The organism is Mycolicibacterium sp. P4_G11 (assembly GCF_056555145.1).
Window position 1 is genome coordinate 1 of the sequence record NZ_JBFUJW010000004.1, and the last position, 55995, is coordinate 55995.

The 55995-nt window shown below is 66.6% G+C and carries 54 protein-coding genes and 1 pseudogene (1 of these 55 only partly in view); 28 read left to right on the forward strand and 27 right to left on the reverse strand.

Features of this window, described 5'->3' with window-relative positions; translation table 11 throughout:
- Positions 1 to 1081 (reverse strand): hypothetical protein (locus AC1U2B_RS09480; RefSeq protein ID WP_480216622.1); only part of this gene is annotated, 1081 nt, incomplete at its 3' end.
- 1732 nt (positions 1082 to 2813) lie between these two features.
- Between AC1U2B_RS09480 and AC1U2B_RS09485 the strand changes: the two genes are divergently transcribed.
- From AC1U2B_RS09485 to AC1U2B_RS09500, 4 genes are all read left to right on the forward strand, one after another.
- Positions 2814 to 3959 carry a zinc-binding dehydrogenase gene (locus AC1U2B_RS09485; protein ID WP_480216623.1) on the forward strand — a complete coding sequence of 382 codons (1146 nt, stop codon included), beginning with the start codon at positions 2814 to 2816 and terminating at the stop codon, positions 3957 to 3959.
- Between the two features lie 68 nt (positions 3960 to 4027).
- The gene (locus AC1U2B_RS09490; protein WP_480216624.1) at positions 4028 to 4882 is read left to right on the forward strand and encodes a glycosyltransferase family 2 protein; all 855 of its coding nucleotides are present in this window, start codon (positions 4028 to 4030) and stop codon (positions 4880 to 4882) included.
- 249 nt (positions 4883 to 5131) lie between these two features.
- Positions 5132 to 6397 carry an MCE family protein gene (locus AC1U2B_RS09495; protein WP_480216625.1) on the forward strand — a complete coding sequence of 422 codons (1266 nt, stop codon included), beginning with the start codon at positions 5132 to 5134 and terminating at the stop codon, positions 6395 to 6397.
- A gap of 146 nt (positions 6398 to 6543) precedes the next feature.
- Positions 6544 to 7932: a DUF1254 domain-containing protein gene (locus AC1U2B_RS09500; protein WP_480216854.1), complete on the forward strand. Its 1389-nt coding sequence runs from the start codon at positions 6544 to 6546 to the stop codon at positions 7930 to 7932.
- Here AC1U2B_RS09500 and AC1U2B_RS09505 read toward each other — a convergent pair.
- Complete coding sequence (locus AC1U2B_RS09505) at positions 7929 to 8447, reverse strand: hypothetical protein (RefSeq protein ID WP_480216626.1); 519 nt, start codon at positions 8445 to 8447, stop codon at positions 7929 to 7931. The two genes, AC1U2B_RS09500 and AC1U2B_RS09505, sit on opposite strands and share 4 nt — an antisense overlap.
- Before the next feature lie 76 nt (positions 8448 to 8523).
- Between AC1U2B_RS09505 and AC1U2B_RS09510 the strand changes: the two genes are divergently transcribed.
- Positions 8524 to 10758 carry a winged helix-turn-helix domain-containing protein gene (locus AC1U2B_RS09510; protein ID WP_480216627.1) on the forward strand — a complete coding sequence of 745 codons (2235 nt, stop codon included), beginning with the start codon at positions 8524 to 8526 and terminating at the stop codon, positions 10756 to 10758.
- Positions 10759 to 10762: 4 nt separating this feature from the next.
- On the opposite strand, the gene AC1U2B_RS09515 is transcribed toward AC1U2B_RS09510, so the two are convergent.
- The 7 genes and pseudogenes from AC1U2B_RS09515 to AC1U2B_RS09545 all read right to left on the reverse strand — a co-directional run bounded on the left by AC1U2B_RS09515 (position 10763) and on the right by AC1U2B_RS09545 (position 17460).
- On the reverse strand, positions 10763 to 11605 hold the full coding sequence (locus AC1U2B_RS09515; protein WP_480216628.1) for a bile acid:sodium symporter family protein: 843 nt from the start codon (positions 11603 to 11605) through the stop codon (positions 10763 to 10765).
- Positions 11602 to 12615 (reverse strand): hypothetical protein, encoded by a 1014-nt coding sequence (locus tag AC1U2B_RS09520; RefSeq protein WP_480216629.1) that lies wholly within the window; start codon positions 12613 to 12615, stop codon positions 11602 to 11604. Before AC1U2B_RS09520 ends, AC1U2B_RS09515 begins: the two co-directional genes overlap by 4 nt.
- An 8-nt stretch (positions 12616 to 12623) precedes the next feature.
- Positions 12624 to 13786 (reverse strand): annotated as a pseudogene (locus AC1U2B_RS09525) (Dyp-type peroxidase).
- Positions 13787 to 13818: 32 nt separating this feature from the next.
- The gene (locus AC1U2B_RS09530) at positions 13819 to 14382 is read right to left on the reverse strand and encodes a hypothetical protein (RefSeq protein WP_480216630.1); all 564 of its coding nucleotides are present in this window, start codon (positions 14380 to 14382) and stop codon (positions 13819 to 13821) included.
- 69 nt (positions 14383 to 14451) lie between these two features.
- The gene (locus AC1U2B_RS09535) at positions 14452 to 15180 is read right to left on the reverse strand and encodes a DUF3060 domain-containing protein (protein ID WP_480216631.1); all 729 of its coding nucleotides are present in this window, start codon (positions 15178 to 15180) and stop codon (positions 14452 to 14454) included.
- 31 nt (positions 15181 to 15211) lie between these two features.
- Positions 15212 to 15901 (reverse strand): response regulator, encoded by a 690-nt coding sequence (locus tag AC1U2B_RS09540; protein WP_480216632.1) that lies wholly within the window; start codon positions 15899 to 15901, stop codon positions 15212 to 15214.
- Positions 15898 to 17460, reverse strand: coding sequence for a sensor histidine kinase (locus AC1U2B_RS09545; RefSeq protein ID WP_480216633.1), 1563 nt, complete (start codon positions 17458 to 17460; stop codon positions 15898 to 15900). Before AC1U2B_RS09545 ends, AC1U2B_RS09540 begins: the two co-directional genes overlap by 4 nt.
- Before the next feature lie 117 nt (positions 17461 to 17577).
- On the opposite strand from AC1U2B_RS09545, the gene AC1U2B_RS09550 reads away from it, so the two are divergent.
- Both AC1U2B_RS09550 and AC1U2B_RS09555 read left to right on the forward strand, forming a co-directional pair.
- Positions 17578 to 18909 carry a cation:dicarboxylate symporter family transporter gene (locus AC1U2B_RS09550; protein WP_480216634.1) on the forward strand — a complete coding sequence of 444 codons (1332 nt, stop codon included), beginning with the start codon at positions 17578 to 17580 and terminating at the stop codon, positions 18907 to 18909.
- Positions 18910 to 19268: 359 nt separating this feature from the next.
- Positions 19269 to 20435 carry an MmpL3/TtfA transport complex stabilizer gene (locus AC1U2B_RS09555; RefSeq protein ID WP_480216635.1) on the forward strand — a complete coding sequence of 389 codons (1167 nt, stop codon included), beginning with the start codon at positions 19269 to 19271 and terminating at the stop codon, positions 20433 to 20435.
- Between the two features lie 55 nt (positions 20436 to 20490).
- On the opposite strand, the gene AC1U2B_RS09560 is transcribed toward AC1U2B_RS09555, so the two are convergent.
- A complete protein-coding gene (locus tag AC1U2B_RS09560) occupies positions 20491 to 20808 on the reverse strand; it encodes a hypothetical protein (protein ID WP_480216636.1) in 318 nt (105 codons plus the stop codon).
- A 100-nt stretch (positions 20809 to 20908) separates the two neighbouring features.
- Here AC1U2B_RS09560 and AC1U2B_RS09565 point away from each other — a divergent pair, with 100 nt between their 5' ends.
- Positions 20909 to 22537 (forward strand): fatty acid--CoA ligase, encoded by a 1629-nt coding sequence (locus tag AC1U2B_RS09565; RefSeq protein WP_480216637.1) that lies wholly within the window; start codon positions 20909 to 20911, stop codon positions 22535 to 22537.
- 304 nt (positions 22538 to 22841) lie between these two features.
- Here the strand turns inward: AC1U2B_RS09565 and AC1U2B_RS09570 are convergent, their stop codons facing one another.
- A complete protein-coding gene (locus AC1U2B_RS09570) occupies positions 22842 to 23672 on the reverse strand; it encodes an alpha/beta fold hydrolase (RefSeq protein ID WP_480216638.1) in 831 nt (276 codons plus the stop codon).
- A 62-nt stretch (positions 23673 to 23734) separates the two neighbouring features.
- Between AC1U2B_RS09570 and AC1U2B_RS09575 the strand changes: the two genes are divergently transcribed.
- Positions 23735 to 24337: a TetR/AcrR family transcriptional regulator gene (locus tag AC1U2B_RS09575; RefSeq protein WP_480216639.1), complete on the forward strand. Its 603-nt coding sequence runs from the start codon at positions 23735 to 23737 to the stop codon at positions 24335 to 24337.
- Positions 24338 to 24385: 48 nt separating this feature from the next.
- Here the strand turns inward: AC1U2B_RS09575 and AC1U2B_RS09580 are convergent, their stop codons facing one another.
- Positions 24386 to 25579: a lipid-transfer protein gene (locus AC1U2B_RS09580; RefSeq protein WP_043395871.1), complete on the reverse strand. Its 1194-nt coding sequence runs from the start codon at positions 25577 to 25579 to the stop codon at positions 24386 to 24388.
- Positions 25580 to 25718: 139 nt separating this feature from the next.
- Here AC1U2B_RS09580 and AC1U2B_RS09585 point away from each other — a divergent pair, with 139 nt between their 5' ends.
- Complete coding sequence (locus AC1U2B_RS09585; RefSeq protein WP_480216640.1) at positions 25719 to 26768, forward strand: NAD(P)H-dependent amine dehydrogenase family protein; 1050 nt, start codon at positions 25719 to 25721, stop codon at positions 26766 to 26768.
- 31 nt (positions 26769 to 26799) lie between these two features.
- Here the strand turns inward: AC1U2B_RS09585 and AC1U2B_RS09590 are convergent, their stop codons facing one another.
- A complete protein-coding gene (locus tag AC1U2B_RS09590) occupies positions 26800 to 27843 on the reverse strand; it encodes a zinc-binding dehydrogenase (RefSeq protein ID WP_480216641.1) in 1044 nt (347 codons plus the stop codon).
- A gap of 40 nt (positions 27844 to 27883) precedes the next feature.
- Here AC1U2B_RS09590 and AC1U2B_RS09595 point away from each other — a divergent pair, with 40 nt between their 5' ends.
- Together AC1U2B_RS09595 and AC1U2B_RS09600 are read left to right on the forward strand one after the other, a co-directional pair.
- Positions 27884 to 28357, forward strand: a complete 474-nt coding sequence (locus tag AC1U2B_RS09595) for an SRPBCC family protein (protein ID WP_480216642.1) — start codon at positions 27884 to 27886, stop codon at positions 28355 to 28357.
- A 39-nt stretch (positions 28358 to 28396) separates the two neighbouring features.
- A complete protein-coding gene (locus tag AC1U2B_RS09600) occupies positions 28397 to 29248 on the forward strand; it encodes a patatin-like phospholipase family protein (protein WP_480216643.1) in 852 nt (283 codons plus the stop codon).
- Here AC1U2B_RS09600 and AC1U2B_RS09605 read toward each other — a convergent pair.
- The 4 genes from AC1U2B_RS09605 to AC1U2B_RS09620 all read right to left on the reverse strand — a co-directional run bounded on the left by AC1U2B_RS09605 (position 29245) and on the right by AC1U2B_RS09620 (position 33088).
- Positions 29245 to 30210: a patatin-like phospholipase family protein gene (locus AC1U2B_RS09605; RefSeq protein WP_480216644.1), complete on the reverse strand. Its 966-nt coding sequence runs from the start codon at positions 30208 to 30210 to the stop codon at positions 29245 to 29247. The genes AC1U2B_RS09600 and AC1U2B_RS09605 overlap by 4 nt on opposite strands.
- A 47-nt stretch (positions 30211 to 30257) precedes the next feature.
- Positions 30258 to 30473, reverse strand: a complete 216-nt coding sequence (locus AC1U2B_RS09610) for a hypothetical protein (RefSeq protein ID WP_043395855.1) — start codon at positions 30471 to 30473, stop codon at positions 30258 to 30260.
- 379 nt (positions 30474 to 30852) lie between these two features.
- Positions 30853 to 32487, reverse strand: coding sequence for an LCP family protein (locus AC1U2B_RS09615; protein ID WP_480216645.1), 1635 nt, complete (start codon positions 32485 to 32487; stop codon positions 30853 to 30855).
- Positions 32488 to 32665: 178 nt separating this feature from the next.
- Complete coding sequence (locus AC1U2B_RS09620) at positions 32666 to 33088, reverse strand: lipoprotein LpqV (protein ID WP_480216646.1); 423 nt, start codon at positions 33086 to 33088, stop codon at positions 32666 to 32668.
- A 187-nt stretch (positions 33089 to 33275) separates the two neighbouring features.
- On the opposite strand from AC1U2B_RS09620, the gene AC1U2B_RS09625 reads away from it, so the two are divergent.
- Both AC1U2B_RS09625 and AC1U2B_RS09630 read left to right on the forward strand, forming a co-directional pair.
- Complete coding sequence (locus tag AC1U2B_RS09625) at positions 33276 to 33821, forward strand: cysteine dioxygenase (RefSeq protein ID WP_418003312.1); 546 nt, start codon at positions 33276 to 33278, stop codon at positions 33819 to 33821.
- Positions 33821 to 34237: a rhodanese-like domain-containing protein gene (locus AC1U2B_RS09630; protein WP_480216647.1), complete on the forward strand. Its 417-nt coding sequence runs from the start codon at positions 33821 to 33823 to the stop codon at positions 34235 to 34237. Before AC1U2B_RS09625 ends, AC1U2B_RS09630 begins: the two co-directional genes overlap by 1 nt.
- Before the next feature lie 9 nt (positions 34238 to 34246).
- On the opposite strand, the gene AC1U2B_RS09635 is transcribed toward AC1U2B_RS09630, so the two are convergent.
- From AC1U2B_RS09635 to AC1U2B_RS09645, 3 genes are all read right to left on the reverse strand, one after another.
- Positions 34247 to 35932: an alpha/beta hydrolase gene (locus AC1U2B_RS09635; protein ID WP_480216855.1), complete on the reverse strand. Its 1686-nt coding sequence runs from the start codon at positions 35930 to 35932 to the stop codon at positions 34247 to 34249.
- A 66-nt stretch (positions 35933 to 35998) separates the two neighbouring features.
- Entirely contained in the window at positions 35999 to 36772 is a 774-nt protein-coding gene (locus AC1U2B_RS09640) for an enoyl-CoA hydratase (protein ID WP_480216648.1), read from the reverse strand.
- A gap of 8 nt (positions 36773 to 36780) precedes the next feature.
- Entirely contained in the window at positions 36781 to 37815 is a 1035-nt protein-coding gene (locus AC1U2B_RS09645) for an enoyl-CoA hydratase/isomerase family protein (protein ID WP_480216649.1), read from the reverse strand.
- 161 nt (positions 37816 to 37976) lie between these two features.
- On the opposite strand from AC1U2B_RS09645, the gene AC1U2B_RS09650 reads away from it, so the two are divergent.
- A complete protein-coding gene (locus tag AC1U2B_RS09650; protein ID WP_480216650.1) occupies positions 37977 to 38819 on the forward strand; it encodes a Bax inhibitor-1/YccA family protein in 843 nt (280 codons plus the stop codon).
- Positions 38820 to 38885: 66 nt separating this feature from the next.
- On the opposite strand, the gene purT is transcribed toward AC1U2B_RS09650, so the two are convergent.
- Positions 38886 to 40085 carry a formate-dependent phosphoribosylglycinamide formyltransferase gene (purT, locus tag AC1U2B_RS09655; protein WP_480216651.1) on the reverse strand — a complete coding sequence of 400 codons (1200 nt, stop codon included), beginning with the start codon at positions 40083 to 40085 and terminating at the stop codon, positions 38886 to 38888.
- A gap of 191 nt (positions 40086 to 40276) precedes the next feature.
- On the opposite strand from purT, the gene AC1U2B_RS09660 reads away from it, so the two are divergent.
- On the forward strand, positions 40277 to 41158 hold the full coding sequence (locus AC1U2B_RS09660) for an endonuclease domain-containing protein (RefSeq protein ID WP_480216652.1): 882 nt from the start codon (positions 40277 to 40279) through the stop codon (positions 41156 to 41158).
- Positions 41159 to 41396: 238 nt separating this feature from the next.
- Here the strand turns inward: AC1U2B_RS09660 and AC1U2B_RS09665 are convergent, their stop codons facing one another.
- Both AC1U2B_RS09665 and AC1U2B_RS09670 read right to left on the reverse strand, forming a co-directional pair.
- Entirely contained in the window at positions 41397 to 42614 is a 1218-nt protein-coding gene (locus AC1U2B_RS09665; protein WP_043395831.1) for an acetyl-CoA C-acetyltransferase, read from the reverse strand.
- 50 nt (positions 42615 to 42664) lie between these two features.
- Complete coding sequence (locus tag AC1U2B_RS09670) at positions 42665 to 43633, reverse strand: SGNH/GDSL hydrolase family protein (RefSeq protein ID WP_043395828.1); 969 nt, start codon at positions 43631 to 43633, stop codon at positions 42665 to 42667.
- Between the two features lie 207 nt (positions 43634 to 43840).
- On the opposite strand from AC1U2B_RS09670, the gene AC1U2B_RS09675 reads away from it, so the two are divergent.
- From AC1U2B_RS09675 to AC1U2B_RS09705, 7 genes are all read left to right on the forward strand, one after another.
- Complete coding sequence (locus AC1U2B_RS09675; protein ID WP_480216653.1) at positions 43841 to 44893, forward strand: alpha/beta hydrolase; 1053 nt, start codon at positions 43841 to 43843, stop codon at positions 44891 to 44893.
- Between the two features lie 42 nt (positions 44894 to 44935).
- Positions 44936 to 46330 (forward strand): cystathionine beta-synthase, encoded by a 1395-nt coding sequence (locus tag AC1U2B_RS09680; protein ID WP_260972662.1) that lies wholly within the window; start codon positions 44936 to 44938, stop codon positions 46328 to 46330.
- A gap of 85 nt (positions 46331 to 46415) precedes the next feature.
- Complete coding sequence (locus AC1U2B_RS09685; RefSeq protein ID WP_043395822.1) at positions 46416 to 46793, forward strand: CD225/dispanin family protein; 378 nt, start codon at positions 46416 to 46418, stop codon at positions 46791 to 46793.
- Positions 46794 to 46805: 12 nt separating this feature from the next.
- Positions 46806 to 47234 (forward strand): DUF2752 domain-containing protein, encoded by a 429-nt coding sequence (locus AC1U2B_RS09690; RefSeq protein ID WP_260943265.1) that lies wholly within the window; start codon positions 46806 to 46808, stop codon positions 47232 to 47234.
- 51 nt (positions 47235 to 47285) lie between these two features.
- Positions 47286 to 48383 carry a DUF2189 domain-containing protein gene (locus AC1U2B_RS09695; RefSeq protein WP_480216654.1) on the forward strand — a complete coding sequence of 366 codons (1098 nt, stop codon included), beginning with the start codon at positions 47286 to 47288 and terminating at the stop codon, positions 48381 to 48383.
- A gap of 66 nt (positions 48384 to 48449) precedes the next feature.
- Entirely contained in the window at positions 48450 to 48935 is a 486-nt protein-coding gene (locus tag AC1U2B_RS09700; protein ID WP_480216655.1) for an Rv1078 family RDD domain-containing protein, read from the forward strand.
- Positions 48935 to 49429 (forward strand): RDD family protein, encoded by a 495-nt coding sequence (locus AC1U2B_RS09705; protein WP_480216656.1) that lies wholly within the window; start codon positions 48935 to 48937, stop codon positions 49427 to 49429. Before AC1U2B_RS09700 ends, AC1U2B_RS09705 begins: the two co-directional genes overlap by 1 nt.
- On the opposite strand, the gene AC1U2B_RS09710 is transcribed toward AC1U2B_RS09705, so the two are convergent.
- Positions 49413 to 50579, reverse strand: a complete 1167-nt coding sequence (locus AC1U2B_RS09710) for an acyl-CoA dehydrogenase family protein (protein WP_260943259.1) — start codon at positions 50577 to 50579, stop codon at positions 49413 to 49415. The genes AC1U2B_RS09705 and AC1U2B_RS09710 overlap by 17 nt on opposite strands.
- Before the next feature lie 84 nt (positions 50580 to 50663).
- On the opposite strand from AC1U2B_RS09710, the gene AC1U2B_RS09715 reads away from it, so the two are divergent.
- From AC1U2B_RS09715 to AC1U2B_RS09725, 3 genes are read left to right on the forward strand one after another with little or no spacing between them, the layout of a single operon-like run.
- Positions 50664 to 51182: a DUF4190 domain-containing protein gene (locus AC1U2B_RS09715; RefSeq protein ID WP_082067843.1), complete on the forward strand. Its 519-nt coding sequence runs from the start codon at positions 50664 to 50666 to the stop codon at positions 51180 to 51182.
- Between the two features lie 15 nt (positions 51183 to 51197).
- Positions 51198 to 51692, forward strand: coding sequence for a TM2 domain-containing protein (locus AC1U2B_RS09720; protein WP_480216657.1), 495 nt, complete (start codon positions 51198 to 51200; stop codon positions 51690 to 51692).
- A 10-nt stretch (positions 51693 to 51702) separates the two neighbouring features.
- Positions 51703 to 52875, forward strand: coding sequence for a cystathionine gamma-synthase (locus tag AC1U2B_RS09725; RefSeq protein ID WP_043984694.1), 1173 nt, complete (start codon positions 51703 to 51705; stop codon positions 52873 to 52875).
- Positions 52876 to 52940: 65 nt separating this feature from the next.
- On the opposite strand, the gene AC1U2B_RS09730 is transcribed toward AC1U2B_RS09725, so the two are convergent.
- The 3 genes from AC1U2B_RS09730 to AC1U2B_RS09740 all read right to left on the reverse strand — a co-directional run bounded on the left by AC1U2B_RS09730 (position 52941) and on the right by AC1U2B_RS09740 (position 54825).
- A complete protein-coding gene (locus AC1U2B_RS09730; protein ID WP_043395811.1) occupies positions 52941 to 53606 on the reverse strand; it encodes a GOLPH3/VPS74 family protein in 666 nt (221 codons plus the stop codon).
- Positions 53607 to 53640: 34 nt separating this feature from the next.
- The gene (gene greA / locus AC1U2B_RS09735; protein ID WP_043395809.1) at positions 53641 to 54135 is read right to left on the reverse strand and encodes a transcription elongation factor GreA; all 495 of its coding nucleotides are present in this window, start codon (positions 54133 to 54135) and stop codon (positions 53641 to 53643) included.
- Between the two features lie 267 nt (positions 54136 to 54402).
- Positions 54403 to 54825: a DUF4307 domain-containing protein gene (locus AC1U2B_RS09740; RefSeq protein WP_071289760.1), complete on the reverse strand. Its 423-nt coding sequence runs from the start codon at positions 54823 to 54825 to the stop codon at positions 54403 to 54405.
- Positions 54826 to 54945: 120 nt separating this feature from the next.
- On the opposite strand from AC1U2B_RS09740, the gene mca reads away from it, so the two are divergent.
- Both mca and AC1U2B_RS09750 read left to right on the forward strand, forming a co-directional pair.
- Complete coding sequence (mca, locus tag AC1U2B_RS09745; RefSeq protein WP_071289761.1) at positions 54946 to 55812, forward strand: mycothiol conjugate amidase Mca; 867 nt, start codon at positions 54946 to 54948, stop codon at positions 55810 to 55812.
- Positions 55809 to 55995, forward strand: partial view of a hypothetical protein gene (locus tag AC1U2B_RS09750; RefSeq protein WP_071289762.1) — the 5' portion only. 122 nt of this gene lie beyond the right edge of the window; the window shows 187 of its 309 coding nt (coding positions 1-187); it begins with the start codon at positions 55809 to 55811; the stop codon falls past the right edge of the window. Before mca ends, AC1U2B_RS09750 begins: the two co-directional genes overlap by 4 nt.

A 55995-nucleotide genomic window follows, 5' to 3' on the forward strand; every position in this document is an offset into this window, starting at 1 on the left:
CGGTTGCGGGGGAAGGTGTCTCGGGCGACGACGCGGCAGGTGCCCCTGCAGCTGGCGCCGTCGCGGCGGGCTCTGCCGGGGTGGTCTCGGCCGCCGGAGTCTTCGTCTCCGAGGTCTTCGTCTCCGAGGTCTTCGTCGCCGCGACCTTCGGGGCATCAGGCGTCGTCACCTTCTCCGCGCCCAGCGTGACCGTCGCACCCGACAAAGCAGCCGACGGAACAGCGGACGGTGCAGTATCGGCCACCTTCGCCGCGAGGGACGTGGACGTAGCCGGAGCGAGCGCGTGGGCGATCGCGTTGAGGCCTTGGATCACCTGGTCGATCAGTCCGCCTGAGGTGAGCAGCCCAGGGGCGCCGGAGAGCGCAAACCCGTTGAGCACCGCGTTGACGATCGCGCCGGGGGTGGCGACAAGGGCATTGACGGCACCCATCAAGTCCCTGGCTTTCAGCGCGTCGAGGACGGCTTGCGCTTGAAATGCGGTCGCCTGCATGGTGCCGTTGACGGTGCCGATGACTCCGAAACTTGCGCCGACCAGAACGCTCGGGGCCACGGCGACGACGTCCGCGAAATTCTGCGCCATGTTGACCGGAATTTGAAGAAGTTCGAGCAGCGGGAAGACCGGACCGACGATGAGTCCGAGCCCTGCATTGAACAGCGTGTTGTAAGCCTCGTAGAGCTGGCCCGCCCGAATCTGGTTGAACGCGTTTTGAACCCCTGCCGGGAAGCCGTAGGGGTTGTCCAACTTCAGTTGGTCGACGAGATTCCCGAACGAGCTTTGCAGTGCCCCAAACGTCTGCCCGCCGTAGCCGAGGCCGTTGATGAGCAGCTGGTGCAGGATCGGCGCAGGGTTGGTCATATAGGTTTCGACGAGTCCGCCGCCGTTTGCGAGAGCGTCTCGGATGATGTTGCCCCACTGCTCGATCGGGTTCACCGCCGCCGTGAGCGCAACCTTTGCCGAGGACACCGCTCGCGCTTGTAGTTCGGCGATGGCGGGCATCGGTTGGGCGATCGGGGCGAGCGCTATCGCACTGGCACCCGCCAGTGCAATACCCATATTGATGCGTGGAACGGCAACCTGCATGCCATATCTCCTTAATTGACGGTCGTGACACCCGGAGGCTACCTGAGCGGAAGTCGAATTCCGCAAGTATTTTTATATCCGTCTCGGGACCCCGTCACTCGCAATCTGGATTGAGATAGGTTGTTGCTGGCTGTTGAATTTTGGAACAGATATCAGCAAACCGATACTCAAACGCGTTTGGCTAGGTTCATTTAGCTAATTACTTTTAATTAAAAGCATTTAACTAAATATGGTTAATTGAATGTGTGAGAATAGTCGAGGGTGCTCAACCGGCGTTCTAGTTGGCTTTTTGATTCGCCGCCGGTCGGAGACCAAGACGCGGGCACCGTCGTGGCCGCGGGTGGGTCGCTCGTGGTGCAGGCGCTCTTCTGCGCGGCGGCGGGTATCGCAGCCGGCGGCATGTATGCGCAGTGTCGCGTTCGGCGGTAGGGGTGGCCGCCCCCGGGTGTCATCCCGGCTTCGCCCCGTTTGGTGTGGCCGACTTGTTTGAAAACAGATCGGCAAGCTCATGTCGAAGTGGCTCCACGTAGGCAAGTGCCTGCTCGCGGGGGGCTCCAAAGGTTGCCGCCGCAGGTGCCCGGGCAATGTGTGGACCGTTCGGGCGCTGTGGCTTACAGGTTTGCTACTAGCCTGGCCTCGGGTGCTCAACTGCCCTGCTTATGAGCCATGAACTGGGCTGTTCAGTTGGCGCGTGAGGGGTATTGCCGTTCTGGAAGTAGCTGTAATCGCGGAAAACTGTTGCTTTGTAACTTACTCGTGGGTTAATTTTGTGACGACGGCGGGCTGAGATCGCTCACACAGTCGAGGGATGGGGTAATGCAGCTGACGTTGCGGCCGGCGGGGGTCACGCCGGAACCGAGTAGCTGAACAGGTTGTGGGCTCTGCTGGAAGGCGGAGGGCCACAACCATTTTGGGTGTTCGATCGGTGCGGCGGCCGACGGTTCGCGGATCAGCCGTTACCGCGCGACGCCAGCACGAACACCCGGAGCAGTCAGGCGGGTGGACGCGCGAGCTCCCACGCGAACCGCGCGGCGAACGCAGGCGAGCGCTGGGTGATCGTAAGTACGCCTGCGGCGCAGTCAGCTCGCCCGCCCAACGGCGGAGACAGGAAGTGATCGCACGTGTCATACCGAAACTGCGACGGTGGCAATCGGGTTCGCCATTCCGCCGTGGCCGCAGTAGTCAGCGCAGGTACCGCCATCGGCGCGCGCGCATGACGGAAGCAACCTCTGTCGTGAGCAGCTCTTCGACATCGGGTACGGGGATGGTTTCGGTCATGCCGGTGGGTGTGCGCTGGCAGGCGCATTGCACCTGCGGAGAATTGACCGCTGGTCCCCATCTGCTGAAAGGGGTAGCGGTCAACGACGCGCACGAGCACGCTTACAGGACTGGTTGCGCTGTCGGGTGGCCGCTCGTTGTCGCGCGTGGTTCGCGCACAACCGGATCGGTGCGCGGCTCGCAGGGGCGACCGTCGATGAACGATTGCCACTCAGTGGAGTAGAGCCGGCTGTGCATGGTCGGATCACTCATGTTGGGTAGCAATCATTTTCGAATGAGGGGTTGAGAAGGGGCAGGCCGGTGGGAGTCCACCCGGTTGATTGTTTGCGTCGAAGTGCCCGGAAGTGAATCCGTCTGATTGCCTCTTCGAGGTAGCTGGCCGGTGTGACACGACCGCCGGTGAGGTGATTGTGGTTACTGTTCAGGTGAGGGTTCGACGATCGGAGACATACCAATGACCGAAGCACCACCCGAGACCGGTTTGGAATTGCGGTCATTGGTGACCCCGGGCGGCATGCTCGAGCTCTCGCTGCACGACGTCGACATCCCGGCCCCGACCGCTGATCAAGTCGTCGTCCGGGTCGAGGCATCGCCCGTCAACCCGTCGGATCTGGGCCTGCTGATTCCGGGTGCGGACATGTCGGCCGCGACGGTCGCGGGCACCCCGGACCGCCCCGTCGTCACCGCACCGCTGCCGCCCGGGGCACTGGCGCAGCTGGCCGTCCGGGTCGGGCAATCGCTTCCCGTCGGCAACGAAGGTGCGGGCACGGTGGTGGCGGCGGGGGAGTCGCCTGCCGCACAGGCGCTCCTCGGCAAGACTGTGGGCATCGCCGGCGGCGCCATGTACTCGCAGTACCGCGTCGTCAATGCCGCCGCCTGTCTGGTCCTGCCCGACGGCGCGACTGCCCGGGACGGGGCGTCGTCGTTCGTCAACCCGCTGACCGCGCTGGGGATGGTGGAAACCATGCGGCGAGAAGGACATTCGGGTCTGGTGCACACGGCGGCAGCGTCGAACCTCGGCCAGATGCTGGTCAAGATCTGCCGCGCTGACGGGGTGCCGCTGGTCAACATCGTCCGCAAGGCGGAGCAGGAAGAAATCCTGCGCGGCCTAGGTGCGGTCCACGTATGCAACTCTGCGGCAACGACTTTCGAACAGGACCTGCTCGAAGCGCTCAAAGCCACCTCGGCGACACTGGCGTTCGACGCCACCGGTGGCGGCACCCTGGCGAGCCAAATCCTCAACGGCATGGAGCAGGCCGCCAACGCGACCGCGACGCAGTACTCCCGCTATGGCTCCGCCGTCCACAAGCAGGTGTACATCTACGGCAGCCTCGACACCGGACCCACCGTCCTCAACCGAAGCTTCGGCATGTCGTGGGGCATCGGTGGCTGGCTGCTCACGCCGTTCCTCGCCGGCGCGGGGGCGGAGGTCATCGGCAGGCTACGAGCCCGCGTCGCCGCGGAGCTCACCACAACCTTCGCGAGCACCTACACCCAAGAAGTCTCATTGGCCGGCCTGCTCAAGCCCGAGGCGTTCACCAGCTACCTCAAGAAGGCGACCGGCGAGAAATTCCTCGTGACTCCGCAGGCGGTGCCGTAGCTGCGAGTGCCCTGTGAAGCGCCTCGCGTGACAGGCGTACGGGACGAATCTCAGCTACCTTTCGGCTCATGATCTCCGTGGTCATCCCATGCCGGGACGGTGCGCGTGTCCTCGCCAAACAACTCGATGCCCTGCTATCGCAGCAAACCAGTGCCGAGTTCGAGATCGTCGTGGCCGACAACGGGTCAACGGACGGCACTGCCGACCTGGTGCGCTCCTATCCTGATCCGCGCGTGCGTGTTGTGGATGCGGGTCGGGCGCCGGGCGCGAATGTCGCTCGTAATGTGGGGATTACAGCTGCCAAGGGGGAGTTCATTTTGCTCACCGATGCGGACGATGTTGTCCACACGGGCTGGATCGAGGCGTATCACCGCGCTTTCCTGGGAGGGGCGGAGGCGGTCGGCGGTGGGCTCGATCGCATCCTCGACGACGGCACCTTGTTGGCGCGGGAACGCCGGCTCTATCCGGCACTGTCCCGCAAGGATGTGTTCGCGAACGGCACGAACTGCGGCTTCACCCGTGAGGTGTTTTCCCGCGTGCACGGCTTCGATGAAACGTTCAAGCTTGGCGCCGATGAGGTCGACTTCTTTTGGCGGGTAGCCGAAGCCGGATTCATGTTGGAGTTCGTGCCTGGTGCGGTGGTGAGCAAGGTGCAGCGCACAGATCTGAAGGCAGCGTTCGTGCAGTACCGGAATTTCGGCCGCGGTGAAGCACGCATACTGGACAAATTCCGTCCGTGGTGGCTGGGACCCGCCGCAATGGGGGCCGCGTTGCAGTCGATCGTGTGGGCCGCGGCGTGGCTGTCCGGTGTGGACCGCCGCAAGACGACGTGCTCGCTGGCCTGGAACCTTGGTGCGCTGCAGGAGGCAATAGGGCTGCTGCGGGTCCGTGCAGTCGGTCGGCCTGCTCAAGCGGTTCCGTAACTCAGAGCACGTGCTGCGCCGAAGGCCACGGCCGCCAATTTGCTGACGGCCGTCATCACTTTGGCGGCAACCGTCGTGTGATGGCGAGAAGGTGGCCATCGAGTGCCCGGCCTGCCAAATTACGGTTTGCTAGATGTTCGTCATTTGCGCGCCGTCGGGCCGGTGACAGTCGTACCCTGCTTACCAGTCGACATCGATGAAGGCCTGGCAACGGCGCCCGGCCGCACTTCGATCTGATGGTGGAATGGCATGACAAAACCACGGCCGCCGCTGGAGCCGCTGCCGCCTGTCGCTGCGGGGCAGGTGCATGCGCCGCTGAATCGAGATCGGACCCCGCCGTACAAGATCGCCGGCCTGATCCTGGCTCTCGTTGCCGCCGCAGGGATGGCGCTCACCTGGCTCCAGTTCCGCGGAGCGTTCGACTCCAAAGCCCAGGTGTACGTGCTGGCCAGTCGTGCCGGGCTGTCGATGGACAACGGCTCGAAGGTCACCTACAACGGGGTGCCGATCGGGCGGTTGAAGGGCACCGAAATCGTCACCGCACCCGGCGAGAAGCCCGAAGCCAAACTGATCCTCGACGTCGACCCGGAATACCTTGGCGTGCTGCCGCGCAATGTGGACGTCAAGTTGCTCGCCACAACGGTATTCGGCAACAAGTACATCTCGATGACGTCGCCGTCGAACCCGTCGCCGCAACGCCTCAAGGCCGGCGACACCGTCAACGCCGTCAGCGTCACCACGGAATTCAACACGTTGTTCGAGACCATCACCGCGATCTCGGAGCAGGTCGACCCAGTGAAGTTGAACGCGACGCTGACCGCGGCCGCGCAGGCGCTGGAGGGGCTCGGTGACAAGTTCGGTCAGTCGCTGGTCAACGGCAACGTCATTCTGGCCGACCTGAATCAGCGGATGCCGTCGATCCGGCACGACAACCGCGCCCTTGCCGATCTGGCCGAGGTCTACGCGAACGCGTCGCCAGATCTGTGGGACGGCCTCACGAACGCGGTGACCACCGAGCGCACCTTGAATGACCAGCGCAGCAACATAGATCAGGCGCTGATGGCATCGGTCGGCTTCGGCAACACCGGCGGCGACATCTTCGAGCGCGGCGGGCCGTACCTGGTTCGTGGCGCGCAGGACCTCCTACCGACGGCTCAGGTACTCGACAAGTACAGCCCCGAGATCGATTGCGGGATAAGGGCTCTCCCGCGTGCGGTGAAGGCCACAGCTTTCGCTGTCGGCGGCAACGGGTACTCGCTGATCTCGCACACGGCACTCGTCGGCTCGGCGAACCAGTACGTGTACCCGGACAACCTGCCGCGGATCAACGCCAGGGGCGGCCCGATGGGCCGGCCGGGATGTTGGACCGTCACTCGCGACATCTGGCCGATGCCCTACATGGTGATGGACACCGGTGCATCGATCGCGCCGTACAACCACTTTGGCCTCGGCTCGCCGTTCGCGTCCGAATACGTGTGGGGCCGTCAAGACGGCGAGAACACGATCAACCCGTGACGCGCCATCGCCGCTGGTCGCGCCATGTCTCGGACAGCACGTGGTAGAACTCGATGCTGTGAGTTGCCTGTGGTCCGCGGGTGACGTGAGTGGGGGATCAGGCATCGATGAAGAAGTTCTGGGCGCTGGGATTGGCGGTTGTGCTGATGACCGCAATGACGGCCTGTGGGGAGAAGTCCGAATCGAAGGACGCCACGGCATCGTCGTCGGCTCCGGCGAGTCAGGACGACGTCCGGGCGATCGCGAAAGACGCTTACGTCTACGGCTTCCCGATGGTCGACTCCTACCGCATCCAAAACGCCTACTTCGTCGACAAGGTCAGCCCGCAATACAAGGGTGAGTGGAATCAAACCCACAGCATTGCAAGGGTATTCACGCCCGAGGACACCGCGGTGCAGACGCCGAACTCGGACACGCCGTACACCATGCTCGGTGCCGACCTGCGTGCCGAACCGCTGGTCCTCACCGTGCCGCCGATCGAGGCGGGCCGGTACTACTCGCTGCAGTTCGTCGACGGCTACACCTTCAACTTCGCCTACGTCGGTAGCCGTACCACCGGCAACGGCGGCGGGAAATACCTTCTGGCAGGCCCGGATTGGAAAGGCGACAAGCCGGCCGGCATCACCGAGGTGATCCGCTCGGACACCCAGTTCGTGCAGGTCATCTACCGTACCCAGCTGTTCGACCCCGCAGACCTGGACAACGTCAAGAAGATTCAGGCCGGCTACACCGTCGAGCCGCTGTCGGCCTTCGAGCACCAGCCCGCAAAGACCGCCCCGCCAGTCGATTTCGCTGTCCCGCTGTCGCCCGAGGACGAGAAGACCTCACCCAAGTTCTTCGAGAACCTCAACTTCCTGCTGAAGTACGCACCGGTGCTGCCGGGCGAGCAGGACGTGCGCGCCCGCTTCGCCAAGATCGGCATCGGCCCCGACGGCGACTTCCATGCCGACAAGCTCAGCAAGGAGAAGCTGGAGGCGGTGAAAGCCGGCATGGCTGACGCCTGGGCCGAAGCCGAGGCCTTCAAGAAGGACAAGCTGGACACCGGGCAGGTGACGTCCGCGCAACTGTTCGGCACGCGGGAGTTCCTGAACGGCAACTACCTGTACCGCATGGCCGCCGCGGTGCTCGGCATCTACGGCAACTCCGCCGACGAGGCGATCTACCCCGTGCTGTCGGTGGATTCGACCGGGGCTCCGCTGACCGGCGCCGGCAAGTACACCCTGCGCTTCGCGCCGGGCCAACTGCCGCCGGTGAACTCGTTCTGGTCGCTGACGATGTACAAGATGCCGCAGAGCCTGCTGGTGGCCAACCCGATCAACCGGTACCTGATCAACTCGCCGATGCTGCCCAACCTGGTCAAGGACGCCGACGGCGGCATCACGATCTATGTGCAGAACCAGTCACCCGGACCGGAGAAGGAAGCCAACTGGCTGCCGTCCCCGGACGGTCCGTTCCAGCTGATCATGCGGCTGTACTGGCCCAAGCCCGAAGCACTCAACGGCACCTGGCAGGCGCCGAAGGCGGTGAAGAGTTAGTTCTTGCGGCCGCAGTTCGGCTGGGCCGGCTTGGCCGGCCACGCGCACACGTTGAAGAACGTCTCGGTGCCGAACCCGCCGCCGTCGAACACGCCGTAGTTGTTGCCGTGGGTACCGGTGTAAGTGGCGCCGCCGCCACCGCTCGATCCGCCGTCGTTCGACACGATGGTCGTGACGGCCCAGCCCTTGCCTTCGAGCGCGGCCTTGTAGGCCTTGACCACGTCAGCGGGTCCGCCCGTCACCTTGAAGCTGAGGTGAATCCCGTTGTCCGCGATAGGGTCTGGGCCGAAGGTCTGCACGGTACCGGCGGGCGCCGGCACCAGCGCCTGCAGTTCTGCAGGGGTCGCCGCAGCTGCTGATGACGCGGTGCTGGTCGACGCGGTGCTGGACGCTGCGGCGCTCGTCGACGCGGAACTCGACGATCCTTTGGCGCCCGAGTCGGACCCGCTGCTGCAGCCGGCGACGAGGCCGATCACTGCCGCTGCGACTGCCACCGAACGAATTGAGTTGCTCATGATCGCTCCCCTCGTTGAGCGCACGGTATCAACGTATTCGGCGGAGCGGTCAAAAATTGCACGGTTGGGTGGCTGCGTGCATCGCACCTACGATGCCAACGTGGCAGGGGAAGGCTGGGTAGCGCACATTCCGACGGCTACCTACGGCCCGCCTCGGCTGGGCGGGGCCGTCATCGCGCGGCCGGCGGTCACCCGATCCCTCCTCGCCTCGGACGCCGAACTCGTGGTGGTGACGGCACCCGCCGGGTACGGCAAGACGACCGCGGTGGCGCTGTGGGACGCCGCCGACGCCCGGCCATTCGCCTGGGTGCGGCTGGACCACCTCGACAACGACCCTGCCCATCTGCTGCTGCACCTGCTGACCGCGATGGATCAAGTCGCCGCCGTCGACGCCGCGACGTTCCAGTACCTCCGCGGCGCAGGCCGGGCCGTCGAAACCCAACTGGTGCCGGCCGTGGTCGCAGCATTGGAGTCCGCGGGACCAATTGTTGTGGTGCTGGACGATGTTCATGAGCTGACGCACGACGCGGCCGTCGACACCTTGCGTGCGCTGGTGCAGCTGGCTCCCGCGTCGACGACGCTGACGCTGATCAGCCGGACACCGCCGCCGCTGGATCTCGCGCGGCGCCGGCTGCAGGGCAGCGTGCTCGAGGTTGGTACCGAACAGCTGAAACTCTCTGCCGCTGAAGCACAATCGGCCCTCGACTCCGTCGGTGGACCCGACGGCCCCACGGCCGCGCTGGTGATCGACCGCTGTGAGGGCTGGGCAGCCGGGGTGGTCATGGCGGCGATGGCGTTGCGCGATGGCGCCTCCGGTGACGCGATCACCGGCCGCCACCGTCTGGTGGCGGGCTATCTGGTCGAAGAGGTGCTGGGGCGGCTGGACCCGGCCGTCGAGTCGTTCCTCGTCGAATCCGCGGTGCTCGACCACTTCAGCGCCGACGACCTGAACGACGTTCTGCAGCGCGATGATTCACCTGGCATGCTGAGCGCCATCCGCGCCTCGGGGAACCTGTTCCTGGTGCCGCTCGATGACCAAGGTGTCGCGTACCGGTACCACCGGCTGTTCGCCGATCTGCTCCGTGCGCGGCTGCACAACCGCGATCCGGAGCGGTACCGCGCTGTCGCCGCCCGGGCGGCGGAGCACCTCGAGCGCGTCGGCGACATCGATGGCGCCCTGTTACAGGCCTTGGCGGCCGACGACGCGGCACACGCCGCAGCGCTGGTCGAACGCGATGCCGTGCGTCTCGGATTCGACGGCCGCGCAGGCATCTTGGAGCGCCGGCTGCGGCTGCTCGACGAGCACGTCTTCGCCGACCATGCCGATGCCGCGATCGCCAGAGCCTGGTTGGGGGTGACGCTGGGGGACGCCGATCTGATCCAGCGGTCCCTGCTGGCGGCCTCGGCGGCGGACCGGGGCGCCGCCTTGGCCGACGGCACACCATCGGTGAAAGTTGGTGCGGCCCTGGTTGGTTCCCTCGTCGGTATCGGCGGCGTGCGTGAGGTGGTTCGGCACGCCGACACGGTGTGCGACGCCGGTGACCACCTGGTCAACCCGTGGTGGGGCGCCGCCGCCTCGGTCAAAGGCGGCGCGTTGTCGATGATCGGTGACGCGGAGAACGCCAGGGCCACATTGGAATCGGCACTCCCGGTCCTCGACGACCTCCCCGGCTTCCGGGCCGTGGCACTGGCGCATCTCGCCCTGTTGGACCTCGACGACGGGGCCCTGTTGTCCGCGGCGCAGCGCAGCGCGCAGGCCCGCAGCATCGTCGACTCCCGCGACTTGTGCGACTTGGTGCCGATGGTCGTCGTGTACGCGGTGGACGGGCTGGTGCGGGGCCACCGCGGCGATGTCGCCGGGGCACGCGACGCGGTACGGGGCACCGAACGGCTGCTGGAGCGGTTGGGCGACCTGGCCGCACGTACCGCGGCGCTGGGACACGCGCTGACCGCCGCCACCGCCCTGGAGATCGATGACCCGGAGTTGTGCCGACGGCATCTCGATGCGGGACAGCTCGCCGGCCGTCGGGAGCCCGACGCGGCCGCGGTGCAGCTGCGGCTGGCGCGGGTCCGGGAACTGCTGGCGGCACATGCGCAGCACGGGCCGCGGCCGCCCCTGACCGCGGCCGAGCTGCGTCTGCTCCCGCACCTGGCCACCCACCTGTCGCTGCAGAAGATCGCCGGGGAATTGCACCTGGGCCGGGAAACCGTGAAGAGCCAGGCCAAGTCGATCTACCGCAAGCTGTCGGTGTCGTCGCGCACCGAGGCCGTCACCGAGGCGGCGCGCCTCGGCCTGCTCGACCAGTCCTGACCCGTCAGGCTTTGCGGGCCAGGAACCGGGCGAACGGGATGAGCATCGTGAACTCGGCGATCAGCACCACCGTGATCATCACCGTGACGCGTGGATCGTCGAAGTTCTGGCCGGCCACCACGAAGGCCGCCGCCGCATTACGCTGCGCCGTGCCCAATGCGAGCACCGGCCGCGCGGTGGTGCTGAAAAACACCAGACCCCAACCGATTCCGGCGCACACGGCGGTGTAGACGATGGCCGCCAGGATGCCACGGGTGCCGTACACCGACAGCACCTCCCGGAAATTGGCGACGATCGTCAGGACGACCACCAGCACCATGCTGACCGTGCTGAGCAGCCCGATGGCCGGCCTGATCCGGGCGGCCACCGTCGGGGCCTGCCTCCGGCAGAACAGTCCGATCGCCAAGGGGATCAGCATGAGGACCACCAACGATGACGCGATGGCGAGCGGATCGACCTCCGATCCCTTGAGGAAGATCGGCAGCACGATCGGCACGTAGGCCACCGTGGTGATCATCAGCAGCGCCATCAGGCCCACCGTCAAACCCGCGTCAGCCTTGGCGAACTCGGCGAGTTTGATCAGGAACGGCGCGCCCGCCGCCAGCCCGCACAGCAGCAGCCCGACTCCCAGTGGCTCGTCGAGGGCCAGCAGGCGCCACAGTCCGAAGGCAACCAGCGGCGCCGCAACGAAATTGGCGACCAGGGCCAGACTCACCACCCGAATGTCCTTGAGCGGTGCCAGAATCTGGGCCGGGGTCAGGCTCAGCCCGACGCCCAGGGTGCTGGACACCACGAATAGGACGACGGCGATGTTGGCACCGCGCGCCGCCAGATCGCTCAGCGTCACATCGTCACCAGATTGCGCCAGAACGACTTCAGGCTGTCGCTGGCGCCGAACAGGGTCGTGAAGTGCGTCGAGTCGACCAGCACGATGTCACCCGCACGGTCACCGGTCGGCGGCATGTGGATCAGCGCGTTGAACTCGGTGTTGCCCGCCAGGGTGAACGGGTGCGGCCGGGTCTGGTCGATCAGCTGCCGGCCCAGGACCCGAAGGTCGGGGCTCTCCGGGGCAGTCAGCGCGTAGTGCGGCAGATGCGGATGCAGGGCCAGCGTGGTGACGTCCCGCAGCAGGCCGGCCGAATCCAGATCACGGAAAGCGGTAAGCGGCACAATCTGTTTGGTGCCCTCGACGGTGGCGGGGCGCAGGCCCCAGGTGTTGTGCACAGGGATGTTCAGCCCGGTCAGCAGCGACCGCGCGAAACCGCTGAACCGCTGGATCCGCGGCGTCAGCGGGTCGCCGTGATGCAGGTACTCCATCTGCTGCTGCTCTTTGTCGTCGGTGAAACCGACGTCATGGTGCGGGGCCAGCATCAGGCAGGTGCCATCGCGCTTGAGCCACTGCTGGATCGCGGCGATCTCTTCCGGGGCGGCGTCCTCGTCGCCCAGCAGGTGGTCCAGGCCGAAGATCATCAGGGTGTCGGTGTCGTTCAGGATGCGCTCATCGATCGGCAGCCGGTAGCCGGCTTGATCGACCCGTTGGAACACCGCCACCGGATGCCCGGTCGCTTCTCCGGCCACATCCTGAAATGCCAAGGAGGAGCGGTGGAACAGCTCCAACGTGCCGTCGACGCCCTGCAGGAAGTTCCGCGGGCTGTATTCGGGACCTTCGTACGCCGGCCACGTCGCCGCGCGCACCTCGGTCATGGTGGAGAACCGGTTGTACAGCAGCGCCGGGTCGCGCTGGGCCTCCCACGGGTAGCTCCACGACCAGTAGATGCTGACGCGCCGGTTGCCGTTGTGCGGGCGGGTGACGTGCGCCTGGTTGTAGGTGCGGGCGTAGGACTGGGTCGATGCCATGATTTCTCCTAGTTCTTCAAAGTCGAGAGGTGACGCAGTGCGTTCAGGCCGGGCAGGAAGAAGTACGCCCCGCCGCGCAGCGTGGTGAATGTCGGTAACCCCTTGTGCACCTTGCGGATCGGCCGCTTCGGGATCGTGAAGTCCAGCGTGCCGTCCTGGGTGCCGCAGATGGGGTCGTGTTCGTTGCCGAGCTCCTGGAACGCCGCGTCGTTGATCCACACGTTCTGGGCGAACTCGAACTGCCGCACCAGGCTGGCGCAGATGAGGAACATCCCGACGCCGCGTTCGACACCGTCGTCGGGCACGCCCTCCGGCAGTGCCGGCCCGTACGTGCCACTGCGCCGGATCAGCCTGCGCCGATTGGGATTCGGCTCGGTGTCGCGTGGATTGAGCCGGCGCGCATGCGAGCCCAGCGGGCATTTATAGCCGTGCGGATCCATCGTGCCGTAGTCGAAATCGTTGTTGCGCATCGGATCCGCACCGAGCTCGAGATCGTCGTGCTCAGGGGCCAGTACCAACGGGGCCCCGCTGCGCCAGCGGCCCATGAACTTGGCCGCCAACAGCTCCTGGCTCTCGGCGTCCTCGGCGTTCTGCCGCAGATAGTCGCGGAAGACCCCGACATGCTCCTCCAGGCGGCGGTACGCCATGAAACTGCCGTTGCGGGAAAGAGTATCGCGCGCAGGCTGATTCGATATCAGCCCCTCTTCGTCCGGATAGCCGAGCAGGAACTCGCCCGGAGCCAGCGCCCCACCCGCGCCCGGGATCAACTCCTCGCCGGACCCCTGCATCTGCGGCTGCGATACCGGATCGCGGTACCCGAAGTGATCGTGGTCGTAGTCGAACGGCGCGGTGGCCGCCAGATCCAGATGCGACAGCGACCGCACCCCGGGGCAGCGGGCCAGCAGCGCGTCGTGTTCACCGACGCACCGCACCCGCTCGTCCTCGTCCCGGGCGAACAGGATGACGATCGCGTGCAGATCGTCGCCCGCGAGCCCACCCACCCAATGCTCCGGAGCGGCCGCGCCGACATCGCCGAGGATGTCGGCTCGCGGACATCGGTCGCCGACTGCACGAGGGGAACCATCTCGGCCAGCCAGGCTTGGCCGGCTTCGGGGGTGTCGAAAGTCAGGAACTCGTACCGACCGGTCAGATGGGGCGTCCCGGTCAGCATGATGTGCTGAATGTCGTCGAATTCGAGGGCTGTCACTGCATTTGGTCCAACATCTCGGAGAACGCGGCCTTGAGCCGCAGTGCCTTCTTGACCTCCACGGACGTCACGTACGGGTACTCGCCGTACTCCAGGAAGCTGGGTACCTGGTGCTCGCGGACGAACATGATGAAGGCCTCGGGGTTGGTCTTCCAATCCTTCGGGAAGCCCTCCAGGTGGGTGAACGCGGTGGTGATGCCGGTCGAGCTGAACAGCTTGACGGCGTCCTCGGTGTACTTGTCGAAGTCGGTGTCGAAGATGCCCTGGTACTGGAAGTGCAGACCGGAGCCGACGTCGAACAGCTGCCACCGCAGGTAGTGCAGCTTCAGCGGGGCCAGGACGTCGGGCTGTGCGGCGACGGCGGCTTCGAGCTGTTTGCCGTAGTCGCGGATCGCCTGCTCATGGCCGTCGAGCACCTTGGCGATGATGTTGAAGCCGTAGCACGCCGGGGTGCGCGGGTAGACCGGTCCGTAGCGGCCGCGGGTCAGCTCGAAGTAGCCCTCCTTCGGGATGGCTAGAGCTGCGGGCTGGGTCCAATCGTCATTTCCGTTGTGCGCCATGGCAACGAGATTATGAGCGCCGCACACGCACGTCGTCCCCCGATTCGGGGGAAATCGTCGGAAGCTGCCTCAGCCGCGGCTGACGGTGTTGGACCTGCCCGGATTCGGGATGTCCGGCGTCCCGGAGTGATAGGTGACGTGGTTGTCCATGCCCGACGTGACGATCTTGTCGGCGGAGTCGACGGTCACGGTGTTCTCGATGCCGGATACGTTGACGGTCGCGCAGTGCCCGGTGATGGTGACGCTGTTGGACACCCCGCTGATGTTGATCGGGCGGTCGTTGCACGCCACGGTTCGGTGGCCGCGGACACCCGCGACCTGAATGGGCGCATTGGGATCATCGGACTGCGGCGGTAATTCGACCAGGCCCGGTCCGGACATCACCGTGGTGCCGTTGACGACCACCGAGGATTCGTCGCCGGGATGTGCCGGGGTCGGAACGGCGACCGAGACACTGGGCTGCTGACCGGCGCTGGGCGGGAGAAACGTCGTGTGCTTCTTTCCGGTGAGGTTGGCGATGAAGACGATTCCCGCCACCACCGGACCCACCAACACCGCGAGAACGACGGCGCCCAAGATCATGCGACGTGCCGCGGTGCTCGGCACCCCCGACGGCAACGGTTGCGCCGGCCAGGGCTTCTGCGGCCGGCTGTACTGGGCGGAGTACGGCCGACCTGTGACCGGCGCCCGCGAGGACCACTGCTGGCCGGGTTCGGTCAGCTCCGAGGCCCGGGCCTGTTCGTTCATCGCGCGTTCGAGCTCGCGGATGCGGGCCTCGGGATCGTCGTCGCGACTCATGTTCCGATGCTGTCACACCCGGCGGGGCGGCTCAACGCCACAGGTAGCGGGTCTTGGGCCGGCCGGTCCCGCCGTATTCGCTTCGGCGCGTGACCGTTCCGTCGTCCGCCAGTCGCTCCAGATAGCGCCACGCGGTCACCCGGGCCACCCCGACCGCCTTCGCGGCCTCGTCGGCCGTCAGCCCGTCGGGACTGTCCCGCACCGCGCGGGCGATATCGTCGTTGGTCAGCGTGGCGGCACCCTTCGGGGCCGCGGATTTGTCTGCGCCGGTGCGTAATTCGGCGAGCGCCCGGTCCACCTCGGCTTGGCTCGCGGCGTCCACCCCGGCCGGCAGCGCCGTCCGGTACCGCTGATAGCGATCCAACCGGTCCCGGAATGCGGCGAACGTGAAGGGTTTCAACAGGTAGGCCAGCGCACCGTGCGCGACGGCCGCCCGCACCATCTGGAGGTCGCGCTCGGAGGTGATGGCGATGATGTCCGGCGCCGGCCGCAGCCCGGACAGCGCCGATGCCAGGCTGATCCCGCTGGCGTCGGGCAACCCGAGGTCCAGCAGCACCAGGTCGACGGGCTCGTCGGTGGTGGTCGCCCGGGAGGCGAACTGCATCGCCTCGCGTGCGGTGTGCGCCACCGCAGCGATGGAAAAGCCTTCCAGCCGTTCGACATACGTGCGGTGGGCCTCGGCGATCAGCGGGTCGTCGTCGACGATCAGCACCCTGGTCATGTGAGTACCGCCGGGATCGTCACCGACACCACCGACCCGTAGCTGACGTCCGATTCGAGGGTGCCCCCGTGCCGCTTGACCACCTGCGCCACCAGGGCCAGCCCGAGGCCGTGCCCCGGCGCCGATTTCGTCGAATAGCCCCGGCGCATGGCGTTTTCGAAGGTCTCCGGGTCCATGCCGGAGCCGCTGTCGGCCACCCGCAGCACCAGTTCGGCACCCGGCTCGCAGCGCACCGTCACCTCGATCCACGGCTCGTCGCGGTCGCACGCATCCACCGCGTTGTCGATCAGGTTGCCCAGCACCGTCACCATCTCCTGCCCGGTCAGCGGTAGATATGAAGTGTCCGAAGGCAATTGCGAGTCCACGGTGACGGTGAAATCGATGCCGCGCTCGTGGGCTTGAGCGTTCTTGCCCAGCAGCAGCGCCACCAGCGCGGGTTCACGGACCTCACTGGACAGCCGGTCGACGAGTCGCTGCGACAGCTCCAGTTCGTCGGTGGCGAAGGCGACGGCGTCCGACGGGCGGCCCATCTCGACCATGGTGATCACCGTGTGCAGCTTGTTGGCCGCTTCGTGCGCCTGCGCCCGCAACGAATCGGTCAGCACCTTCAACGAGCTGAGTTCGCCCAGGGTGCTTTGCAATTCGGTGCGGTCCCGGATCGTCACGACCTCCGAACCCGCGGCACCGGACACCGGTGAGCGGCTCACCACCAGCACCCGCTCGTCGGTGACGTGGACCTCGTCGCGCACGCCAGGGTCGGCAGCGCGCAGGAACTCCGGCAGATCGGACAGTGCCACCGTCCCCGGCGGCAGGGCCAACAGACGGCGCGCCTCGTCGTTGGCCAGCGCCACACGGCCCTTCTCGAGCACCAGCAGACCTTCCGAAACCGAATGTAGGACGGCGTCGTGGTGCTCGTACATCACGCGCAGTTCCTCAGGCCGCAGGCCGTGCGTCTGGCGGAGCAGCCGGCGCCGGATCAGCCAGGTGCCGGACAACGAAAGAGCAAGGGCGGCAAAGCTGATCGCCGCGATCACCGGAATCTGGTGGCGCCACTGCGCGGTCAGTGTGGTCTCGGTGATACCCGCGGCGACCAGACCCAGCACCCGTCCGGAACCGTCGCGAACCGGGGCGATGGTGCGTACCGACCGGCCCAGCGTCCCGGTGTAGAACTCGGTGAACGTCTGGCCTTTCAGGGCCGGCTCCATGGTCCCCAGATAGTGGGCGCCGATGCGGCTCGGGTCGGTGTGGGTGAACCGGGTGCCGTCGGGCGCCATGACGGTGATAAACGCGATCCCGGTCTGCGCCCGAACGGTTTCGGTGACGGGCTGGAGCACCTCGGTGGCCCGGCCCGCCTGCAGCGCGGCCGCCGTCGACGGGGCGTCGGCCAGCGCTGTGACGATGCCGGTCAGTAATTGCTTGGCCGCGGCGTCGTTGGTGCGGCGCGATTGCACCAGCGCCAGCGCGCTACCGGCGGCCAGCACCACGATGATGATCGCGATCTGCAGCGCGACGATCTGCCCGGCCAGAGACCAGCGCGGCGCGGCCGGCCATCTGCGCATCCCTGCGCCCTTCTGTGAACTTCCGTGAACGAAATGAACATATGCGTGACGTGCCTCACGTTCTGGACCAACATCCTTGCAGAAGTTTTCGCCATCGAGGCCGGAGGATTCCCCGACATGACTGATCAAGCGCCGCGTCGCGACCGCACGCACTGGCTGTACATCGCCGTGCTCGTCGCCGTCGTCGGCGGTGTGGCCGTTGGCCTCATCGCACCGGGGGTGGGCAAGGACATCGCGATCCTCGGCACCCTGTTCGTCAACCTGATCAAGATGATGATCACCCCGGTCATCTTCTGCACGATCGTGCTGGGCATCGGCTCGGTGCGCAAAGCGGCGACCGTCGGCAAGATCGGTGGCCTGTCGCTCGGCTACTTCCTGCTGATGTCGACGGTGGCGCTGGCCATCGGCCTCGTCGTCGGCAACCTCCTGAGCCCCGGATCGGGCCTGCACCTGTCCGCGCAGGCGACCGGCCAGGGCGCCAAACTGGCCCAGAAGGCGCACGAGGCGGGTGGCCTCATGGACTTCGTCTCCCACATTATCCCCGAGACCCTGCTGTCCGCTTTGACCAGCGGAAACGTGTTGCAGGCCCTGTTCATCGCCCTGCTCGTCGGATTCGCCGTGCAGGCGATGGGCACCGCCGGTGAACCCGTCCTGCGGGGTGTCGAGCACCTGCAGAAACTGGTGTTCCGGGTGCTGAGCATGATCCTGTGGCTGGCCCCGATCGGCGCCTTCGGCGCGATGGCGGGCGTCGTCGGCCAGACCGGCTGGAAGGCGGTCACGCAGCTGCTGACCCTGATGCTCGGCTTCTACGTGACCTGCATCGTCTTCGTCTTCGGAGTGCTCGGGGTGGTGCTGTGGTCGGTGACGCGGATGTCGATCTTCCGGCTGGTCCGCTACCTGGCCCGCGAGTACCTGCTGATCTTCTCGACGTCGTCGTCGGAGTCGGCGCTGCCCCGGCTGATCGCCAAGATGGAGCACCTGGGCGTGGACCGCAGCACCGTCGGCGTCGTGGTGCCGACCGGCTACTCATTCAACCTCGACGGGACCGCGATCTACCTGACCATGGCGGCGCTGTTCATCGCCGACGCCATGGGACGGCCGATGGCGATCGGGGAGCAGTTGGCGCTGCTCGTCTTCATGATCGTCGCCTCCAAGGGCGCTGCCGGCGTCACCGGCGCCGGCCTCGCGACGCTGGCCGGGGGCCTGCAGAGTCACCGCCCGGACCTGCTGGACGGGGTCGGCCTCATCGTGGGTATCGACCGGTTCATGTCGGAGGCGCGGGCCGTCACCAACTTCTCGGGTAACGCGGTCGCCACGGTGCTGATCGGATCGTGGACCGGGACACTCGACCGCGCGAAGGCCGAGGCGGTGTTGCACGGCGCCGACCCGTTCGACGAACTGACGATGCTCGATTCGGGTGTCCCCAGCCCGTCCGCAACGTCAGTGTGACGCCCGTCTCATCATGAACAAAATGTGAACTTGTCGATAACAGCGAATATCAGGCCCAGTTCAGGTGGGCGCCGGCGCCGTAACGATCTTGATGAACGGAAGTGGGGCCTGAGTTGTATCGTGCGGATGAGACGGATGGGAATCAATGCGTTCGTGTCGCGGTGTGATGTTTCGCTCACTTTGCCTGGGAATGCCGGGAAACAGTGTTTGGAAACCCTCAGAAATGAGGTCTGCCTGTGTTTGCTCAAATTGAATTTTCCTGATGTTTACCCAGGTCGGAGCGTCGATCGCCTTTGATAACAAGTGCATAACAATTCGCACCTTAAGTAACTCCTAAGAGCACCTGTTCAATTCGCGATGTGGCGTCGCTGAAGCCGTCCGGAATGTCGGTGGGGATCACTACACTTCTTGAAAGCAGCGCTCATCCGGGCGCACCCGGACGGGAAATCGACTACCGGCGCGTTGCCGCGCTGGCGGAGGTACCGAAGATCGTGGCAAATAATAACGCTCGTGCAAAAGCGAAGCGGGCGAGCGCCCAGGCGCTGCGCGGAACCATGGACATCGCGCAGGTTGGCCGCGGCACCATCGCCGACATCGCCGAGAGCGCGGGCCAGTTGGTCGCGACCAGCTACGCCGACAACATGGTGTCGCTGATCGAGCCGCGCAGCCGCAGCATCCGCGATATCGCCGTCGACGGTGAGCCGTTCGCGGTCGTCGCCACCGATGACCGGGCCTACGTCGCCGTGTCCGGTGCCGAATTCGACGGCATCGCCGTCATCGACGTCGCCACCGGTGCCGAGCTGGCCGCCTACCCGCTGGCCTCGGGCGTCAGCGCCCTGGCTGTCAGCCCCGACGGCAAGCGCGTCTTCGCAGGCCGCGCAGGTGACGCCTACATCGACGTCGCCGTCATCGACATCACCGCCGACCGCGTCGGCACCATCGAGATCGCCACCGGTGCCGCCATCAGCATCGACGCCCTCTCGGTCGACCACACCGGTCGCCGGCTCTACGTCGCCACCACCGACGAGATGGGCAGCCAGCTCGTCGTTGTCGACACCGAGACCGCGCGCATCCGCAACACCATCGTCATCGGTGCCCCGATCCGCAGCCTGGCGCTCGGCCCGGACAACACCGCCTACGTGCTGACCTCGGACCTGACCGCCCGCGGTGAGGTGCATGTCGTCGACCTGGCCGCCGGCCGCGTGACCGGTCGCTTCGCCGTCGGTGACGCCCCGACCCAGCTGGTGCTCGGTGCCGACGGCACCCGCGCCTACGTCGTCGACTACGACCGCGTCTCGGTGTTCTGCACCCAGACCAACGCGGTCGTCGACACCATCACCGCCGATGTCCAGCCGTCCTGCGTCACCGTCAGCCGCGACGGATCGCGGCTCTACGTCGCGGACGTCGCCGGTGACGTCACCGCGGTCGCCGTCGAGGCGCCCAAGCCGCTGCTCTACTCGCAGTTCATGGCGACCAAGTCGGTGGCCATGAACGAGGTGCGCGCGCTGGAGCCCGCGACCGTCTGATCAGTCCAAAGAGAACGCCCCCACTGTGAAGGTGGGGGCGTTCTGCGTTGTGCGGCTAGTGCGTGCCCGTGCAGTCGAGCGACACCGAAATGGTCCTACTGGTCTGCGGCAGCAGGATGGAGTTGCCGTTGCGGCCCAGGACCGGTCCGGCGAACGGCACCCACTGCGTCGTCGACTGCGGATTGCGCACACTGGATACCGTGCACTGGGACATCGGCGCGGTCCCCAGCTTGTCGATCGTGACCACATAGCCCTCGGACTGCAGCCGGTTGATCGTGTCCTGTGCCGTTTCGGCAGCGGCCAATCCCGCCGGTGCCAGCACCGTCAGCGCAGCTCCGGTCATCGCTGCGGCGAGCGTCCAATTCCTGCGCATGATTTTCTCCTGTCGTGCCAACACTAATCATCCTCCTACCTGGCAGGGTCGGCTAGCATCTCGACATCCCAGCGGCAGCAACCCAGAGGCGAAACTCACGATGCTCAGTACGATGCAGGACGCCCCGCTCACCATCGCCACGATCATGCGGCACGCGACCGGGCAGAATGCCCGCCGAACCGTCACCACGGCGCTCGGTGGCGGGCAGTACCGCACCGTGACCTACGGCGACGTCGGCGAGCAGTGCGGGCGGCTGGCCAACGCGTTGCGCGGTCTCGGCATCACCGGGGACCAGCGGGTGGCCACGTTCATGTGGAACAACGCCGAACACACGGTGGCGTATCTGGCCATTCCGTCGATGGGTGCGGTGCTGCACACCCTCAACATCCGGCTCTCGCCCGAGCAGATCGCGTACATCGCCAACGAGGCCGAGGATTCGGTCGTCATCGCCGACCTCTCGTTGACCGCCCAGCTCGCCCCGGTGCTGCCGCAGATGAACACGGTGCACACCGTGATCGCCATCGGAGCAGGGGATTTGGGACCGCTGGAAGCGTCGGGTAAGACGGTCCTGCGGTACGACGAACTGCTGGCCGCCCAGCCCGTCGACTTCGACTGGCCCGAGATCGACGAGTGGTCTGCAGCCGCGATGTGTTACACCAGCGGCACCACCGGAAATCCCAAAGGCGTTGTCTACAGCCATCGTTCGAGCTTCTTGCATGCCATGGCGACGTGCACCAGCAATGCGCTGGACGTCGGTAGTGACGACGTGACGCTGCCCATCGTGCCGATGTTCCACGCCAACGCCTGGGGTCTGCCGTACGCCGCGCTGATGGCCGGTGCCGACCTGGTGATGCCGGACCGGTTCCTGGACGGTGCGTCGCTGATCGACCTCATCGAGACCCATCGCCCGACCATCGCCGGCGCCGTTCCGACCATCTGGAACGACGTGATGAACTGTCTGGAAAAGAACCCGGGACACGATATTTCGTCCCTGCGGATCGTCGGCTGCGGCGGCTCGGCGGTGCCGGTGTCGATGATGCGGATCTTCCAGGAACGGTACGGCGTCCACATCCGTCAGGCCTGGGGGATGACCGAGACCTCGCCGCTGGCCACCACCGCCAAGCCGCTGCCGAACGTGTCCGACGAGGAGTACTGGGCGTCCCGCGCGACTGCGGGGCGCCCCATGTGCGGCGTCGAGATCCGGATCGTCGACGACGCCGGCACCCCGCTGCCGCACGACGGAGAAGCGGTCGGGGAGATCGAGATTCGCGGTCCGTGGATCACCGGCAGCTACTATCTCGGCTACGACGCGAGCAAGTTCGACAGCGGCTGGCTGCGCACCGGCGACGTCGGCCGCATCGATGACTGCGGATTCGTCACGCTCACGGACCGGGCCAAGGACGTCATCAAGTCCGGCGGCGAGTGGATCTCGTCGGTCGAATTGGAGAACCACCTGATCGCGCACCCGGCCGTGCTGGAAGCCGCCGTGGTCGCGGTGCCCGACGACCGCTGGCAGGAGCGCCCGCTGGTTGCTGTGGTGCTGCACGACGGCGCTGCCGCGACTCCCGCCGAGCTGCGAGAGTTCCTGGCGGACAAGGTGGTTCGCTGGTGGCTGCCCGAGCGCTGGACGTTCATCGACCAGGTGCCGCGCACCAGCGTCGGCAAGTACGACAAGAAGACCATCCGCGCCCGGTACGCCGACGGCGCCTACGAGGTCGTCACCATCTAGCGCTCGCAGGGTCAATCCTGCATTCCTCGTTTCGAGGAAATCGGGCTGTGTAGGGGTGTCCGGAGTCGGAGCGTTGCACCGTGAGTTCCGGGTCAACGGTCCTCGAGTGCCGCTTGGCGTTGACTCGGAACTCCTGGCGCAAAACATCGAGTAACCACCGCCCTCAGTTCCGAGTCAATGGCACACCTTGTCCTGCGTTCAGGCTTGACCCACCCCGACGGCCGCCTCATTCGTTCAGTGCGAACTGACAGCGCAGAAGTTCGAGTGGTCGTGTGCGTAGATGCGCAGTCAATCGCTTCGCACGCTACGCGCGGACCGCGAGGGTCGACATGAGATCGGCGAGCCGGTCCGGCCGGTCGAGCATCGAGAATGTCCGTGCGCCGTCGATGATTTCGAGGCGGGCGTGGGGGATCAGGTCCGCCAGCTTCTCGCCGTCGCCGACTTCGAAGAACACGTCGTCGGCCGACCAAGCGATGAGGGTCGGCTTGTCGAACTCGGGCAGCCGCGCCGCCACCGCGGTGGTGACCTCGGTGCGCAGCGAGTTGGTGAGCACTCGGAGGTCCTCGGCGATCGACGGATTGGACTGTGGGTTGCGCACCCACTCGCGGGTCAAGGCATCGAGGTCGGAGTACGCGAGGCCGGCATAGGCGCGCTTGCGCACCAACGGAATCCGGAACACCTGCGTGCCGGCGCGGAAGATGGCCTTCGAGCGCGAGGCTGTGATCAACGGCTTGAGGATCGGCGGCGGAAAGTGTTCGAACGCATCGCAACTGGTCAGCACCATGGCACCGATGCGCTCGGGGTGGTGGACCGCGACCAGTTGGGTGACGACACCGCCGGTGTCGTTGCCGACGATGACGACGTCGTCGAGGTCGAGGGCGGCCAGGGTGTCGGCGACGATGCGCGCGACACCATGGATGGTTCGGTCGGCACCGGGCCGCAGCGGTTCGGAATGTGCACCCAGCGGCCAGGTCGGGGCGATGCATCGCAGGCCGCGTGCGGCCAGTCGCGCGCCGACCTGTCGCCACAGCTGGCCACCCATCATGTATCCGTGCACGAAGACGACAGGTCTGCCGTCCTTCGGCCCGAATTCCTCGAAATGGATGGTTCCGGCGTTAATCTCGATGATCGACATGGATCACTCCTAGCTCGATACTGATTTACAAACAGGCTGTCCGCAACTTACCAACAGGGTGTATGGAAAACAAGAGGCGTACTCAGGAAGAACGCTCCGCGGCGACGCGTGAGGCGTTGATCGTCGCTGCGCGGCGGCTGTGGGGTGAGCGTGGTTATGCCGAGGTGGGTACTCCCGAGATCGCGACGACCGCCGGGGTCACCCGGGGTGCGATGTACCACCAATTCGCCGACAAGGCAGCGCTTTTCCTGGCTGTGGTGGAGGTGGTGGAGCAGGACGTGATGGCCCGGCTCGGGGAGTGGGTGGCGGCGGCCGGTGCGTCAACCCCGGCGGATGCCATCCGGGCCGCGGTCGACGGCTGGTTGGAGGTCTCCGGCGACCCCGAGGTGCGGCAGTTGGTCTTGCTGGATGCCCCGAGCGTGCTGGGCTGGGCGGGCTTCCGCGACGTGGCTCAGCGCTACAGCCTGGGTATGACGGAGCAGCTGCTCAGCGAGGCCATCAAGTCCGGCCAGCTGGCCCGTCAGCCGGTGCGGGCACTGGCGCACGTGCTGATCGGGGCCCTCGACGAGGCGGCCATGCTCATCGCCACGTCCGAGGACCCGAAGAAGGCCCGCCGCGAGACCAGGCAGGTGCTGCGCCGCCTGGTCGACGCGATGTTCGAGTGATTTGCGCACGTTCTGTCACGCGGGTCGTGACAGAACGTGCACAAATCGCTAGCGTTCGGCGCGCTGGTAGGCCGTGACGACGGCAGCGCCGCCCAGGCCGATGTTGTGCTGCAGGGCGGCGTTGACGCCGTCGACCTGACGCTTGTCGGCGGTGCCGCGCAGCTGCCAGGTCAGCTCGGAGCACTGGGCCAGGCCCGTCGCGCCGAGCGGGTGGCCCTTGGAGATCAGGCCGCCGGACGGGTTGACCACCCAGCGCCCGCCGTAGGTGGTGTCGTTGTTGTCGATCAGTCGCGGCGCTTCACCTTCGCCGCACAGGCCCAGGGCTTCGTACAGCAGCAGTTCGTTGGCAGAGAAGCAGTCGTGCAGCTCGATGACCTGGAAGTCCTCGGGGCCGAGGCCCGACTGGTCGTAAACCTTTTGTGCGGCTTGGACATTCATGTCGTAGCCGATGATGTTGGCGGCGCTGCCATCGAAGGTCGACGCGAAGTCGGTCGTCATGGCCTGGCCGACGATCTCGACGGCCTGCGAGGCCAGCCCGTGCTTGTCGACGAACGCCTCGCTGGCGACGATCGCCGCACCCGATCCGTCGGAGGTGGGGGAGCACTGCAGCTTGGTCAGCGGGTCGGAGATCATCTTGGCGGCCAGGATGTCGTCGAGTGTGTACTCGTCCTGGAACTGCGCGTACGGGTTGTTCACCGAATGCTTGTGGTTCTTGTAGCCGATCTTCGCGAAATGTTCGGCGGTGGTGCCGTACTTCTTCATGTGCTCGCGGCCGGCCGCACCGAACATCCACGGCGCCACCGGGAAGGCGAACTCGTCGATCTCGGCGAGGGCCTTGACGTGCCGGCCCAGCGGCGATTCGCGGTCCTGTGCACCGCCGCCGAGCGAGCCCGGCTGCATCTTCTCGAAGCCCAGCGCGATGGTGCAATCCGCCAGGCCGCCGCGAATCGCCTGTGCGGCAAGGTAAAGCGCGGTCGAACCCGTCGAACAGTTGTTGTTGACGTTGACGATCGGGATGCCCGTCATGCCCAGTTCGTACAGGGCGCGCTGGCCGGAGGTCGAGTCGCCGGAGCAGTAGCCGACGTACCCCTGCTCCACCTGGTCGTACGAGATGCCGGCGTCGGCGAGCGCCTTGTTGCCGGACTCGTTGGCCATCTGCGGGTAGTCCCAGCCTTCGCGACTGCCGGGCTTCTCGAACTTGGTCATGCCGACGCCAACGACGAACACACGATTCTTGGCCATGGGGTTCCTTTCGTTACTACCTGTAGTTCAGTCACGCGCGGCGCTTTTAGTCAAGACCCCAAAGGTCTGGTCTCCGGAGCCGAGCCGGTGGTATACAACCTAGAACGTGTTCTAGTTCTGGCGGTGCTCGGGAGGTTTCATGGCGTTGCGGGTCGTGCAGTGGGCAACCGGCGGAGTCGGCGTCGCCGCGATCAACGGCGTGCTGGAACACCCCGACCTGGAGCTCGTCGGCTGTTGGGTGCATTCGGAAGCCAAGAATGGCAAGGACGTTGGCGAGATCATCGGCGTGGCGCCGCTCGGTGTCGCCGCCACCAACAACATCCAGGAGATCCTCGACCTGGACGCCGACGCCGTCATCTACGCCCCGCTGATGGCCAACCCCGACGAGGTCGCCGCGCTGCTGCGGTCCGGCAAGAACGTGGTGACGCCGGTCGGCTGGGTGTACCCGAGCGAGAAGCAGGGCGCGCCGATGCGCGAGGCCGCGTTGGCTGGTGGCGTCACGCTGCACGGCACCGGCATCGCGCCCGGCGGCATCAGCGAGAAGTTCCCGCTGCTGTTCTCGGCGATGTCCACCGGCGTGACTTTCGTTCGGGCCGAAGAGTTCTCGGACCTGCGGACGTACGAGGCGCCTGACGTGTTGCGGCACGTGATGGGGTTCGGTGAGACCCCGGACAAGGCGCTGACGGGCCCGATGCAGAAGCTCCTGGACAGCGGCTTCATCCAGGCGGTCCGGATGTGCGTCGACCGATTCGGTTTCAACGCCGACCCGAAGATCGTTGCCCGCCAAGAGGTTGCGGTGGCGACCGCACCGATCGACTCGCCGCTCGGGCCCATCCAGCCCGGCCAGGTGGCGGCCCGCAAGTTCCACTGGGAAGCGGTCGTCGGCGACGAGGTCGTCGTCCGCGTCACCGTCAACTGGTTCATGGGCGAGGAAAACCTCGAACCCGCATGGGATTTCGGCCCCGAAGGTCAACGCTACGAGATGGAGGTCAAGGGCAATCCGGACTTCACCGTGTCGATCAAGGGCTTTCAGGGACTCGTCGGCGAGGACGGACCGGAACCCGGCGTCGTCGGCACCGCCGCCCACTGCGTCAACTCCGTGCCGGCGGTGTGTGCCGCGAAACCGGGTATCGCCACCTATCTGGACCTGCCGCTCGTCAGCGCGAAGGCAGCGCCGCGCCTGAGATAGCGGTCATTCGCGCACGCTCGCGGGAAATGGGCTAGGGCTGGATCAGGATGCGGATCGGATTGCCTTCGGCCCGATCGAGTTTCGCGATGCCTTCGGCGACGTCCTCCAACGGGACGATCTCGCTGATCGACCGGGTGAGGTCGAGGCGGCCGCGGGAGACCAGCGTGGCCAGGGTGCCGATGTCGGCGTTCTGATAGCCCAGATGGCCGAGCACCTGCTTGCGGGTCAGGTTGAAGAACGACGTGGGGCCGATCGTCGGGGAGTCGGCGCTCATCCCGACACCGACGAACCGGCCGCCGACGGTCAGTGACGCCAGCGCCTGATCGAACGTCGACCCCTTGCCGACCGCGTCGAACACGACATCGAGCATCCGGCCTCCGGTGGCCGACGCGATCTGTGCCGCCAACTCCGGGTCACGCGCGTCGAACGCGTAGTCCGCGCCGACCGCCAGCGCGCGCTCCAACACCGCCGGATTGACGTCGACGGCGACGATGGGCGCGGCCCCGACCAACCGGGCCAACTGCACGATGTGCGTGCCGAGCCCGCCCACACCCCACACTCCGACAGACTCGCCGATCCCCACCTGGCCGGTCCGGACCACGGCGCCGAACGGCGTGGACACCGCGTCGGCCAGGATCGCGGCCTGCTCCAGCGGCACGTTGTCGGGTACGCGGGTCAGCCCGAAGGCCTGCGCGACCGTGTACTCGGCCCAGCCGCCGTCGTACGCGAACGCCATGAGCCGGATCCGCAGACAGTTCGACATGTCGCCGCGCATGCAGTTCACGCAGTCCATGCACGGCTTGCCGGCGGCGACGACGACGCGGTCGCCCTCGGCCCAGCCGGTGACACCCGGTCCCAGCTTGGCGACGGTGCCTGATGTCTCGTGCCCTTGGGTCACCACCGGGAGCTGCGACGGGAACGTGCCGTTGATCAGGCTGAGGTCGGAGTGGCAGATGCCGCAGTAGGCGACTTTGACGAGGACCTCGCCGGGGCCTGGTTCTGGAATCGGAACATCTTCCACCACAACCTTTTTGGTGTCGGAGTAGAACCGTTGGGCCCGCATCGTTGAGGTCATGACACTCCAGTGGTCAGCTTCGATGGTTACGATCGCCATCATGGCGCAGGCATTGGTGGTCGAGCAATCACGAACAGTTCCCGTCACGGTCGCTGACGCGTTCAGCGGCACGGTCCCGATGCCGTTGAACGAGCTGTTCTGTCGGTGGTACGGACCGATCCCGCCGATCAAGGCGGTTCGTGACCAGACCGGCATCTGGGACGCGGTCGGGCAGACCCGCACGATTCTGCTGCAGGGCGGTGGCAGCATGGCCGAGACGCTGACGTCGTTCAATGAGCCGCACTCGTTCGGCTACACCCTGTCCGACATCACCGGCCCGATGGCCGCGCTGATCAGCGGCGTCAACGGCGAATGGCTGTTTCAACCCGCCGGCACCGGTACCAAGATCACCTGGCGCTGGACCTTGCACCGGCGCAGTGCGGCGACCGCTCCGCTGCTGCCGGTGTTCGGCCGGTTGTGGAAGGGCTACGCGGGCCGGTCACTGGAGCATCTTTCTGACCTCCTGGTGGGATGACAGTCCCACGGTGCACGCCGGATCATGTTAGATGAACTAATGACTAAACGTGCACTCGTTTTGGCTGGTGGCGGCATCGCCGGCATCGCATGGGAGACCGGCATCCTGCAGGGAATCGCCGACGAAGCGCCCGAGATCGCGGCAGCGGTGCGGAATGCGGATGTGGTGTTGGGCACATCGGCAGGCTCGGCGGTCGGCGCTCAGCTGGGCAGTGCGCTGAGCATCGGCGAGCTGTTCGAACGCCAGGTCGCCGCAGAGTCGGCGGAGATCAGCCCCGGTATCAACATCGAAGTCGTCTTGACCGTGTTCGTCGAGGCGATGTCCACCGGCAACGGCGCCCGCGCCCAGCAGTTGCAGCGCCTCGGGGCTGCCGCGGCCGACGCGGACACCGTCAGCCCGGCCGTGCGCCGCGACGTCATCGAGCGCCGGCTGCCGTCGCACGAGTGGCCCGACCACGACCTGCGCATCACCGGCGTCGACATCGACACCGGCGAGTTGGTGGTGTTCACCCGCGAGTCGGGAGTGTCCCTGGTCGATGCGGTCGAGGCCAGTTGCGCGGTGCCGGCGGCCTGGCCGATCGTGACCATCGGCGGCCGCCGGTACATGGATGGCGGCATGGGCAGCAGCGTCAACATGATCGCGGTCAAGGACTGTGACACCGCCGTCGTCCTCGTCCCGGCTCCGTCAGACTCGCCGTCACCGTTCGGCGCGGGCCCCGGCGCCGACGTCAAGAGTTTCGCGGGCAGCGCCTGCGCCATCTACGCCGACGACGAGTCCCTCGCCGCCTTCGGTCTCGATCCGCTGGATCCGGCCTGCCGCATTCCGTCGGCGCAGGCCGGCCGGGCGCAGGGCCGCCGGGTCGCGGCTGAGGTCGCCGCGTTCCTGGCCTAGTTGCCGAGATCGAGGGAATCGAGTGCGGCGCTGGCCAATTCGTGCCCGATGTCGATGACCTCATCGGCGCGATAGAACTCCAGGCTGCGGCACACCGTGCGCGGGACCTCGATCAGCAGATCAGGTGGGTACGCCGCCAGGGTGTGCCGCATCAACGCGGCTTGCGAGATTTCGATGGTGCGGTTCATCACCTCGAACCCGCCGAGCCGCGGCACGGCGGAGTCCTCGGCCTCGGCGTCGGCCTCGGCGGGGTTGTCGATGCCGTCGACCGCATTGCTGAAGCGGCTCAGCACCGATCGTGCGGTGGGGCCGTCGAGCAGCGTGCTCGCCGCGGCCCGGTCGATCAGTGACGTTGTGCTGCGTCGCATCCGGCTCAACAGTTCGGCGGTGGCACTGGGGGACTCTGCCGGGTGACTGGGGTCGCTGGCGTTGAGGCTGACCGCGATGGTCAGGTCGGCGTTGACGGCCGCGAGCGGCGCCATGGGCAGTGGGTCCAGGATGCCGCCGTCGGCCAGCAACCGGCCATCGAGCAGATACGGGGCGATGACGCCGGGGATGGCGATGGAGGCGCGGATGGCCGCATCGATGGGGCCGCGCTGCAGCCAGACCGACTTTCCGGCGATCAGGTCGGTTGCGACGGCGGTGAAGGGGATCGGCAGGCTCTCGATGGTCCGCGGGCCGATGATCTCGCGGACGGTGGCCAGAATCTTCTCGGCCCGCAGCACCCCGGCGGCGGTGAGGGACGGATCGAGCAGGCGGAGTACCGCGCTCTGGGTGAGGGCGCTGGCCCACGCGGTGAATTCGTCGAGTTTGTCGGCGGCTTGCAGGGCGCCGACGAGTGCGCCCATGGACGAACCGGAGATGCCGACGATGTCGTATCCGCGCTCGCGAAGCGCGTCGATGACTCCGATGTGTGCGTAACCCCGTGCGCCACCGCTGCCGAGGACCAGTGCGACCCGCATGGCCCTATCTTGGCGTGCGGATCAGGCTGAGGTGAGGCGAGGCGGCGTCAGCAGCGGATGCGCGAGAAGAACGCCGCGGAGATCAGGCCGATGATCAGGGCCACCTGCGGCTGTCCGCTGCTCATGGCGAAGACGATGCCGCTGACGGATGCGACCGCGATGAGCAGCAGCAGGGTGCCCATGAAGAGCATCCGGCGCCCGTTGACTGCGCCACTGTGCGCCCGTGCGACCGGTACGTGCTGACGAGCAACCATCGGGCTCATCCCTTCGACTATGAGTGAGACACCCCATAGTGTGCACCATTGTGTGAGTCGAAGCACAATTACTGACCAGTAGTTGGGAAATACGTCGCATTCGTTAGCTGATCTCATTGGTTTCGCGATGTTTTGCCTGGTCGACGGGCAAATTTATTAGTTGTGCTTTGTGTTCTGGGAATGGCGTTCGGGTCCGATTTCGCGCCGTAAGAGGCGGCAAAATTAATTCGTTGAACTAAGCTAATTAATTCGCGGAGCGACGTGCGATGGATGACATCGCGAGCGTGCGGCCAGATCGCGAAATCGATGTTGCGACGTTGAGTCTGAACTGAGGTCGCAAAAGTTCGGTTGAGCAGGTGCGTAGGTTCGCGGCCGCCGCTGGCGCGCGTCAGTTGACGCAGGGGATGCCGCCGTTGGCCCGCACGGGCGGGCCGGATTCCGGCGTCGGCAACGTGGTGTCGTAGTTGGACGACTTGGCCGCGGCCATGGAGACGCTGTCCAGGGTGTCGGGCACCTGGTAACCCGGACCCAGCGTGACGTGGATGCGACCCGCGGGCACTGCCGGGTCGGCACGGACCGCGTCGATGCCGAGCAGTTCTGCCAGGTGCTTGGCCTCGGCGTCGGCTCCGGTGCCGAAGTCGACGGCCGTCGAGCTCAGCTCGCCGTCCTGCGAGCTCCTGGTCTGGCCCATGGAGTATTCGAGATCGCCCAGGATCTCCGACATCTGCCGGCCCAGGCCCATTACGTCCGAACCGTTGATGACGTCGATGATCGCGGTCTTGGCGTTCTTCGACGTGGTGCCGGTGCTGTCCGAGGCCTTGTCCAGCGTGGACGGCTCGGTCGACGTGGTCGGCGTCGACGTCGTCGCTCCCGGCGGCGGCTTGAGGCCGAAGGCCTTGGCGACCTCGGTCTTGACGGCCATCGGGTCGACGATGTTGACGTCCTGGCCATCGATGTTGTCGTAACGCACGACGGGCAGCGTCCGGTACTGGACGTTCGCGCCGCCGGCGATCTCGCCCATGCGCTTGAACTGCTCCTGGCCCCACCCGGCCGACAGCACGACGTCCTTCTGTGCGACGCCGATCAGCTGGTTCAGCTTGCCGAGGTCGCTGAACGACCCGTCCTGCTGCAGTTGGTGCATCACCGAGATCAGGAACGCCTGCTGGCGGTGGGTCCGGTCCAGGTCGCCGTTGTCGAGGCCGTGCCGCTGCCGGACGAAGGCGACGACCTGCGAGGCGTCGAGGGTCTGCCGGCCGGCCGGGAAATCGGCGCCGGAGTAGTCGTCGTACACCGGGTGGTTCAGGCAGATCTCGACATCGCCGAGGCTCTCGGCGATGTCGTAGAAGCCGGCGAGGTTCACCTCGGCGAAGTAGTCGATGGGCGCACCGGTCAGGTTGCGGACCGCGGCCAGTGTCGCGGCGCGGCCGGCCTCGCGGCTCTTGCGCTCCAGCTCGGCCTGGTCGGTGACGCCCTTGTCCATCAGGTGCTGCATGGCGTTGGCCTTGGTCAGGCCGTACGCCTCTTTGATCTTGATGTGGTCGTACCCGGGGATGCCGGTGACCCGTACGTAGTCGTCTCGCGGAATCGAGAACGCGACGACATGGTTGTCGGCGGTGATGTGCGCCAGGATCAGCGTGTTGGTGTTGTAGCCGCCGTTGTCGGAATCGCCGGCGTGCAGCTTGTCGAGCAGCGCCTGCGGCAGGTCGTTGCCCTGCTGGTCTTTGCGGGAGTCCAGGCCGATCAGCAGGATGTTCATCGCCCCGCCGGTGGACTTCGGCGCGTCCGCTCCGAGTGCGTCGCTGACCGTGATGCCGTGCAGCGCGCCGCGCACCGTCCACCAACCCAGACCGGTCGCCGCCACGGCCACGACCGTCACCAGCGCGAGCGCCACGCGGCCGACGGTGTCCCAGCCCACGCGGGCGCTGAGCAGGCTTTGCAGCCGGCTCCGGCGGTGCCGGGCTGGAAGACGGTGGCGGGCGGAATCGCTGCGCTGGAAATCGGGGGTGCTCAGATGCGACCCCACGGCGTGCTGGTCATGTCGATGGGCCTCGCGGGTACGTGTGGGCCGCCGGTCGGATCCGGCGGTCGGAAAGTCGGCATCACCGCGGCCCGCGTGGTTGCGTCTTCATTGACCGGACGGCAGCACCACCGATTTTAGGGCAACGCCCCTGACTCAGCGAATCCTCAGAGAACGCCGGGGATCAGCCGCATTCGCCCTTGGATGCGCTGGTCGCGGCCATGATCACGCCGGCCTGTTGGGCTGCTGTGAGCTCGGCCCAGGGGGTGTTGAAGTTACCGGGATCACGTGTTTCCGGCCGTTGCAGGATGCTCAGGTACGGCTCGACCAGCGTCGTCGGGTCGGCTCGCTGGGCGTCCATCCACAGTTTCGCGGCGTGGCAGGCCTGGCCGAATTCGGACTCCGTGGCCGCCGACGGGACGTCGACGGCGGTCGTCACACCGCCGGGGGAGACAGCGACCCCGCCGGGGGCCGGGTGTTCGTGCGACTGCGTGGGCAGCTCGGCGGCGGGCGTCTGAGCAGGACCCGCCTGCTTGTCCGGACCGCAGCCCGTCAGCACGGTCAAGGCGGTGGCGGTGAGCAGCGTTGCTCGGCTGATGGTCAGCATGAGAGCCAATCTAGGTCGTCGCGCATTCAGGATCACCCTGACGCTAACCCTTTCCCACTCGCCACGGGATCGTCACGATGGGGAACATGGCAGTGCAGAACGTGCAGAACGCGACGTGTTGTCGGGCTTGAGCCCGGCCTCATGAGGGCTGATAGCCCACCGTTCGTTTCTGCATTGGAGTTCCGTCATGTCCGTCCTGACCGATTTTTCTGTATCTGGTCCTGCCCTCGTCGCGCCGACCCGATTGCGCCTACCCGACCTGCTGCACGCCACTGACCGCTGCGCAGACGATGTGCTCAGTGGCCGCTACGACCGGCTGTTGCCCGCCGATGGCCTGCCACTCGAAGAACGTTGGTACCGCCGGTTGTACGGCGACGACGAACTCGATCTCTGGTTGATCAGCTGGGTCCCCGCGCGCAGCACCGAACTGCACGACCACGGCGGATCGCTGGGTGCGTTGACCGTGGTGTCGGGTGCGCTGGAGGAGACCCGGTGGGACGGTCGCGGGCTGCGCCAACGCACGTTGGAGGCCGGTGACCAGGCGGCGTTCCCACTGGGCTGGGTCCACGACGTGGTGCGCGCCGCCGATGAGCCGGCGACGGTATCGCATCCCACCTTGAGCGTGCACGCCTATTCGCCGCCGCTGACCGCCATGTCGTACTACGACGTCTCCGAGAGCAACAAGCTGCGTCGCGTCTACACCGAACTCACCGACAAACCCGAGGGGGACTGATGCCCAGCAAAGTCGACGCGCTGCTGGACGCCGCCCGGGAGCGGTTGGTCCGGCTGTCGGCCGCCGAAATCCCGGCCGCGCTGAATCGGGGCGCCGTGCTCGTGGACATCAGGCCGGCGGCGCAGCGCGCCGTCGAGGGCGAGTTCCCCGGCGCACTCGTGGTTGAGCGCAACGTCCTGGAATGGCGCTGCGACCCGACCAGCGATGCCCGCCTGCCGCAGGCCACCGGCGACGACGTCGAGTGGGTCGTGCTGTGCTCGCAGGGTTACACCTCGAGCCTGGCCGCCGCGGCGCTGCAGGACCTGGGGCTCTACCGGGCCACCGACGTCATCGGTGGGTACCGGGCGCTGGTCGCCGAAGGACTGCTGGGCGGGACGGCCGCGTCGGTGCTGCTGCGCGCCGGCGCTTGGGTGTAGCGGGTCGGTTCAGCTCGAGTAGCCGCGCGCCAGCAAGGGGCGCAGCTGTTCGGTCTTCTCCGGTGTCCATCCCGGCGGTTGCAGGATGGCCGCCCAGGCGTTGGCGACGTCGCGGATGAACACGTGACCGTGCCCGTCCGGCACCTCGACGGCCACCGCCATATCAGCCGAGACCTGCAGGAAGGTCACCACCGGAATCCACTCCATCCGTGGCGACACATCGCGGCCGCGGGGTTCGCGCAACCAATCCGGCATGTGGAACAACAGATCCGGATTGAACCAGGAGATCGGATCGGACGGGTGCTGCAGGTACACCACCCGTGGGTGGTGCCACGCAGTGTTCGGACGGTCCAAATCCGTTGGCTGCGAGACAAACCGGACGTACTCGCCCTTGTCGTAGATGGGCAGCTTCTCGGGGGAGCCGGCGTCGCGCCGGGCGGTCAGATCGGTCCAGATCGTGTTCTGGAACGTCGGTCCCGAGAACAGGGCGCCGTCGGTTCGGGCGATGAGATTGTTGAGCGACAGGAACGGTGCCTCGCCGCCGAACGAGCCGAGACTCTCGCCGAACACCACGAGCTTGGGCCGTTTGCCTTCGGGCAGTTCGCGGACCATCTCGTCAACCGCCTCGAACAGCTCCTGGCCGGCCTGACGGGCGTTCTCCTTGTCCACCAGGAACGAGATCCAGCTGGGCAGGAACGAGTACTGCATGGACACGATCGCGGTGTCGCCGTTGTACATGTACTCCAGCGCTGACGCCTCGGCCGCGTTGATCCAGCCGGTACCTGTCGTCGTCGCGACCGCGATCACCTTGCGGTTCAGTCCACCGGTGCGTTTGAGTTCGTCGGCGGCCAGTCGAGCCGTGGCACGGATGCCTTCTGCCGAGTGCAGGCCGGCGTACGCACGAATCGGCTCAATTGCTTTGGTGCCGTTGAATTTCGACAGCTCGTCGACGGTCGGTCCGCCCTTGACGAACACCCGGCCCTGATGGCCCAGGGAGTCCCAGCTGGCCAGCGACTGCGGGCCGCCGGAGCGCAGCGTGCTGGTGGGTGCCGGGTTGTCGGTGTCGTTGTTGGCGTTCTCGAAGATGTTGTTGATCGTCGACATGGCGAAGCGGACCACGACGCCATTGAGGATCGCGATGAACAGGCTGACGACCAAGACGACGGCGACCACACCCGACACCCGCGGCGGCGCAACACGTTCCAGCTGGCGCACCAGGAACAGCACGAGCTTGCGCACCAACTGTCCGAATTCGACGAACGCGAACAGGAAGACGACCGACAGCACTGCCGTGAGCGGGTGATCCCAGAAGCCCATGCGCGGCACGCCCATCATGTCCCGGACGTCGTCCTGCCAGACGTGGAACCAGATGATCGCGAGCACCTGGCCGATGGTGCCGATCCCGATCAGGGTCAGCCAGGCCCAGCGAGGAGCCTTGGGGCTGCTGTCCTTCGACCGCATGTAGCGCACCAGCCAGACGCCGAGGACTCCGAAGCCGTAGCCGCACGCGCCGGCGGCACCGCTGACGATGCCCTGGAACAGCGGGCCGCGCGGCAACAACGACGGAGTCATCGACAGCCAGATGAACATCAGGCCCACCGCGGTGCCGAAGAACGTGTAGCGGCGAACCCACCAATCCGACGGCGGCTCTTCCAGTTTCGCCGCTAGCGACTCCTCGCCCGACGGGTCGGCCACCGCTACTGCGGTGCCGTCGTCGTCGGCAGGATCAGAGTCTTGAGCAGTGTCGGCCACCGCTCGACTTTACCGATGCGTGAAGTTCGGTGCGCGCTTCTCGGTGAAGGCCGCCATGCCCTCGGTCTGGTCGTCGGTGGCGAAGGCCGAGTGGAACAGCCGACGCTCGTACAGCAGACCCTCGACGAGGGTGCTCTCGAAGGCGCGGTTGACGGCCTCCTTGGCCATCCGCGACGCCGAAAGGGACATGCCGGCAATGGTTTTGGCGACGGCGTTGGCCTCATCGAGCAGCGTGTCGGCGGGGACCACGCGCGACACCAGGCCGCAGCGCTCGGCCTCCTCGGCGTCCATGTTGCGGCCGGTGAGGATCAGGTCCATCGCCTTGGCCTTGCCGACGGCGCGGGTCAGGCGCTGGCTGCCGCCCATACCGGGCAGCACGCCCAGCTTGATCTCGGGCTGGCCGAATTTGGCGGTGTCGGCGGCGATCAGCAGGTCGCACATCATGGCCAGCTCACAACCGCCACCGAGCGCGTAGCCGGCGACGGCCGCGATGGTGGGGGTGCGGGTCGCGGCGAACTTGTTCCACAGTGCGAAGAAGTCCTGCGAGAACACGTCGGCAAACGTGAGGCTCGCCATCTCCTTGATGTCGGCGCCCGCGGCGAAGGCCTTCTCGCTGCCGGTGATGATGATGGCGCCGATGCCCGGGTCGGCGTCGAGTTCGGCTGCGGCCGTGGTGACTTCGGCCATCACCTGGCTGTTGAGCGCGTTGAGGGCCTTGGGCCGGTTCAGGGTGATGGTCGCGACGCGGTCGTCGCGGGTGACCAGGATGGTTTCGAACGTCATCAGGGCTCCTAGAAGGTCAGGTCGGGGTCGGCGGAGACGAAGTAGGCGTCGACGTCGGCGGTGGTGCAGTCCGACAGATTAGCCGGGGACCACTGCGGGTTGCGGTCCTTGTCGACGAGCTGGGCACGGATGCCCTCCACGAAATCGTGGGACTTGTGCGACGCCATCGAGACCCGGAATTCCTGGGTGAGGACGTCCTCGAGGGTCGGCAGCTTGGCGGCGCGGCGCACGGCCTCCAGTGTGACAGTCAGCGCGATGGGGGACCGGGTGGCGATCAGGTCGGCCGCGGCGTTGGCTTCGGCGGCCTCATGGCCGCGCAGGTTCTCCAGAATCTCCGCGACGGTGTTCGCGGCGTAGCACTCGTCGATCCAATGCTGTTGTGCCAGTAGCTCACTGGCCGGCGGCTCGATGGCGTGCTTCGCCAGGGCCGCGTCGGGTCCATCGCTGATGACCAGGTCCCGGAAAGCGGCGAGGTCGGCCTGCGAGACGAAATGGTCGGCGAATCCCAGGGCGATGGCGTCCGCGCCGGAGAACGGGGCACCAGTCAGTGCGGCGTGCAGGCCGATCAGGCCGGGTGCCCGCGACAGCAGGTAGGTGCCGCCGACGTCGGGGATGAAGCCGATGCCGACCTCGGGCATGCCGAGCTTGGTCTTCTCGGTGACGACGCGGATGTTGCCGTGCGCGCCGACGCCGACGCCGCCGCCCATCACGATGCCGTCCATCAGTGAGACGTACGGCTTGGGGTAGCGGCCGATGTGGGCGTTGAGGAGATATTCGTCGTGCCAGAAGGTCCTGGCGTTGTCGTCGCCGGCCTTGGCGCTGTGGTAGAGCGCGATGACGTCGCCGCCCGCGCACAGGCCGCGCTCGCCGGCGCCGGTCAGCAGGACCGCGCGCACGCTGTCGTCGTGCTCCCACGCGGTGAGCGCGTCGGCGAGGCCCGTGACCATCACATGGTTGAGCGAATTGATGGCCTTCGGACGGTTCAGCGTGACGACGCCGACGCCGTTCTCGACATTTACTAGGATATCCTCGTTTTCCGCCACGGTAAGCAATCTAGATCGTTGCGCGTCGGCTACGTCGACCAGGTACCGTTTCACAGTAAGTTCCCAGTTTCTCCGTCTCGCCGGGAACCAACACCCGAAGTCGTACGTTGTGTGGGTGTTCGTCAGCAGACGGACCACAGCTTCAGGAGAGGAACCCGACGGTGCGCGAGAGCAGCAACCCGATATTTCGTTCCCTGCCCAAGTCGCAGGGCGGATACGCGCAATTCGGTAGTGGCGCAGCCGCATATGGTGCCCAGCAGACCATGGCCCAGCCGTACACCGAGTACCCGCAGCAGCAGGCTGGTTTCGCCCGCCCGCTGACCATCGATGACGTCGTCACCAAGACCGGCATCACGCTGGCGGTGCTGACGGTCAGCGCGGTCGTTTCGTACTTCGTGATCATGTCGAACCTGGCGCTGGCCGGGCCCATCGCCATGATCGGTGCCCTGGGCGGCCTGGTGATGGTCCTCATCGCCACGTTCGGCCGTAAGCAGGACAACCCGGGCATCGTGCTCACCTACGCGGTGCTCGAAGGCATGTTCCTCGGTGCCTTCTCGTTCATCATGGCCAACTTCGCGGTGTCCGGCGCCAACGCCGGCGCCCTGATCGGCCAGGCGATCCTCGGCACCTTCGGTGTGTTCTTCGGCATGCTCGTCGTCTACAAGACCGGCGCCATCCGCGTCACCCCGAAGTTCACCCGCATGATCGTGGCCGGCATGTTCGGCGTCCTCGCGCTGATGCTCGGCAACATGGTCATCGGCTTCTTCAACGGCGGCGCCGGCATGGGCCTGCGCAGCGGCGGCACCATCGCGATCATCTTCTCGCTGGTCTGCATCGCGCTGGCGGCGTTCAGCTTCCTGCTCGACTTCGACGCGGCGGACCAGATGATCCGCGCCGGCGCGCCGGAGAAGGCGGCATGGGGCGTCGCGCTCGGCCTGACCGTCACCCTGGTCTGGCTGTACGTGGAAATCCTGCGACTGCTGAGTTACTTCAACAACGACTAGCTCCGTTGACAGAGAAGGGGCGTCCGCTTCGGCGGGCGCCCCTTCTTCGTGTCACGGTGCTGTCGGTCAGACCACGCGCGGCGTGACCCTGCTCGCGGCTTCGGCAGCGTTGCGCCGTGCGGTGTCGACATCCGCGGCGCGGGCCAAGGCCACTCCCATCCGGCGAGTCCGGAAACTCTCCGGCTTGCCGAACAGGCGAATATCGGTGCCCGGCACCTGCAGCGCGTGATCGACGCCGTCGAAGACGATGCCCTCGGCCTCGACACCGCCGTAGATCACCGCGCTGGCCCCTGGCGTCTTCAGTGAGGTGTCCACCGGCAGGCCGAGGATGGCGCGGGCGTGGAGCTCGAACTCGTTCTGCCACTGCGTGATCATCGTCGTCATGCCGGTGTCGTGCGGCCGCGGGCTGACTTCGCTGAACCACACCTGGTCGCCCTTGACGAACAGCTCGACACCGAAAACGCCCTGCCCGCCGAGGTTTTCGGTGACCTTGTGCGCGATCTGCTGGGCGTTGGCCAAGGCGGTGGCCGACATCGGGTGCGGCTGCCAGCTCTCCACGTAATCGCCGGCGACCTGACGGTGCCCGATCGGTTCGCAGAACTGGGTCTCGACCTGGCCCTCGGCTTGAGCGCGGACGGTCAACAGCGTGATCTCGTAGTCGAAGTCGACGAAGCCCTCGACGATGATCCGGGTGTTGGTGACGCGCGCCCCGCCCATCGCGTAGTCCCAGGCCTTCGCGACGTCGTCCGGTCCGTCGAGCTTGCTCTGGCCCTTGCCCGAGCTGCTCATCACGGGCTTGACCACGCACGGGTAGTCGATGCCGCCATCGATGGCGGACTGGAGCTCTTCCAGCGAGTCGCAGAACTTGTAGGGACTGGTCGGTACCCCGAGCTCCTCGGCGGCCAGCCGGCGGATGCCCTCGCGGTCCATCGTCAGGCGGGCGGCGCGAGCCGTCGGGATCACCCGCACCACACCGGCGTCCTCGAGTTCCTGCAGCGCCGGCGTCGCGATGGCCTCGATCTCCGGCACCACGAGGTCCGGCTTCTCGGCCTCGACCAGCGCCTTGAGCTGGTCGGGGTCGGTCATCGAGATGGTGCGTGCGTGATGCGCGACCTGATGTCCCGGTGCGTTCGGGTAGCGGTCGACGGCAATGGTCTCGACGCCCAAGCGCTGCAACGCGATAAGCACTTCGCGACCGAGTTCGCCGGAGCCGAGCAGCATGACCTTGGTCGCGCTGGGCGACAGAGGGGTTCCGATGGTGATCATCGGGGGCTGAGTCTAGGGGGTGCGGCCCGATTTGCGTTGACCCGGAATCGTGGGCGCATGTCACTCGAACAAATGCGCCAAGGTTTCCGGGTCGACGTGAGTCATCCACAGTTCGCGATTGATCCACACTCCATGGCGCTCGACGCGGATTCGCGCCCAGTCTTGTCGGCCCACTGACCGACCGTGGCGGCATGAAAACAGATTCGGACCCATTCATCGGCAGCGAGGCGCTCGCGGCCAAGTCGCTCACCCGCTTTGAGCTCCGTCGCTATTACCGGGCGATACTGCCGAACATCTACGTGGACAAGCGAATTGACCCGTCGACGCTGCAGCGCGCGAAGGCGGCGTGGTTGTGGTCTGGGCGTGAGGCCGTCATCGCTGGAAGTGCTGCAGCCGCACTGCACGGCGCGAAATGGGTGCCCGACGACGTGCCGATCGAGCTCATCTATGCCACCTCCAAACCACCGAAGAGCGTCCTCGCCCGCGATGATCTGCTTCTTCCCGGCGAGAGCCAGGACGCCGGCGTCATGTTCGTGACCACACATGAACGCACAGCATTCGATCTCGGCAGACGAGGCCGGTTGACCGATGCGGTAGCCCGACTCGATGCGCTGGGTTCTGCCACCGGACTCAAGGTTGAACCGGTGCTCGAGATGGCGGCGGCGCACCCGCACGCGCGGGGTTTGCGTCAACTGGAGCGTGCGCTGGACCTCTATGACCCCGGTGCACAGTCGCCGAAGGAAACCTGGCTTCGACTGTTACTCATCTCGGAGGGATTCCCGAAACCGCAGACCCAGATTCCGGTGCCCGGTCCAGATGGCCGTCCCAAGTATTTCCTCGACATGGGTTGGGAGGAACTGATGCTGGCCGTCGAGTACGACGGAGAGCAGCACGCTTCCCAGATCGGCTACGACATCGTGCGAAGCGAATACATCGCCACGGCGGGGTGGACGGTGGTCAGGGTGGCCGCGGGACATCGCCGCGCGGAGATCGTCGCGTGGGTCAATCGGGCTTGGGCAAGGGCGCAGTACCGCCGGAATCCGGCGGCATTTCTGCCAGGGCGGACGACGTGAATTGCGGCAACGTTTCCGACTGAACACCACTGCCGCTCAGAAACACGTTGACCCGGAACTCTGGGCGCATGTCACTCGAACAAATGCGCCATGGTTTCCGAGTCGACGGCGTGGCGGCCGAGAAGCACGTTGATCCGGAACCCTGGGCGTTCGCTACTTGAACTTTTGCGCCATGGTTTGAGGGTCAACGCAAAACGAGGGCCCCGCACCGAAGCGCGGGGCCCTCGAAGAGACGAAACTAGCTGAGCCGCTCGATGATCATGGCCATACCCTGGCCGCCACCGACACACATGGTCTCGATGCCGAACTGCTTGTCGTGGGTCTGCAGGTTGTTGATCAGCGTCGCGGTGATGCGGGCGCCGGTCATGCCGAACGGGTGGCCGAGGGCGATGGCGCCACCGGAGACGTTCAGGCGGTCCTCGTCCATGCCGAGGGCGCGGGCCGAGCCCAGGACCTGCACTGCGAAGGCCTCGTTGATCTCGTACAGGTCGACGTCGCCGATGTTCATGTTGGCGCGGCCGAGGGCCTGCTTGACGGCCTCGATCGGGCCCAGGCCCATGATCTCCGGGGACAGACCCGACACACCGGTCGAGACGATGCGCGCCAGCGGGGTCAGGCCGAGGGCCTTGGCCTTCTCGTCGCTCATGATCACCAGGGCGGCGGCGCCGTCGTTCAGCGGGCACGCGTTACCGGCGGTGATGGTGCCGTTCGGGCGGAACACCGGGTTCAGCTGGCTGATCTTCTCGTAGGTGGTGCCGGCGCGCGGGCCGTCATCCTTGGAGACGATGGTGCCGTCGGGCAGGGTGACCGGCACGATCTCGCGCTCGAAGAAGCCGGCGTTGATGGCCTCTTCCGCCTTGTTCTGCGACCGGACGCCCCAGTGGTCCTGGTCCTCGCGGCTGATGCCGGTGTGCAGGACGACGTTCTCGGCGGTCTGGCCCATGGCGATGTAGACGTCCGGGAGGACGCCGTCCGCGCGCGGGTCGTGCCACTCGGTGGCGCCTTCGGCCTGCTTGAGGGTGCGGGCCTGGGCCTCGTCGAACAGCGAGTTCTTGCTGTTCGGGGCACCGTCGGCGGCGCCGACGCCGAAGCGCGACACGGTCTCGACACCGGCCGAGATGAACACGTCACCCTCGCCGGCCTTGATGGCGTGGAACGCCATGCGGGTGGTCTGCAGCGACGACGAGCAGTAGCGGTTGACGGTGGTGCCCGGCATGAAGTCGTAGCCGAGCTCGACGGCCACGGCGCGGCCGAGGTTGTAGGCGGCCTCGCCACCGGGCTGTCCGCAACCGATCATCAGGTCGGCGACGTCGCGCGGGTCCAGCGCGGGGACCTTGTCCAGTGCGGCGCGGACCATCTGCGCGGCGAGGTCGTCGGGCCGCATGGTGGCCAGCGACCCCTTGACGGCACGGCCGATGGGGGAGCGGGCGGTGGAGACGATGACGGCTTCGGGCATGACGGGAGCTCCTAGTGGATCAAAAGGAAAGGTATTGCTTTCCCTGGAATTTATCCCGTCACAGGAGCGACGATCGGCGCGGGTACGCCTGTCGTGCGCCGCCACAGACGCGACACGTTTGTCAACCGCGCCAGCGCGTTGGTCTCGTCGGAGGTCCTGGAGACCAGCGCCGATGTCGGCGGCGAGTCAGTTGTCCACTCGCCCAACGCTTCACACAAGGCGGGGAGCAGCTGCTGGGCGGCCAGCGAGTACCCGGCGGCCGACGGATGGAACATGTCCGAGGAGAAGAGCACCTCGGGTGCCTTGAGGAAATCGGGCGACAGCAGGTCGGAGAACGGCACCGGCACGCCGCCGAAGGTGCGGACCTGGCCGGCCTGGGCCCGGGCCAACCGCAGGCCACGATTGCGGGTGACGAAGCGCAGTGGTTGCGGGATGGCGGCGATGGCGCCGAAGTCCGGGCAGGTGCCGACGACGACGACCGCGCCGCTGGCGTGCAGGCGCTGCACGGCGTTGCCCAGCCGGTGGGCCGACTGCCAGATGCCGTTGACGGCGGTGATGTCGTTGGCGCCGATCATGATGACCGCGGCGTCCGGCGGTGGGCCCGCGACGAACATGGCATCGATCTGGCCCGACAGGCCCTTGGAGGTCGCGCCCACAATGGCCTTGGTGGACAGCCGGATTCGCTTGCCGGATTGCTGCGCCAGCCCGCGGGCCAGCAGTACGCCGGGCACTTCGTCGGCGCTGTGGCAGCCGTATCCCGTGGCAGTGGAGTCGCCGAAGACCATCAAATGCAGGTCGAAAGGCACCCCGCGCTGCCATTTTTCGACGGGTCCGCCACCGGGGCCGTAAACGCCGTCAGCCCTGGGCGGGACGTCCCACGACTTGGGTATCACTCGGCGGGCCTTGGCGGCCTGCCCGGTCAACAGGTTTCGCGCCCCGACGTAGAACGAGCCCGTCGAGGCAATGGTGGCTGCTGCCGCCAGCGCGATAGTCGTTCGGCGAGGTGCACGTGTGCCCACGGCGTTCAGTTTAGGTGCGTTGCGCAGATTCGCAGGTCGATGAACCCCGGGTGGCGCGGTTACGTAAATATATCGACTAGGGCATCAATTCGAGCACTTCGATTGTTGATCTATGTACCAGTGGCAAGCTAAGTTACGCGGGTTGTCTAACAAGTGACGTAGGTAACGAAGTACACCGGGAACTACAAAGGCGTAGGAGTGGTGGCGATGACCGCACCGAGTAGGGTCGTCAGGACCCATAGTGTTGGCATAAGTGCTGTTAAGGGGCGGAAACCACGCCGCTACCCGGTCAGCGACGGCGCGCCGGTAGAGATCATCGAGGACGGTCCGAGCCTTGCCGGACGCCTGATGTCAGTGGCCGCAACCCTCGCCATCAAGTCAACTCTGACCATCGGCAGCTACGTTCCGAAGGCCCCCTGGCCATGGGGAATGGTCGACTTCGTCGCCCGCGTCATGAGGCCCGAGCCGGGTACCATCCGCGCCACGATCGGTTTGCCGAACTGTACGGCGCAACTGGTCCGCGCCAAGGGCGTGCTGCCGGCCGACGGCCGGCGCAGCGTCATCCTCTACATGCACGGCGGGGCGTTCCTGACCTGCGGCGTGCATACCCACGCCCGCGTGGTGGGCGCGCTGTCGAAGTACGCCGACGCCCCCGTCCTGGTCGTCGACTACCGGATGATCCCCAAGCATTCGATCGGCGAGGCCATCGAGGACTGCTACGACGCCTACCGCTGGCTGCGGCTGAAGGGCTACGAGCCGGATCAGATCGTCTTGGCCGGGGATTCGGCCGGCGGCTACCTGTCGCTGGCGCTGGCCGAGAAGCTGCAGGAGGACGGCGAGCTGCCGGCCGCGGTGGCGACCATGTCGCCGCTGTTCGAGATCGACAACGAGAGCCGGGCCCAGCACCCGAACATGAAGTCCGACGCGATGTTCCCGGCGCACGCCTTCGACGCGCTGGTCGAACTCATCGAGGACGCCGCGTCGCGCCACATCGTCGACGGCCGGCCGGAAGAGGTGTACGAGCCGCTCGACCACATCGAGCCCGGGCTGCCGCGCACCCTGATCCACGTCTCCGGTTCCGAGGTGCTGCTCAACGACGCCCGCAAGGCCGCCCACATGCTGGCCGCCAGTGGTGTGCCGGTCGAGGTGCACGTCTGGCCGGGTCAGATGCACGTGTTCCAACTCGCTGCCCCGCTGGTCAAGGAAGCCGACCGCTCGCTGAAGCAGATCGGTGAGTACATCCGCGAGGCAACCTGGTAATCCGGTATGCGCAACCCGGGTGCGGCCTGACAACATGTACCCATGCGCATCGCCCGGCACATCAGTGAGCTCATCGGCAATACGCCTCTGGTCCAACTGAACTCGGTTGTCCCAGCTGGCTCCGGGGTGGTGGCAGCCAAGATCGAGTACCTCAACCCCGGCGGCAGCGCCAAGGACCGCATCGCGGTCAAGATGATCGACGCCGCCGAAGAGGCGGGACTGCTGAAGCCGGGCGGCACCATCGTCGAACCCACTTCCGGTAACACGGGCGTCGGGCTCGCCATCGTCGCGCAGCAGCGCGGTTACAAGTGCATCTTCGTCTGCCCCGACAAGGTCAGCGAGGACAAGCAGAACGTGCTGCGCGCGTACGGCGCCGACGTCGTCGTCTGCCCGACGGCCGTGGCCCCCGACCATCCGGACAGCTACTACAGCGTCTCCAACCGCCTCGTCACCGAGATCGACGGTGCCTGGAAGCCCGACCAGTACTCGAACCCGAACGGTCCGGCCAGCCACTATGAGACCACCGGCCCGGAGATCTGGGCTGACACCGACGGCAAGGTCACGCATTTCGTGGCGGGCGTCGGCACCGGCGGCACCATCACGGGCACGGGCCGCTACCTCAAAGAGGTCTCGGGTGGCCGGGTGAAGGTGGTCGGCGTCGACCCCGAGGGCTCGGTGTACTCCGGTGGCACCGGCCGGCCGTACCTCGTCGAGGGCGTCGGTGAGGACTTCTGGCCGTCGGCCTACGACCCGAGCATTCCCGACGAGATCATTGCCGTGTCCGACGCCGATTCGTTCGAGATGACCCGGCGCCTGGCGCGTGAAGAGGCCCTGCTGGTCGGTGGCTCGTGCGGCATGGCCGCGGTCGCCGCGATCAAGGTCGCCGAGCGCGAGGGTCCCGACGCGGTCGTCGTCGTGCTGCTGCCGGATGGCGGAAGAGGCTATCTGTCAAAGGTTTTCAACGACGAGTGGATGTCGTCGTACGGCTTCCTGCGGAGCCGGCTGGACGGCACACCGGAGGAACACACCGTCGGCGACGTGCTGCGCGGCAAGTCCGGTGCGCTGCCGGACCTGGTGCACACCCACCCGTCGGAGACGGTGCGCGACGCCATCGGCATCCTGCGCGAGTACGGCGTCTCGCAGATGCCGGTGGTCGGTGCCGAGCCGCCCGTGATGGCCGGTGAAGTGGCGGGCAGCGTGTCCGAACGTGAGCTGCTCTCAGCGGTTTTCGAAGGCCGGGCGAAGTTGGCCGACGCGGTGGCGCAGCACATGGGCCCGCCGCTGCCGCTGATCGGTGCCGGCGAGCTGGCGTCCGCGGCGGCCAAGGAACTGCGCGAGGTCGACGCCGTCATGGTCGTCGACGACGGTAAGCCCGTCGGTGTGCTGACCCGGCACGATCTGCTCGGCTTCCTGTCGCAGGGCGGCTCGCGTAAATAAGCCGCGTAAGCAGGAGAGATTGACTTATCTTCTCCGTTAGGGCGAGATGCTCGCTTCTCGCTAATTCACCTTTGGAAAGGCCGCAATGACCGAGTACCCGCCACCGCCGCCCGGGAATTTCCCGCCGCCCCCTCCGGGGAATTTCCCGCCGCCTCCGCCGGGCGGTTACCCGCCGGCTGGTGGATATCCCGCTGCAGGCGGCCCGCCGGACAACAACCTGGTGTGGGGCATCCTCGTCACCATCTTCTGCTGCTTGCCGTTCGGCATCGTGTCGATCGTCAAGGCGACGCAGGTCTCCGGACTGTGGCAGCAGGGCCGGCCTGACCTGGCGCAGGCCGCCGCCGACGAGGCCAAGAAGTGGGCCATGTGGGGCGCCATCGCCGGTGCCGTGGTGGCCGTGCTCTACATCGTCTTCGTCGTCGTGCTCGGCGCGTTCTCGTTCTCGACGTCGTACCCGGGCTAGTCAGGTCCGACGATGCAACACCTGCAGCGGCCCAAGGCGGTTAGTCCGCTCCTTGGGCCGCTCGGTGTTGCGGCAGCCGCCGGCGTCGTGTGCTGCGCGGTGTGGCTGAGCGACCCGACGGTGCCGGGTGGCCCGATTCCGGTCTGCCCCACCAAGGCGTTATTGGGCATCGATTGCCCTGGCTGCGGCAGCATGCGAATGCTGTATTCGCTGATGCACGGCGACTTTTCGGCTGCGCTGCACTTCAACGCGGTCGGTCTGATCGCCTTGGTACTGCTCATCTGGGCCTATGGCGCATGGACCTATGGCCGTGTCGTGGGCCGACGAATCACCAGTTGGCAGCATCGACGTTGGGCCGCTCCGGCTGTTTTGACGGTAATGTGCATTTGGTTTGTTATTCGGAATGTGCCGATAGCGCCGTTCATTTCGTTGTACGTGTAGTTCACGTTGTAACTAGAAACGCCACATCCACATCGCTCGGAGGGACGAAAGATGACGGACCAACCGACGGAAGGCACGCCGCCGGACGCGAATCAGCCGACGGAGTACATTCCGCAGCCACCGCCGGGTGGTTTCCCGCCGCCGCCTCCAGGAGGCGCTCCGACGGAGTACATTCCGCAGCCGCCGCAAGGCGGAGGATTCCCGCCACCGCCGCAGGGTGGTTACCCGCCGCCCCCGCAAGGCGGTTACCCGCCGCCTCCCGGCGGAGGCTTCCCGCCGCCGCAGGGTGGTTTCCCACCGCAGCAAGGTGGATACGCGCCGCCGCCACCTCCGGGCGGTGCCTACCCGCCGCCCCCGCCGCCCCAGGGTGGCTTCGCTCCGCCGCCTCCGGGGGCCTACCCGCCGGCCGGGTATCAGTACGGCGCGCCGGGCGGTGTGGCTCCGTTCAGCGTTGGCGACGCACTGGCGTGGGCGTGGAACAAGTTCACCAAGAACCCGGCGCCGCTGATCGTGTCGACGTTGATCTACACCCTCGTCGTCGCTGTGATCGCCGGCATCGTGCAATTCAGTGCTCTGGGCCTGGCTGAGACCTCGGTCTCGAGCTACTCGGCGGACGACGCCGGATTCAGCTACTCGTACAACATCACCTCACTCGGGCCCGCCAGCATCGCCATCCTGGTGCTCGGTTACCTCGTGCTGCTGGTTGTCGCAGCGGCGATCTCGTCGGCCAACTACGTCGGCCTGCTGGGCATCGCCGACGGACAGCCGACCACCATCGGGTCGTTCTTCAAGCCGCGCTACATCGGCCCGATGATCCTGCTGACGCTCATCGTGGGCGTGCTCGTGGGCATCGGTTACGCGTTGTGCGTGCTCCCCGGTTTGGTCGTCGCACTGTTCGCGATGTTCGCGCACCCGATTCTGGTCGATCGCAATCTGTCCCCGATCGACTCGCTGAAGGCCAGTATCGAGATCGTGAAAGCCAATGTCGGACAGGTGATCCTGGTCTGGCTGGTGGCAGGGTTGATCGTCTTCGCAGGCGCGTTCGCCTGCGGTGTCGGCATTCTGGTCGCGGGTCCGGTCGCCTCGCTGATGCTGGTGTACACCTACCGTCGCCTCAGCGGTGGTCAGGTTGCCCCGCTGACGCAGTAACGCTGTGACCTGTTCGGGGGACGTGGCCGGTTGGTCGCGGCCCCCGAACAGGTATGACGGCAGCAGATGAGACAGGACAACTTGAACTACACACCCTGGTGGGCCCGCGTGGTGGCCAGCCTGATCGACCGGGTCCCCCCGCTGTTCGTCATCATCGTCGGCGGGCTGATCGAGCGATCCCAGCGGGTGACGAAATGCCTTGCCGATCAGGCGGATTACAGCATCGGCCCATTCTGCGCCACCGGGAACTCGGTCGCCGGCGTGCTGATCTGGCTGGCCGGCGTCATCGTGGCGGTGCTGTTCATGGTGTGGAATCACGGCTACTTGCAAGGCACCACGGGCTCCAGCCTGGGTAAGCGGGTCCTGCATTTCCAGGTGATCGACGAAAAGACGGGGGAGCCTGTCGGTTTCGGTCGGTCGGTGCTGCGGCAGCTGGCCCACGTCGTCGACGCCGTCCCGGTTTACGCCGGGTACCTGTTCCCGCTGTGGGACGCCAAGCGGCAGACGCTGGCGGACAAGATCATGTCGACCGTCTGCGTGCCGACCCGTTGATGACGTATGCCCCGTGGTGGCGCCGCGCCGCCGCCACCGTCATCGATCTGCTGCCGCTGCTGGTCCTCACCGCGGCCGGCGCGGCGCTGGTCTGGCTCACCCGAGACCGGGTGTGCGACACCGACACCTCCGCATTCGACGGCGGCGCGCAATGCGGCGACGGCTACTCGACGCTGGGCTACGTCAGCCTGGTCACGACCTGGGTGCTCATGGTGGGGTATCTGGTCTGGAACTTCGGCTACCGCCAGGGCCGCACCGGCGCCAGCCTCGGCAAGACCGCCCTGCGCTGCCGAGTGGTCGGCCAAACCTCAGGGGCGCCAATCGGTTTCACGCGGTCGCTGCTGCGGCAGGCCGTGCACCTGACCGACCTCTCGATCGTCGGCTATCTCTGGCCGCTGTGGGACGCGCACCGGCGGACCTTCGCCGACATGGTCATGGGGACGGTCTGCGTGACACCGCCGCGCAAGCGCACTCCGGTCAGCGGAACGCACTGACTCCCGTCAACGCCTGCCCGATCACCAACTGGTGCACCTCGGACGTGCCCTCGTAGGTCAGTACCGACTCCAGATTGTTGGCGTGCCGGATCACCGGGTACTCCAGAGTGATGCCATTGGCGCCCAACAGGGTTCGGCACTGCCGGGCGATCTTGATGGCCTCGCGGACGTTGTTCAGCTTGCCCACGCTGATCTGCTCGGGCTGAATCTTCCCGGCGTCCTTGAGCCGGCCGAGCTGCAGCGCGAGCAGCTGCGCCTTGCCCAGTTCGACGGCCATGTCCGCGATCTTGGCCTGCGTCAGTTGGTATTCCGCGAGCGTCTTGTCGAACACCGTGCGGGTGCCGACGTAGTCCAGCGTCGCCTGCAGGCAGTCGCGGGCCGCACCCACCGCGCCGAACACGATGCCGAACCGCGCCTCCGACAGGCAGCTCAGCGGTCCGGCCAGACCGCGGGCGCCGGGCAGCCGCGCGGACTCGGGCAGCCGCACGTCATCGAGGCTGAATTCCGAGGTGACCGAGGCCCGCAGCGACATCTTGCGCGTCATCTCGCGGGCGCTGAAACCCGGTGTGTCCGTGGGCACCGCGAACCCCAGCACGCCCTCCTCGGCGCGGGCCCACACGACCGCGACATCGGCGACCGAGGCATTGGTGATCCACATCTTCGACCCGTTGAGCACCCAGTCGTCGCCGTCCCGGCGGGCGGTGGTGCGCATGCCACCGGGGTTGGAACCGAAGTCGGGCTCGGTGAGACCGAAACAGCCGATCAGATCACCCGCAGCCATCCCTGGCAGCCACTGCTCACGTTGCTCTTCGCTGCCCCAGTGGTGAATCGCGAACATGGCGAGCGAACCCTGCACCGACACCAGCGAACGGATGCCGCTGTCGACCGCTTCCAGTTCCTGACACACCAGCCCGTACGCCGTCGCCGTCGAACCGCTGCAGCCGTACCCGGTGAGGTGCATGCCGAGCAGGCCCAGCTTGCCCACCTCGGTGGCGATCTCCCGCACCGGCACCGAACCGTTCTCGAACCACTCGGCGATGAACGGACGCAGCCGCTGTTCGCCGAACTGGCGCACCATGGTGCGCAATTCGATGTCCTCGGCGCTCAGCAGGTCGTCAGTGCCGAGCAGGTTGTCGATCGAGGCTGTCATGGTGCAGTTCTACACCGGGAGTTCGGCGTAAGGCGAGTGCCCGCCCCGGCTACGCTGGTCGCTCAGGGACAGACGGGGTGGACGATGACAGAGCACGAACAGAACCAGGGCGCGGGCGAGCCGGAGGCTTCGACCCCGGCTTACGGCATGCCGCCGCTCCCGGCCTATGGCGCGGAGCTCTACCCGCCGACACCGGCGCCCGAAGCATTTCCGCCGCCGGTTCCCGGGTACCCGGGCCCGGGCTACCCGCCGCCGGTCGCGCCGTATCCGCCTGTGGCCCAGGGCTACCCGGGCATGCCGCCGATGCCCGGGATGATGCCGTTCGGGTACGCGCAGCCGCCGAAGACCAACGGGCTGGCCATCGCGTCGTTGGTCTGTTCGCTACTGGGCCTGGCGACGTGCGCGGCCACCTCGATCCTCGGGGTGATCTTCGGGCACCTCGCCAAGTCGCAGATCAAGCAGAGCGGTGAGGACGGCGACAGCATGGCTCTGGCCGGCTTGATCATCGGCTACATCGGTTTGGCGATCTTCGCGTTGATCGCCATCTTCTACTTCGGCCTGATCGCGTTCATCGTGGGCAGCAGCGGCACCACCACCTACTAGACGGGAAGTCAAGCAATGTCGAATCCATACGAGCCGACGTCGAATGCATACGAGCCCGGCGACAGTTCCGGTCAGCAGCAACCGGGCGAGCCGCAGTTCGGCCAGCCCGAATACCCGGGTTACCCGCAGCAGCCGGGCTATCCGCCACAACCGGGTTACCCGCCGCCCGGATACCCGCTGCAGGGGGGATACGCGCAGCCGGGATACCAGCAGCCGGGCTACGGCTATGGGCCGCAGTACGCGGTGGACCCCTCCGCACCGTTCGGCCGTGACCCCATGACGGGGCTGCCCCTGTCGGACAAGTCCAAGGTGACGGCCGGCCTGCTGCAGATCCTGTTGGGCGGCTTCGGCGTCGGGCGATTTTATCTCGGCTACACGACCATCGGTGTGCTGCAGCTCGTCGTCTCGCTCGTCACCTGCGGCATCGGTGCCATCTGGCCCCTCATCGACGGCGTCATGATCCTGATGGGGAACGTTCCCGACACCCAAGGTCGCAAGCTGCGCGACTAGGCTGGCGCCTGTGAGTGAGCAGCGCAGCCAGGCAGACCACTACCGCGCCTACGGGCCGTCGACCCGGGCCATTCATGCCGGGTTCCGGCCGGACCCGCAGACCGGTGCCGTCAACACCCCGATCTACGCCAGTTCGACGTTCGCGCAGGACGGCGTCGGCGGGCTGCGCGGTGGGTTCGAGTACGCCCGCACCGGCAACCCGACCCGGTCGGCGCTGGAGACGCTGCTGGCCGCCGTCGAGGGCGGGAACTACGGCCGCGCGTTCAGCTCCGGCATGGCCGCCACCGACTGCGCGCTGCGTGCCGTGCTGCGTCCGGGCGACCACATCGTCATCCCCGACGACGCCTACGGCGGCACCTTCCGGCTGATCGACAAGGTGTTCACGCAGTGGGGCATCACGCACACACCGGCGCAGCTGTCGAACCTCGACGAGGTGCGCGCGGCGATCACGTCGAAGACCCGGCTGATCTGGGTGGAGACCCCGACCAACCCGCTGCTGTCCATCGCCGACATCGCGGCCATCGTGCAGATCGGCGCGACGTCGGGGGTGAAGGTGTTGGTGGACAACACCTTTGCCTCACCGGCGCTGCAGCAGCCGCTGTCGCTCGGGGCGGACATCGTGCTGCACTCGACCACCAAGTACATCGGCGGGCACTCGGACGTCGTCGGCGGCGCGCTGGTGACCAACGACGAGGAACTCGACGCGAAGTTCGCGTTCCTGCAGAACGGCGCCGGTGCGGTGCCGGGTCCGTTCGACGCCTACCTGACCTACCGCGGCCTCAAGACGCTGCCCCTGCGCATGCAGCGGCACTGCGAAAACGCCTTGCGGGTCGCCGAATTCCTCAACGACCACAAGGCGGTCACGACGGTGCTGTACCCGGGGCTGTCGAGCCATCCGGGCTACGAGGTCGCTGCCAAGCAGATGAGCGGGTTCGGCGGCATGGTGTCGGTGCGGCTGCGCGGTGGCGAGCAGGCCGCACGCGAATTGTGCTCGCGTACCGAGATTTTCATCCTCGCCGAGTCGCTCGGCGGGGTGGAGTCGCTGATCGAGCACCCGGGCGCGATGACGCACGCGTCGACCGCCGGCTCGCAGCTGGAGGTGCCGAGCGACCTCGTTCGGCTGTCGGTCGGTATCGAGGATGTGGCCGACCTGATCGGTGACCTGGAGCAGGCGCTGGGTTAGCCCGCCGACTGGCTGGTTGTGGCACGGAAACTGCGAAAAGCCGTGTCATGACTGGCCATTCGGCGTCAGGAGACGAGAGCGCCCCGTACCGCGGCGGCCGTGACGGCGAGGTTCACCTCGGCGACACCGGTCTCGTATTCGTTGACCCAGTGGCCGCTGGCGATGTCGCCGGCGCGGGCATGTACCCACCGCCAGCCGCGGTCGTTGAGGCTCATCATGGACCCCAGGCCGTCCACGGTGTGCAGCAGTGTGACGATGGCCGCGGTCGGAGGGCTGGGTGGTCGGCGGTCGAACAATGCCGACAGCAGCTCCGCGCGGGCCTGGCCGACTCGCGCCCGGTCCGTCAGCGGCAACGCGTACTGCGGCCGGAACCTGTTGCCGCCCAACGGCTGCCGGCGTAGCTGCCCGGCGCGCTCCAGCTGGTCGATGAGACTGCTCTCGGTGCCTTTGCGCAATTTGGACAACACGTCACCAGGCCGCCGCGGTCGCTGACGCAGTAACTCCAGCGCCGGCGTGGACACCGGGTCGACGGCCCCGTCGCCCGAGAGGGCGACCAGGTGTCCATCGGGTGCGCCGTCACCTGGCGAGGCGGGCCGAATACGGCACGCCAGCGCCAGGTCCAGCAGGACGGCACCGGACAACACCCGGTGCCGACGTGGTTGATCAAGACCTGGCTGTGCGGACGAGTTGTCCAGGAGCAGCAGATACAGGTCCTCGGCGATCTGAGCCATGGATCGTCAGCCGGTGGCCTCAGTCGTTGTAGGGCTAGGCGTGATAGGGCTCGGCCTTGACCAGAGTGACCTTGACGGTGGCGCCGCTGGGCACCGTGTAGCTGCGCTCCTCGCCGACCTTGGCGTCGATCAGCGCGTGGCCGAGCGGCGAGTTGGGGGAGTACACCTCGAGCTTGCCGTCGGTGACGCCTTCCTGGCGAGTGGCGATGAGGAACGTCTCGGTGTCCTTCTCGTCGCCGTCGTAGAAGACGGTGACGACGGAGCCGGGCAGCGCCACACCGGACTTCTTCGGGGCCTCGCCGACCTTGGCGAGGCTGAGCAGATCCTGCAGCTGGCGGATACGGGCTTCCTGCTGGCCCTGCTCATCGCGGGCTGCGTGGTAGCCGCCGTTCTCGCGGAGGTCGCCCTCTTCGCGGCGGTCGTTGATCTCCGCGGCGATGATCGGGCGGTTGGCGATCAGCTGGTCGAGTTCGGCCTTCAGGCGCTCGAATGCCTCTTCGGTGAGCCAGGTGACCTGGGTATCGGTCATGTCTGCTGCTCTCCTGTCGTTGTAAGTGCTTGTGTGCCCCGGCGTCGTGTCCGGGGTTGCCCCGTTACCGGGGCCGGCGGCGCTGCGATCGCGAGGGCATCGCTAGGTTTTGGGTCCCCCAGAAGGTGCCTGCAGGTGCCCGCTAATGCAGCAATACACGGCCCCAGTCGGAACCGTGTACTGAGCAAGCGTACCACTTGGGCGTCTCCGAACCGTCATGATTTCGCAGTTCGCAGTTCGCCGGATGGTTGGTTGCCCGGCCGTCGATCAGGGCGCGACCAGGTACGACGGCACGTCGGTGCCACAGCCGTAAACATCGCCGACGACCGGCGGTTTTGTGGACTTCACGACCGCGGTCACCTGGATGGTCTTGGCCTGTGCCGGCTCGATCAGGATCTCGCGCCGCCCGGTTTCGCTGCCGTCGAGGGCCCTGGCCCGCACGATGCACACCGCCGGCTGCGCCGGGTCCTCGCGCGTGACGGAGATCGTCACCGCCACAGTTTCGTTGTCGACCAGCTTGTAGGTGCTCAATTCGCCCTTGACCGGGGACGTCCCGAGGCGCTGGAAACCGACGAAGGCAAGCGCCACACCTGCGACGACGATGAGCAGCGTGAGGCCGATCGCGATGCGGCGACGGGTCAGCCGGGACATGCGCTGCTGCCCGTAGCGGGCGGTCGGACGCTCGATCATGGCTGCTTTGGGTGCCCCATCGGTCGGTTCGGATTGCTTGGACTGGAACTATAGGACCCAGCGACATGGTTGGACTCCATCGAGTTGTCCCACCGAGTAGAGACAGTAGGTAAGGCACACGTGAGCGAACTGCGGTTGATGGCGGTGCACGCGCACCCCGACGACGAGTCGAGCAAGGGTGCGGCCACCACGGCCAAGTACGCGGCCGACGGCGTCCGGGTCATGGTGGTGACCCTGACCGGCGGCGAGCGCGGCGACATCCTCAACCCGGCGATGGACCTGCCCGAGGTGCATGGCCGGATCACCGAGGTCCGCCGCGACGAGATGGCCAAGGCCGCCGAGATCCTCGGCGTCGAGCACCACTGGCTGGGGTTCGTCGACTCCGGGTTGCCCGAGGGTGACCCGCTGCCGCCGCTGCCCGACGGCTGCTTCGCGGTGGTGCCGATCGAAGAGCCCGTCCGCCGGCTGGTGCAGGTGATCCGCGAGTTCCGTCCGCACGTGATGACGACCTACGACGAAAACGGCGGCTACCCGCACCCCGACCACATCCGCTGTCATCAGGTGTCCATGGCCGCCTACGAAGCGGCCGCCGACCACGTGCAGTTCCCCGACGCCGGTGATCCCTGGAGCATCGCCAAGCTCTACTACGGCCACGGGTTCCTGCGCCGGCGCATGCAGCTGCTGCAGGACGAGTTCGCCAAGCACGGGGAAGTCGGGCCGTTCGAGAAGTGGCTGCAGCACTGGGACCCCGAGCACGATCCGTTCGCCAACCGGGTGACCACCCGCGTCGAGTGCGCCGACTTCTTCCGGCAGCGTGACGAGGCGCTGCTGGCCCACGCCACGCAGATCGACCCGAACGGCGATTTCTTCCGCGCGCCCATCGAATGGCAGCAGCGGCTGTGGCCGACCGAGGAGTATGAATTGGCCCGATCCAGGGTTCCGGTGACGTTGCCCGAGACCGATCTGTTCACGGGAGTATCGCTGTGATTTCTGTTCCGCTCACCATCCTGCTGGCCGAGGGTCCGCGCCAGACGGGTCCCGACTTCGGCAAGGCCAGCCCCGCCGGGTTGGTGATCACGCTGATCCTGTTGATCGCGGTGGTGGCCCTGGTCTGGTCGATGAACCGGCACCTGCGCAAGTTGCCCGAATCCTTCGACCCCGCGCATCCCG

Bases quoted from the DNA above. Each gene is read 5' to 3' on its own strand.
- AC1U2B_RS09485 (WP_480216623.1), top strand. From the start codon at position 2,814: ATGACCGAAGCACCACCCGAGACCGGTTTGGAATTGCGGTCATTGGTG.
- AC1U2B_RS09490 (WP_480216624.1), top strand. From the start codon at position 4,028: ATGATCTCCGTGGTCATCCCATGCCGGGACGGTGCGCGTGTCCTCGCC.
- AC1U2B_RS09495 (WP_480216625.1), top strand. From the start codon at position 5,132: ATGACAAAACCACGGCCGCCGCTGGAGCCGCTGCCGCCTGTCGCTGCG.
- AC1U2B_RS09500 (WP_480216854.1), top strand. From the start codon at position 6,544: ATGACCGCAATGACGGCCTGTGGGGAGAAGTCCGAATCGAAGGACGCC.
- AC1U2B_RS09505 (WP_480216626.1), bottom strand. From the start codon at position 8,447: ATGAGCAACTCAATTCGTTCGGTGGCAGTCGCAGCGGCAGTGATCGGC.
- AC1U2B_RS09520 (WP_480216629.1), bottom strand. From the start codon at position 12,615: ATGGCATCGACCCAGTCCTACGCCCGCACCTACAACCAGGCGCACGTC.
- AC1U2B_RS09530 (WP_480216630.1), bottom strand. From the start codon at position 14,382: ATGGCGCACAACGGAAATGACGATTGGACCCAGCCCGCAGCTCTAGCC.
- AC1U2B_RS09535 (WP_480216631.1), bottom strand. From the start codon at position 15,180: ATGAGTCGCGACGACGATCCCGAGGCCCGCATCCGCGAGCTCGAACGC.
- AC1U2B_RS09540 (WP_480216632.1), bottom strand. From the start codon at position 15,901: ATGACCAGGGTGCTGATCGTCGACGACGACCCGCTGATCGCCGAGGCC.
- AC1U2B_RS09545 (WP_480216633.1), bottom strand. From the start codon at position 17,460: ATGCGCAGATGGCCGGCCGCGCCGCGCTGGTCTCTGGCCGGGCAGATC.
- AC1U2B_RS09550 (WP_480216634.1), top strand. From the start codon at position 17,578: ATGACTGATCAAGCGCCGCGTCGCGACCGCACGCACTGGCTGTACATC.
- AC1U2B_RS09560 (WP_480216636.1), bottom strand. From the start codon at position 20,808: ATGCGCAGGAATTGGACGCTCGCCGCAGCGATGACCGGAGCTGCGCTG.
- AC1U2B_RS09565 (WP_480216637.1), top strand. From the start codon at position 20,909: ATGCTCAGTACGATGCAGGACGCCCCGCTCACCATCGCCACGATCATG.
- AC1U2B_RS09570 (WP_480216638.1), bottom strand. From the start codon at position 23,672: ATGTCGATCATCGAGATTAACGCCGGAACCATCCATTTCGAGGAATTC.
- AC1U2B_RS09575 (WP_480216639.1), top strand. From the start codon at position 23,735: ATGGAAAACAAGAGGCGTACTCAGGAAGAACGCTCCGCGGCGACGCGT.
- AC1U2B_RS09580 (WP_043395871.1), bottom strand. From the start codon at position 25,579: ATGGCCAAGAATCGTGTGTTCGTCGTTGGCGTCGGCATGACCAAGTTC.
- AC1U2B_RS09585 (WP_480216640.1), top strand. From the start codon at position 25,719: ATGGCGTTGCGGGTCGTGCAGTGGGCAACCGGCGGAGTCGGCGTCGCC.
- AC1U2B_RS09590 (WP_480216641.1), bottom strand. From the start codon at position 27,843: ATGACCTCAACGATGCGGGCCCAACGGTTCTACTCCGACACCAAAAAG.
- AC1U2B_RS09595 (WP_480216642.1), top strand. From the start codon at position 27,884: ATGGCGCAGGCATTGGTGGTCGAGCAATCACGAACAGTTCCCGTCACG.
- AC1U2B_RS09600 (WP_480216643.1), top strand. From the start codon at position 28,397: ATGACTAAACGTGCACTCGTTTTGGCTGGTGGCGGCATCGCCGGCATC.
- AC1U2B_RS09605 (WP_480216644.1), bottom strand. From the start codon at position 30,210: ATGCGGGTCGCACTGGTCCTCGGCAGCGGTGGCGCACGGGGTTACGCA.
- AC1U2B_RS09610 (WP_043395855.1), bottom strand. From the start codon at position 30,473: ATGAGCCCGATGGTTGCTCGTCAGCACGTACCGGTCGCACGGGCGCAC.
- AC1U2B_RS09620 (WP_480216646.1), bottom strand. From the start codon at position 33,088: ATGCTGACCATCAGCCGAGCAACGCTGCTCACCGCCACCGCCTTGACC.
- AC1U2B_RS09625 (WP_418003312.1), top strand. From the start codon at position 33,276: ATGTCCGTCCTGACCGATTTTTCTGTATCTGGTCCTGCCCTCGTCGCG.
- AC1U2B_RS09630 (WP_480216647.1), top strand. From the start codon at position 33,821: ATGCCCAGCAAAGTCGACGCGCTGCTGGACGCCGCCCGGGAGCGGTTG.
- AC1U2B_RS09640 (WP_480216648.1), bottom strand. From the start codon at position 36,772: ATGACGTTCGAAACCATCCTGGTCACCCGCGACGACCGCGTCGCGACC.
- purT (WP_480216651.1), bottom strand. From the start codon at position 40,085: ATGATCACCATCGGAACCCCTCTGTCGCCCAGCGCGACCAAGGTCATG.
- AC1U2B_RS09660 (WP_480216652.1), top strand. From the start codon at position 40,277: ATGAAAACAGATTCGGACCCATTCATCGGCAGCGAGGCGCTCGCGGCC.
- AC1U2B_RS09665 (WP_043395831.1), bottom strand. From the start codon at position 42,614: ATGCCCGAAGCCGTCATCGTCTCCACCGCCCGCTCCCCCATCGGCCGT.
- AC1U2B_RS09675 (WP_480216653.1), top strand. From the start codon at position 43,841: ATGACCGCACCGAGTAGGGTCGTCAGGACCCATAGTGTTGGCATAAGT.
- AC1U2B_RS09680 (WP_260972662.1), top strand. From the start codon at position 44,936: ATGCGCATCGCCCGGCACATCAGTGAGCTCATCGGCAATACGCCTCTG.
- AC1U2B_RS09685 (WP_043395822.1), top strand. From the start codon at position 46,416: ATGACCGAGTACCCGCCACCGCCGCCCGGGAATTTCCCGCCGCCCCCT.
- AC1U2B_RS09690 (WP_260943265.1), top strand. From the start codon at position 46,806: ATGCAACACCTGCAGCGGCCCAAGGCGGTTAGTCCGCTCCTTGGGCCG.
- AC1U2B_RS09695 (WP_480216654.1), top strand. From the start codon at position 47,286: ATGACGGACCAACCGACGGAAGGCACGCCGCCGGACGCGAATCAGCCG.
- AC1U2B_RS09700 (WP_480216655.1), top strand. From the start codon at position 48,450: ATGAGACAGGACAACTTGAACTACACACCCTGGTGGGCCCGCGTGGTG.
- AC1U2B_RS09705 (WP_480216656.1), top strand. From the start codon at position 48,935: ATGACGTATGCCCCGTGGTGGCGCCGCGCCGCCGCCACCGTCATCGAT.
- AC1U2B_RS09710 (WP_260943259.1), bottom strand. From the start codon at position 50,579: ATGACAGCCTCGATCGACAACCTGCTCGGCACTGACGACCTGCTGAGC.
- AC1U2B_RS09715 (WP_082067843.1), top strand. From the start codon at position 50,664: ATGACAGAGCACGAACAGAACCAGGGCGCGGGCGAGCCGGAGGCTTCG.
- AC1U2B_RS09720 (WP_480216657.1), top strand. From the start codon at position 51,198: ATGTCGAATCCATACGAGCCGACGTCGAATGCATACGAGCCCGGCGAC.
- AC1U2B_RS09730 (WP_043395811.1), bottom strand. From the start codon at position 53,606: ATGGCTCAGATCGCCGAGGACCTGTATCTGCTGCTCCTGGACAACTCG.
- greA (WP_043395809.1), bottom strand. From the start codon at position 54,135: ATGACCGATACCCAGGTCACCTGGCTCACCGAAGAGGCATTCGAGCGC.
- AC1U2B_RS09740 (WP_071289760.1), bottom strand. From the start codon at position 54,825: ATGATCGAGCGTCCGACCGCCCGCTACGGGCAGCAGCGCATGTCCCGG.